The organism is Mesorhizobium sp. WSM4840 (genome assembly GCF_055811755.1).
In genome coordinates this window covers 1-55,157 of the sequence record NZ_JBVVQD010000022.1, presented here as the reverse complement: position 1 = coordinate 55,157, position 55,157 = coordinate 1, and the positions used below count along the sequence as shown (strand labels likewise).

Genomic DNA, 55,157 nt, shown 5'->3' with positions numbered 1-55,157 from the left:
AAGGCGCTGACCCAGATTGCGCGCGCCATCAGCTATTCCTGTGCGCATGCCATTGACCACGCGCGCGTATCTGTCGGCGATGAAGCCACCCATTGGCAGGAACGTGCCAATCTGTTGACGCCGCTGGCCAAGGCCTTTTCCACCGATGTCGGCGTTGAGGTCGCCTCGCTCGGGTTGCAGGTGCATGGTGGCATGGGTTTCATCGAGGAGACCGGTGCGGCAGCACTTTATCGTGACGCGCGCATCGCGCCGATCTACGAAGGCACCAACGGTATCCAGGCGATCGACCTGGTGGTGCGCAAGCTGCCGCTTGGCGGTGGCGAGCATGTGCATGGTTACATCGCCGAACTGAAAGCGGTCGCCAATCAAGTGCGGACCTCAAATCTTCAGGGTTTTGGCCGCACCGCCGATAGTCTCGACCAGGCGCTCGACGACCTCGGCCAGGCGACGCGTTTCCTGCAAGGGCAGCTTGCCGACGGGCGTTCGGACGAGGGGCTGGCCGGTGCGACGCCGTATCTGCGGCTGATCTCGCTTGCGGCGGGCGGCGCCTATCTGGCACGCGGTGCGCTTGCCGACCAAAGCCGCGTCGCCCTTTGCCGTTTCTTCGCCGAAAACCTGCTCGGCGAGGCGGGCGCGCTGAAGGAGCGGGTCATCGGCGGCGCCGAAAGCCTTGCCGCTGCCGGCAAGACACTGATTTCTGCCTGACATCCACAAGGTCGACGTTTTACAAAAGCCCGGCGTCTCACAAAGGACCACCACCCGTGACAGACCATATCCTCGTCGAGCGCCAGGGCGCCATCCAGATCATCCGCATGAACCGTCCGGACAAGAAGAACGCCTTGACGCGCGCCATGTATGCGAAAATGTCCAAAACCCTTGCCGAGGGCGACGCGGATCCGGTGATCCGTGTTCACGTCTTCCTCGGTGTTTCCGGCGCTTTCTCGTCCGGCAACGATCTTGCCGATTTCATGGTCGTCGCCACCGGCGGCGAGGGCGGCGCCGAGGTTTGGGATTTCCTGATGGCGCTGGCCAGGGCGGAAAAGCCCATGGTTTCCGGCGTCGACGGCATCGCGGTCGGCATCGGCACCACGCTCAACCTGCACTGCGACCTGACCTTCGCCACACCGCGCACGATGTTCTGCACGCCTTTCGTCGATCTCGGACTGGTCCCCGAGGCGGGGTCGAGCCTGCTTGCGCCGCAGATTCTCGGCCGGCAAGGCGCCTTCGCGCTGCTTGGCCTCGGCGAAGGCTTTTCGGCCGAGCGGGCGAAAGCGGCCGGACTGATCTACGCGGTGGTCGAGGAGAACGAGCTCGAATCCGCCGTGCTTGCCGCCGCCGGGCAGATCGCGGCCAAGCCGCCGCAAGCGCTGAAGATCGCGCGTGACCTGATGCGCGGCTCGCGTGAAGAGCTCGTTGCCCGCATCGGCCAGGAAAGCGAGCATTTCCGCGAGCGGCTCAAATCCGACGAGGCCCGCGCGGCCTTGATGGCCTTCATGACCAGGAAGAGAGCTGGTAATTAGGGGTAAAGCCTTGTCTTGTCCCAGCCGCCCTTGGCGTTGCGGGAAAAGACGACGCGGTCGTGCAGCCGGAAAGGCCGGTCGTGCCAGAACTCGATCGTCTGCGGCACGATACGAAAGCCCGACCAGTGTTTCGGCCGTGGGATCTCGCCGACCGCGTGGCGCGCCGTGTATTCGGCGACGGCTTTTTCCAGTGCGAAGCGGCTCTCCAGAGGCCGCGATTGTTTCGAGGCCCAAGCGCCGATTCGGCTGCCGCGCGGACGCGTCGCGTAATAGGCGTCTGCTTCCGCCTCGGTAACGATCTCCACCGGCCCGCGCGCGCGCACCTGCCGGCGCAGCGATTTCCAGTGAAAGCACATCGCCGCCTTCATGCTGCCAAGAATCTCGCGGCCTTTGGCGCTCTCGAAATTCGTATAGAACACAAATCCGCTTTCATCGAACCCCTTGAGCAGCACCATCCGCACATTCGGCATGCCCTCGGCATCGACGGTCGCCAGCGCTACGCTGTTGGGATCGTTGATCTCACTCTTCGTCGCGTCGTCGAGCCATGCGGCAAAGAGGCGGAATGGCTCGGCAGCCTCGGTAAAGTCACCGCTTGTTAACTCAGTTTCGCTCATAGTTTTTCCAAATTCTATTGCCGGCCGGGGAGATTGCCGATTGTCGCGCATCGCGCAACCTTTTGACAGCAGGCAATGGAGCCTTATTGCTTCGGCCAGCGCCCAGGCTGCGGTCAAGGCCGCCGCGATCGTGCTGGTCGCCTTGCCGCTTGCCGCCTGCGGTGCCGGCGGCTTCAGTTTGGAGCAGGCGGAGGTCGACCGTTCGATCCTGACCAGCAGCACGCCTGCTGTTGCCTCACCGATCGATCAGGATCGCGCCTCGGACCAGGCGACGATCCGCAACGCGGTGTCTTCCGCCGATATTCAGGAGCTTGGCGGGCAGGTCGTTCCCTGGGCGAATTCCGATACCGGTTCGCGGGGCTCGATCATCGAACTGGCGGAGTCTAGGGACAACGGTCAGCTTTGCCGCCGCTTCACCGCGTCGCGCGAAAGCTTCGACGGCGTCGCCCTGTTCAAGGGCGAGGTGTGCCTGGCCGGCGCCGGCGCGTGGCGGATGCAGGACTTCAAAGCGCTCTGATTTTCCGCCATCATATGACCGCGCGCCACTGGAATTTCTTCCTATGCGAGCGCATATAGGTGGCAATCGTGGACTCACTTCTTCTCCAGGGCAGGAAGCATGCGCGACCCCTATGAGGTGCTGGGCGTTGCCAAGAACGCATCGGCCAAGGATATAAAATCGGCGTACCGCAAACTCGCCAAGGAGTATCATCCGGACCAGAATCCGGATCCCAAGGCGAAGGAGCGGTTTGCCGCAGCCAACCAGGCTTACGAGATCGTCGGCGACGAGAAGAACCGTGCGGCTTTCGATCGCGGCGAGATTGACGCCGAGGGCAAGCCGCGTTTTCAAGGCTTCGAGGGTGCCGCCGGCGGCGCCGATCCGTTCGCCGGCTTTCGTCGGCAGCAAGGACCGGGCGGCTCGCGCTTCGAGTTTCGCTCAGGCCGTCCGGGCGGCGATCCGTTCGACGGCAACAGCGACATCTTCAGCCAGATTTTCGGCGAGACCTTCTCTCGCGGTGCCGGGACGGGCGCCGGCCGGCAGGCGCCGTCCGGCGCCGACCTGAACGTGACGCTCGACGTCACCATCGAGGAAGCGGCGACTGCGGAAAAGGTAACGGCGATGTTCCCCGACGGGCGCAAGGTCGCTGTCAAACTGCCAGCCTATGTCGAGGACGGCCAGACGATCCGGCTGAAAGGCCAGGGCGAGCAAGGGCCGGGGCAGCCGGGCGACGCGCTGGTCAAGATCCGCTTCCGGCGGCACCCGCGCTATCGTGTCGAAGGCCGCGACCTCCACGCCGACCTGCTGGTTGCACTGGCGGATGCGGTGCTGGGTGCTAAGGTGGCGGTCGAAACGCCGACCGGCAGGCTTGCGGTAAATGTTCCCGCCTGGTCGAGCTCGGACAAGGTCCTGCGGCTGAAGGGCAGGGGCCTGCCGGAAAAAGTTGGCGGTCACGGTGATCTCTACGCGCACGTGCGGTTGATGCTGCCTGAAGGTGGCGACAGCGATCTCGAAGCGCTGATGCGCAACCGAAAGCGCTAGTTTTGCGCGTCCAAAAGGACGCGCGGCGCTGTAGAGCGATGCTTTTGTCCCCTGAACTGTCCGTGTTGAGCGCTTGAAGGGGCTCTGTGCCTGTGCGATAGCCACTCCACAAAGCAGAAGATCTTGCGGAGAGCGCTCACATGACGGGTGGACAAGGCATTATGGCCGGCAAGCGCGGGCTTGTCCTGGGCGTCGCGAACAATCGGTCGATCGCCTATGGCATAGCCAAGGCCTGCGTCGACAACGGCGCCGAGATTGCGCTGACCTACCAGGGCGAGGCGTTCAAGAAACGCGTCGAGCCGCTGGCGGCTGAACTCAACGCCCGTGTCGTCGGTCATTGCGATGTGACCGATCCGGCAACGCTCGATGCGGTCTTCGACGACATCGCCAAGCATTGGGGCAAGCTCGATTTCCTCGTCCACGCCATCGCCTTTTCCGACAAGGACGAACTGACAGGCCGCTATGTCGAGACGACGCGCGACAATTTCTTGCGCACAATGGACATTTCGGTGTTTTCCTTCACCACCATCGCCAAGCGCGCCGAGGCGCTGATGACCGATGGCGGTTCGCTGCTGACGCTGACCTATTACGGTGCGGAAAAAGTGATGCCGCATTACAACGTAATGGGTGTCGCCAAGGCGGCGCTCGAAGCCAGCGTGCGCTACCTGGCCGTCGACCTCGGCGCCAAGAAAATTCGCGTCAACGCCATCTCCGCCGGCCCGATCAAGACGCTGGCCGCCTCCGGCATCGGCGATTTTCGCTATATATTGAAGTGGAACGAATACAATTCACCGCTGAAGCAGACGGTAACGCAAGAGGAAGTCGGCGATTCAGCCGTCTATTTCCTGTCCAGTCTTTCACGCGGCGTCACCGGCGAGATCCACCATGTCGATTCCGGTTACCATGTCGTCGGCATGAAGGCGGTCGATGCGCCTGATATTTCGACCGTCAAGGAATAACCCCTCGAAATCTCCCGCCTCCAGCCTGCTCTCGACCGCTCTCCGGATGACCTGATGTATCCGCTCGTCTACATCGCGCGCCATGGCCAGACGGTGTGGAACGCCGAGTCCCGGCTGCAAGGACAGGCCGACACCGATCTCAACCCGCTTGGCTGCGAGCAGGCGACCCGCAACGGCCATCGGCTCGCCGAATTCGTTCATAACCCCGAGGATTTCGACTTTGTCGCCAGTCCGATGCGGCGGACGCGCCAGACCATGGAGCGCATTCGCGCTGCAATGAGGCTCGATCCGCGGGCCTACCGCACCGATCCCCGCCTTGTCGAAATGAGTTTCGGCGATTGGCAGGGTTTCACCTTTCCCGAACTCGAGGCCCGGCATCTGGGCTCGGGCAGGGAGAGGCGCCTCGACAAATGGAATTTCCTGCCGCCCGGCGAGGGCGCTGAAAGCTATCAAATGCTGCTCGAGCGGGTAAAGCCGTGGTTCGACGCGCTGGACCGCCCGACGGTCTGCGTGACCCATGGCGGCGTCGTGCGCGCCCTGTTTCGCATGGTGCTGGGAATGCCCGAGGCGGAAGCCGCAAACCTGGATGTGCCGCAGGATCGCTTGCTCAGGCTGGAGGGCCGGCGCCTGGAGTGGCTCTGAAGCACGCGAGTTCAGCCCTTCTCAGACATTGATTCAGAAATTGATGCCAAGTCGGGACGACGTAGAGAAGCGGGCGGAGGTTGGCGGCCGGTCCCCGTACGGCCTCTCCCAGGCGGATGCGGTCCTGCTCTGCTATCTTTTCGAATCAAGGCCGCCAGGCAAGCTCCACTTCCTGCACATGCTCAAGCGGATTGTCGGACAAACCGGCAATCTCCGTGACGATTTTGCGGCGGAGGACAGGAAAATAATCCTCCAATGTGCGAGCTGTGGTCGCGAAACTGTTGGGACCGCCGGTAACGTGGGTGTAGAGATAATCGGTTGGGTGCTGCCACGCTCCTTCGTATGGGTCGAGGCTGAGGGCTAAGTCCTTAGGTGGTAGCACCGGCGCGGGGATGGCAAGCGCATTGATGATGTGGCCCATGGCCAAGGCGTGGTCCCGCGCAGTCTCTGGGGCAGGACCATCATTGTTGGGTCCATTCGCTGAGATGTCGATAACCGCGCGGTCGGGTGTGGCGGGGCACTGGGCCAGGCTCTGGGACGCGTAGGAAATGGCCCAGCTGAGGCTAGTGAGGCCGAGGCGGTCTTGACCGGTACGGTGGCCCATATCTCGAATAACGTCAGCTGCCTCTCGCGCGCCGCGCGCATTTTCTATGATGCGCCAAGGCAATATGGTGTGGGCGGTATGATGGCTGGACCATTCGACGTAGGTCACGGCGATCCGCCCAGTGCGGGTCAGGGCTATGGCGGACACGATGTCAGGGTGGCTCAACGCCTGGGCGTGACCCTCACGCTGCATATGGGCTGTGTCATTGGCGATGCTGGCCGAGATATCAGCGGCCAGGACGAGGCACACGTCAACCGCAGTGTCGGCCTTCTGCGCGCGGACGGATGCAGCTGGAATAAGGCAGCTTGTGCAGATGATGAGGGTAGGCATGAGGGCGCCCCGGTGTTTCGGTGCGACTGCGGGGGTCGCCGTAAGAGCGTGGAGAGTTCCGTTGGTAGGGGCGATGTCGCCATTGATTTGGACGGTGCGTGCGCCGTGCGTTGCAATTTTAGCCACCGATCCCCCCATTCACAAAAGACGTTTACGGCCCGCTTTACGCTCGCGCCGAGACAACTGAACGCGCAAGAATGCGTCGTTCGTCTTTTGACCCCGTGACCTCGCCGGTTCCCGAAGGCTGTTTTATAGAAATTCAAATCTTGCGCATGCCCCAACTGGGTCAGACCAAGTGTACTAGCCCTACTCGTCAGGCTCCCTCGGCCGCGGACGGCTGGAAGTTTCGAGTTCGCTAATGTAAGCTCGGATTGCTTCTCGGCTGCGGGACGGAGATGGGCGCAGCTTTCGATCTTAATGCAGTGGGCAATGCGATAGCCGAAGCGGCGGCCGACCCGGCGCTTTGGGATGCTGCAATGGATGTGGCTGCGGACGCTACTGGAAGCTTTGGCGCAATGCTGTTCGACGCGAAAGGGCATCTCCCCGGCATACCGAAAAGTCGCCGAATGGGTCCGTCGCTCGAGACATACGTCAAGGATGGCTGGATCGACCGGGACGACCGGTACAACCTGTTGCCTCTGTTGGTTCGGAGAGGGGCCGTCAGCGAGCTTGACGTCCTGACACCCGAGGAAATCGCCAGGCATCCCTACTATCAGGAATTTCTCGCGCCATTCGGCCTGCGGTGGTTTGCGGGTGTGAAGGTTGCGGCAGGCGATGCCTCTGGTGCCTGTCGATCCAGAGGTCGATCCAGCAAGGCCCTTTTTCGCCATCCGAGATTCAGAGCCTTGCCGACTTCTCCAGACAGTTGGGTTCCGCGGTCGCGCTCGCGAGAATGCTGAGCTTCGCGCGTGCCGAAGGAGCGATGGGTGCATTCAGCGCAAGCGGCACGCCTGCAGATGCTTGACCGGAACGCCGCCGTGATCCTGGTGAACGAACCTGCAGAGAGCCTGTTCGGTCGAGACCTTTGGGTGACCGGCCGCCATCTGGCTTGTGCCGACAAGAACGCCACTGATGCCCTTAGGCGCATTTCGCGGGCTGCTGCGAAATCCGACCCCGCCAGCAATGGTGGACCCCGTCCCGCTGCCCCGCCTCGGAGGCAGGCCTCTGCTAGCTTATCCCACGCGCCTGCCAAGAATTACCACGAACGTCTTTGCATCCTGTCAGTTAGTTGTCTGCTTTATCGATCCGGACATTTATCCTCAGCCGTCGGAGGTTGCCTTGCGGACTTGCTTCGGGCTGACCCCTGCCGAGGCGAGACTGGCTCGCCGGGTTTCATCGGGCGCAGAGTTGAAGGCCGTCGCGGATGAGTTGGGAGTCACTTACGAAACCGCCAGGAATCAGCTGAAAGCCGTCTTCGCCAAAACCGAGACCCACCGCCAGCCGGAACTGGTATCGTTGCTCGCGAGAATAGCCAGCACCGCCCAAACTGAATGACTCTATTCGGTTGAATCGCTGTCCGGCAATTGCATGTCGGTGATGACATTCTCGCCGTTTGTCTCGTCGTAGGCGATCACGATATCCATGCCGGGTTTCAGCGCTTCGAGATCGGTTTCGGCGTTCAGCTTGTAGGATTTGCCGTCGTCGAGTGTCAGCGTCAACGTGTCCTTATCGACCTCTTTGATCAGGCCTTCGGTTTGGCCGGCGAAGGCGGCGGTGGAAATCAGCAAAGTCGCGGCAACGGCGCCGATCAGGATACGCATCATCGTCCTCTTATCATTGCGCCGGCACGGCGGCGGCGGGTGTTCAACAGACGGATCGAGGGAAGCAGAAACCAACCGAATGTGTCAAAACTAAATCCGCCAGATCACAGTTTGACCACTGCGGAAAACGCCAATAGAACGCAGACTGCAGCGGCGCGCGTCCCTGTTGGACGGGCGCAGGACGCTGTAGCACTTTGATTTTGCGCATGACCCCAAAAATCGCTCCGATTTTCGGGTCATGTGCTAAGCCGGCTCCGATGCCGGCAGGGCTGGTTTCATGTCTCACAATACGTTTGGCCACCTTTTCCGCGTCACCACCTGGGGCGAAAGCCATGGCGCAGCGCTCGGCTGCGTGGTCGACGGCTGTCCGCCCGGCATCCGCTTCACGCGCGCTGAGATCCAAGCCGACCTCGACAAGCGCCGCCCGGGTCAATCGCGTTTTGTGACGCAGCGTCGCGAACCCGACGAGGTCAAGATCCTGTCCGGCTTCATTCTGGATGAGGACGGCGAGACGATGATCACCACCGGCACGCCGGTGTCGATGCTGATCGAGAATGTCGACCAGCGCTCCAAGGACTATGGCGAGATCGCCCGCCAGTACCGGCCTGGTCATGCCGATTACACCTACGATGCCAAATACGGCCTGCGCGACTATCGCGGTGGCGGCCGCTCTTCGGCCCGCGAGACGGCGGCGCGGGTGGCGGCCGGAGCCTTGGCCCGCAAGGTCGTGCCCGGCATGATCGTGCGCGGTGCGCTGGTATCGATGGGCGAGAAATCGATCGACCGCGCCAACTGGAACTGGAATTTCGTTGGCGACGCCGAAAATCCGTTCTTCACGCCCGACCCGGCATCGATCGCCGTCTTCACCGCGTATCTTGACGGCATCCGCAAGGCTGGTTCCTCGATCGGCGCGGTGATCGAGATCGTCGCCGACGGCGTTCCGACAGGCCTCGGCGCGCCGATCTATGCCAAGCTCGACCAGGACATTGCCTCAGGCCTGATGTCGATCAATGCCGTAAAGGGTGTCGAGATCGGTAACGGCTTCGAGGCCGCCCGCATCACCGGCGAAGAGAATGCCGACGAGATGCGCATGGGCAATGACGGCAAGCCGGTCTTCCTCTCCAATAATGCGGGCGGCATCCTCGGCGGCATCTCGACCGGCCAGGCGATCGTCGCGCGCTTCGCTGTCAAGCCGACCTCATCGATCCTGACCCCGCGAAAGTCGATTGACAAGGACGGCAACGACGTCGAGATCATGACCAAGGGCCGGCATGACCCGTGCGTCGGCATCCGCGCCGTGCCGATCGGCGAGGCGATGGTTGCCTGCGCGATCGCCGATCACTATCTACGTCATCGGGGACAGACGGGGAAGGCAGTAGGGGAGTAGGGGAGTAGGCAGTAGGGCAGTAGGGCAGTAGGGCAGTAGGGGAGTATGTTACGCGACCTGCCGAGGTGACAAACTTTCTTCTTTCCCCTACTGCCCTACTGCCCTACTCCCGCGAGCAAAGCGAGCACCTTATGCCTTACGACCAGAAGAAGATCGTCGAAGCCCTGCGCGCATTCGAACGCGGCGAAATCGTCGTCGTCATGGACGATGACGGGCGCGAGAACGAGGGCGATCTGATCGTCGCCGCCGTCCATTGCACGCCGGAAAAGATGGCGTTCATCGTCCGCAACACCTCCGGCATCGTCTGTACGCCGATGCCGCGCGAGGAAGCCAAGCGGCTGAATCTTTCGCCGATGGTCGCCGACAATGACTCGGCCCACACCACCGCCTTCACCGTCAGCGTCGATTTCAAGCACGGCACGACGACGGGCATCTCGGCCGACGACCGCACATTGACCGTGCGCAACCTTGCCAACGGCAATGTCGGGGCGTCCGATTTCGTCCGCCCCGGCCACATCTTTCCGCTGATTGCGCGCGAAGGCGGCGTGCTGATGCGCTCGGGCCATACCGAAGCCGCAGTCGACCTCTGCAAGCTTGCCGGCCTGCCGCCGGTCGGTGTTATTTCCGAGCTGGTCAATGATGACGGCACTGTGATGCGCGGCCCGCAGGTACAGGCCTTCGCCGAAAAGAACGGTTTGAAGCAGATTTCGGTCGCCGACCTCATCGCCTACCGCCAGCGCAAGGAAACCTTGGTCGAGCGTGTCGCCTGTTCGGACATCGACACGCCTGGCGGCAAGGCGCAGGTCTTCACCTACACGCTGCCCTGGGACTCGATGCACCATGTGGCGATCGTCTTCGGCGACATCCGCGACGGCGAGGAGGTGCCGGTGCGGCTGCATTCAGAGGATGTTGTGACGGACGTCTTCGGCACCAGCCACAGGCTGGACGCCATCATGAAATCGATGGGCGAGCGCCGGCGCGGCGTCATCGTCTATCTGCGCGAAGGCTCCGTCGGCGTCGCCCATCAGGAGCGCAACCGGCCGGCTGCCGGCGATCGCGAGGACCATGAAGAGGCGCGCCGCCGCGAAAGCGAATGGCGCGAGATCGGTCTTGGCGCGCAAATCTTGAAGGATCTTGGCATTTCCTCGATCAACCTGATCGCCTCGCGCGAACGCCACTATGTCGGGTTGGAAGGCTTCGGCATCCATATCGCCAAGACCGAGATTCTCTAGGGCTGGTCTAGCGGATCGCCGGCATGCGTCCGGCCCCGCTTGGGACCGGACGCATAGGAGCCTATTCGGCAGGAACCGCGGCTGCGTCGGATTGCGACACCGTATGCGCCGTGGCAAGGCTGCGCTGGCCGGCGAGCACTATGACCAGCGCGATTGCGCCCGCCGCCACCGACACCAGGAACCCGCTCTGTGCGCCGAAGGCGTCCACCACCCATCCGGCGGCGAAGGAGCCGAGCGCCATGCCGATGCCTATGCCGGTCATGACCCAAGTGACGCCCTCGGTCAGCACGGCCTCCGGCACGCGCCGCTCGATCAGGCCGAATGCCGTGATGAAGGTCGGCGAGATCGCCACGCCGCTAACGAACACGGCCAGTGCCAGAAGAGGTACCGTTTCTGCGACGAGCAGCGGCAGCGTGGTGAGCGCGATGATAGCGACCGCGATGGCAAGCTGAATTTGCAGCGGTGTTTTCAGGTTCAGGGCGCCGATGATGATGCCGACGACGAACGATCCGAGGGCATAGACGCCGATGACGAGGCTGGCGGCGCCCGGCTGGCCGAGTTCCTTGGTGATCGCCACGGTGCTCACCTCCGTGGTTGCGAAGGTCGCGCCGATGAAGATCAGGGCCAAGGTGATGATTTGGACCGGCCGCAGGCGGATTGCCGAACCGCGCGAACCAATTTCCACCGGTCGCACTCGCGGCTCGGTCGAGCGCTGCAGGATGAAGGCTGTCGAGCCGAACGCGAGGAACAATGTGCTCGCCAACATTCCCGCTTCCGGGAAAAGGGCGACGCTCAGGCCCACCGATAGCGATGCCCCGGCGATGTAGACCAACTCGTCGGCCGCCGACTCGAAAGCGAACGCGGTGTTCATTTCGGGGCGATCCCGGAAGAGCTCTGTCCAGCGCGCGCGCACCATTGCGGGGATGCTGGGCATTGCGGCGGCCAGCAGCGCTGACACGAACAGTGTCCATATCGGCCAGTCCTGATTGGCCGCCGCAATCAGCACTACGAAAGCGAGCGCGGAAATGACGGTGGTGGGCACCACAATCCGCGACTGGCCGAGGCGGTCCACCAGCCGCGATATCTGCGGCGCGACAAAAGCATTGGCCAGCGCATATGTCGCGGAGACGGCGCCGGCCAGCCAGTACTCACCGTGCGTTTGCGACAGCATCGCGACGATCCCGATCGGAGCCATGGCCATCGGCATCCTGGCAACGAAGCCGGCTGCGGCGAAGCCCTTTGCTCCCCTTGCCTTGAAGATTTCGCGATAGGGATTGGGCATGAGAACACTCCTGGATTTTTGAGGCCGAGCCACTTATATACGTGGCGTATGCAAATCAGATAATGACATACGACGCGTATGTCAATTAATATACGAGGCGTATGTGAAGGAATGAGCGAATGGGGCACAAACCACGCAAGGAGATGATCGCGGAGACCCGCGCCAAACTGGTCGCGGCGGCGCGCCATGCCTTTGGCACTGTCGGCTATGCGGAGGCGTCGATGGACGACTTCACCGCATCGGCCGGGCTGACGCGTGGCGCGCTTTATCATCACTTCGGCGATAAGAAGGGCCTTCTCCAGGCGGTCATCGCCGAGATCGACGGGGAAATGTTGGCCCGGCTGAAGATCGTTTCGGCCAGGGCGGACACTCTCTGGCAGGGCTTTGTCGACGAATGTACCGCCTATATCGAGATGGCGCTGGAGCCGGAGATCCAGCGTATCGTCCTTCGCGATGGACCGGCGGTGCTCGGCGATCCTTCGCAATGGCCGAGCCAGAATGAATGCATCCGCTCGATGAGCGAGAACCTTCAGAAGCTGAGGGACGAGGGAACCATCGTTGCGGTTGATCCCGAAGCCGCAGCAAGGCTGGTCAGCGGCGCCTCGCTGCATGCCGCGCAGTGGATCGCAAATTCGGACAATCCCGAAGCGACGTCGAAAAAGGCGGTGAAGGCCTTCAACGTGCTTCTGGAGGGATTGCTCAAGCAAGGCCGCAGGATTGACAGTCCGCAAGCACCGGCTGAGATTGACAAATCGCTGGCCTGACTTTGTTCAAGACCATCGAAGGCTAGGTGCCCGACACCGACTGGGCCCGGCGGCTGGCCGAGCCTCGGTCGGTGGCTCGCGCCGGACCCAACCGGCACCCAGCATCTAAACCCTGTTGAACGTCTGCCTTTGGCCGTGCCAAAAACATGGTCAAAGCTGCCGGACGCGCCTATATCGGGGGCATGGTCACAAGGCTTTATACCCACCCGGTCTTTCTCGAGCACATAACGCCGCCCGGTCATCCGGAGCGGCCGGACCGTCTGCGCGCCATCGAACGTGTGCTCGACGACGAGGCCTTTGCCGCCCTTGATCGTGCCGAGGCGCCGGAAGGCGACGAGGCCACCATTCTCTACGCTCATCCGCAGGAATTCGTCGAACGGGTCCGCGCTACGATACCGGACACCGGTATCGCTCGCGTCGACGCCGACACCACCGCCAGCCCGAAAAGCTGGCAGGCGGCCGTGACGGCGATCGGCGCTGCCAACGCCGCCGTCGACGATGTCTTTCGGGGCAACGTCGCCAATGTCTTTGTCGCCGCCCGCCCGCCCGGCCACCACGCCGAAAAGACGACGTCCATGGGCTTCTGCCTGTTCAACACCGCGGCGATCGCGGCGCGCTACGCGCAAAGGCAGCACCAGGCCGAGCGCGTTGCCATCGTCGACTGGGACGTGCATCACGGCAATGGCACGCAGGATATTTTCTGGGACGATCCGTCGGTGCTCTATTGCTCGACGCACCAGATGCCGCTTTATCCCGGAACCGGAGCCGTGAGCGAAACCGGCGCCGGCAATATCGTCAACGCGCCGCTGGCGCCGCAGACCGGCAGCGAGGTTTTCCGCGACGCTTTCCTGTCGCGCATCTTGCCGGCGCTCGACAATTTCGCGCCCGACCTCATCATAATTTCCGCCGGCTTCGACGCGCATCACCGCGATCCGCTGGCCGAGATCAACTTGACCGAGGACGATTTCGACTGGGCAACCGGCCAGCTGATGCAGCGCGCCGGTCGCCACAGCGACAACCGGCTCGTCAGCCTGCTCGAGGGCGGCTACGATCTGCAGGGATTGGCATTTTCAGTCGCCGCCCATGTCGGGCGACTGATGAAAGGATAGACGATGGCTGGTGAGATCAACGAAGACGTCAAGGCAATGAGCTTCGAGCAGGCGCTCGACGCGCTGGAGAAAATCGTCGATGATCTGGAACGCGGCGACGTGCCGCTCGACCAGTCGATCCGCATCTATGAGCGCGGCGAGGCACTGAAGGTCCATTGCGATCGGCTGCTCAAGGCGGCCGAGGACAAGGTCGAAAAGATCAGGCTTTCGCGCGACGGCAAGCCTGTGGGGACAGAGCCGCTGGACGCGGAGTAATGCATGATCTCGAACGACAATTTCGCCTTGCGGCTTTTGGACTTGATCATGATTGAGGATAAAATTCATCCCGTTTGAAAACGGCTCCAGGATGAGAGGAGATTGCGAACGATGTGCAGAAACATCAAGACCCTGTTCAATTTCGATCCGCCGGCAACCAATGACGAGGTCCGCGATGCCGCACTCCAGTTTGTCCGCAAGCTGAGCGGAACGACGCGGCCGTCGAAACACAACCAGCATGCGTTCGACCACGCCGTCGAGGCCATAGCCGTGTCGGCGTGCGAATTGCTAGACAGCCTCGAGACGACACAGCATCCGCGCAATCGCGAAGAGGTGGCGGCCAAGGCGAAAGCCAGGTCTGCACTCCGCTTCGCCTGAGGAAGACCGCATGAGCTTCTTCCCCGGAAACGACCCCCTGCCCGGTGACGCCTTCGCCAGCGACCAGATCGAACTGATGGTTATTCCGAACGCCAAGGACATTGGCGGCTTTCAGGTTCGCCGTGCCTTGCCGACCGCCAGGCGTCGGCTGGTCGGTCCCTTCATCTTCTTCGATCGCATGGGCCCGGCGATTTTGCGGGCCGGCCAGGCGCTCGACGTCCGTCCGCATCCGCATATCGGCCTGTCGACGGTGACTTACCTGTTCGACGGCAAGATCAGGCATCGCGATTCGCTCGGCACCGAAATGGTAATCCAGCCCGGCGACGTGAATTTGATGACCGCCGGCCGCGGTATCGTCCATTCCGAGCGTACGCCACAGGAGCTGCGCGGCGCGCCGATGTCGGTTTCCGGCCTGCAGACATGGCTGGCGCTGCCCGACGATAAGGAGGAGGTCGACCCGATCTTCGAGAGTACGGCGGCCATGCGTCTGCCAGAGATCGACGCCGAAGGCGTCAGCGGGCGCGTCGTCATCGGCGCCTTTTCCGGGCTGCGGTCTCCGGTCGTGACCGCTTCTGACACGCTCTATGCAGACCTCAGCCTGGCGCCCGGCGCCAGCGTGAAAATCCCTGCCAATGCCGAGGAGCGCGCCATCTATACGTTGGAGGGAGAGGTCTCGATCTCCGGCGACCGCTTTCCGGCAGAGCGGCTGCTGGTGTTTCGGCCCGGCGACGAGATTGTCGTGTCCTCGGAGGGTGGAGCGCATTTTATGCTGTTCGGCGGCGCCTCACTTGGCTCGAAGCGCTACATCTGGTGGAATTTCGTGTCATCGTCGAAGGAACGCATCGAACAGGCCAAAGAAGAGTGGAAGACAGGCCGCTTCGATATCGTTCCTGGGGATGAAGAAGAGTTCATTCCTCTGCCGGACAATTAGAGCGCCGCGTGCGGTTTTGGACACGCAAAGGAAACCTTAACACTTTGAATCTGGCCCGCGTCACTCACACGCATTTACATTCGCCGGCCAGCGGCCTATTTCGCACGTGAATAAAAAGCAGGCCCTACCACCAGTGAACGCAAAGCTCCATACGCCCCTTCTCGACAAGGTCCGCATACCCGCCGACCTCAGGACGCTTGACGAACGTGATCTGCCGCAGTTGGCATTGGAGCTTCGCACCGAGTTGATCGACGCCGTGTCCCACACCGGCGGACATCTCGGTGCTGGCCTTGGCGTGGTCGAACTGACGGTCGCATTGCACTATGTCTTCAACACGCCAGACGACCGGCTGATCTGGGATGTCGGTCACCAGGCCTATCCACACAAGATCCTGACCGGCCGCCGCGACCGTATCCGCTCGCTGCGGCAAGAGGGCGGCCTGTCCGGCTTCACCCAGCGCGCCGAGAGCGAATACGATCCGTTCGGCGCCGCCCACTCGTCGACCTCCATTTCCGCCGGCCTCGGCATGGCAATGGCACGCGATCTCTCCGGTGGCCGCAACAATGTCATTGCCGTTATCGGCGACGGCGCCATGTCGGCCGGCATGGCCTATGAGGCGATGAACAATGCCGGCGCGCTCGATGCCCGTCTGATCGTCATCCTCAACGACAACGACATGTCGATCGCTCCGCCGACCGGCGCAATGAGCGCCTATCTGGCCCGCCTTGCGTCGGGCAAGGCCTATCTGGGCTTGCGCGATTTCGGCAAGAAGCTGACTTCTTATCTGGGCGAGCGCGCCGATCGCGCCATCAAGCGGGCGGTCGAACATGCGCGCGGCTACGTCACTGGCGGCACGCTGTTCGAGGAAATGGGTTTCTATCACATCGGCCCGATCGACGGTCACAATCTCGAGCACCTGATCCCGGTGCTGAAGAACGTCCGCGACAATGCCGACGGCCCGGTGCTGATCCACGTCGTGACCCAGAAGGGCAAGGGCTATGGACCGGCCGAGGCGGCCGCCGACAAATATCACGGCGTCAACAAGTTCGACGTCATCACCGGCGCCCAGGCCAAGGCGCCGGCCAACGCGCCGAGCTACACGAAGGTCTTTGCCGAAAGCCTGGTCCAGGAGGCCCGAGAGGACGACCGCATCGTCGCCATCACCGCCGCCATGCCGAACGGCACCGGCCTCGACCTCTTCGGCGAGGCGTTCCCGTCGAGGACCTTCGACGTCGGTATCGCCGAGCAACATGCGGTGACCTTTGCCGCCGGCCTTGCCACGGAAGGCTTCAAACCTTTCGCTGCGATCTATTCGACCTTCCTGCAGCGCGCCTATGACCAGGTCGTCCATGACGTCGCCATCCAAAAACTGCCGGTCCGCTTTCCGATCGATCGCGCCGGCTTCGTCGGTGCCGACGGGGCGACCCATTGCGGCGCCTTTGACACGACTTTTTTGGCGACGCTGCCCGGTTTCGTCGTCATGGCTGCGGCGGACGAGGCGGAACTGCGCCACATGGTGCGCACGGCGGCAAGCTACGATGAAGGCCCCATCGCCTTCCGCTACCCGCGCGGCAACGGCGTCGGCGTCGACTTGCCAGAGCGTGGCTCGGTTCTCGAAATCGGCAAGGGCCGTATCGTCAAGGAGGGCACCAAGGTTGCGCTCCTTTCCTTCGGCACGCGGCTGCAGGATTGCCTGGCTGCGGCCGAGGAACTCGGCGCGGCAGGGCTTTCCACCACGGTCGCCGATGCTCGTTTCGCCAAGCCGCTCGACGAGGACCTGATCCGGCGGCTGGCGCGCTCGCATGAGGTGCTGGTAACAGTGGAAGAGGGCGCGGTCGGTGGCTTCGCCAGCCATGTGCTGCAATTCCTGGCCCATGAAGGGCTGCTGGAAAACGGCCTGAAGGTACGCCCGCTTGTGTTGCCCGACACTTTTGTCGATCACGCCAAGCCCGAAAAGATGTACGCCGACGCCGGGCTTGATGCCGCCGGTATCGTTCGCACCGTCTTCGTGGCGCTGGGACACACCGCCAGCGCGCAAAGCGCCTGAATCAAAATCTCAACGGCTTGCATCAGTTTGCCGACCGGCGGTCGTAACCGACTGTTTGCGTTGTCATTTGGCATTCGCCTACGGTGTCTCTTGGCACCGGTCTCGCGGCCAATCTTCTAGAAGCAGAGTGAAATCCTGATGCTTGCTACCGCGTGTGAAGAGCAGAACTGGGTGGTTTCGTGCCGTTCGATTGTCGACTGGAAATGAGCGACCAGCCAGAAACGGACATTAGCGAAAGCGATTCCAGGGCAGCTTTGAAAGAGCGGACATTCGACATCCTCATATCAATTCATCAGCTTCGGCTCCGGGAATACCCATGTGCGATCTAAAATTTGCGTGCGCGGGTGATAGAGGCGGACCCAGTAACTCCAGCCTGGTGTAATCGAAATACAGTTGGCAATCTTTCCGTCGCAGCCAACGAACTGAATATCGACCGATCCATCCGCCCCGGGCGAGGCCCAAGTCCGCGCGGGAGCAAGCGAGAGGACACGAGTCCGACCGTGCGCTGCCGGAGGTCCTCGTTAGCTCGGGAATGCCTGTTGTGCTATCGTCCTAAGTCTCTCGGGCCGCCGAGGGTCTCGCATGATCTTCCGTTCGAGGGTGAGCATCTGTGACGGAATTTGAAACGAAACTGAAGTTGGCCGCCACGCTTGCCGCCAAAGGCAGGGTTTCGCGTCGTGACTTTGTTCAGCTGGCGCTCGCCTCCGGCCTTACCGCCACGGCCGCCAATGCAATGTTCGTCAGGGTCGCGCGCGCCGAGCCCAAGAAGGGCGGCACCTTGAAGATCGGCATCAGCGATGCCGCCGCCACCGATTCACTGGACCCGAGTACCTACGTCAACCGGTTCACCGGCACCGCGCTAGGGGGAACCTTGTCGAACAGCCTGACCGAGATCGATTCCAAGGGCAACGTGGTCCCCGACCTCGCCGAGAGCTTTGAGCCGTCAGACGGCGCCAAGAAGTGGGTGTTCAAACTGAGGAAAGGCGCCACCTTTCACAATGGCAAGACGGTTACCGCTGATGATGTCGTGGCCTCGGTCAGGCATCACACCATGGAGGGCACGAAATCGATGATGAAATCGCTCTTGGCTACGGTCAGGAATGTCGTCGCCGACGGTGCCTTGACGGTGGTGTTCGAACTCGACGGCGGCAATGCCGACTTCCCCTACATCATGTCGGACATCCTGGTCATGCCGGCGAAAGAGGGCGGCGTCGACTGGGAGTCGGGCACCCGCACCGGCCCCTATATGCTCGAAAAGTTCGAGCCGGGCGTCATCGCCACCTTTAATAAGAACCCGAACTACTTCAAATCCGACAAGGGCTGGTTCGACCGTGTCGAATACCTGGCGATCAATGATGTAACGGCGCGCACCAACGCGCTCAACACCGGCGAAGTCCATTACATGGATCGCTGCGATCTGAAAACGCTCGACATTTTGAAGCAGAACCCCGATCTCGTGATCTCAGAGACGACGGGCTACGGCCACTACGTCTATGTCATGAACGTCCAGAAGGCGCCCTTCGACAATCCCGATGTGCGCAATGCGTTGAAGTACTCGCTCAATCGTGACGAGATCGTGCGGAAGGTGTTTCTTGGCCACGGCGCCATCGGCAACGACAATCCGATCGCGCCGACCGTCAAGTTCGCGACTGATCCGCAGCCGAAGCACGTCTACGACCCCGACATGGTCAAGAGCCTGCTCAAGAAGGCGGGGGCCGAGAACACCCAGTTCGACCTGTCGGTCGCGGATGCCGGGTTCACGGGTGCTACCGACTCCGCTTTCCTCTGGCAGGAGCATGCCCGCGCCGCCGGCCTCAACCTGAATGTGATCCGGGAGCCCAACGACGGCTATTGGGACAATGTCTGGCTCCAGAAGCCGTTCTACGCCTCTTACTGGGCCGGCCGGCCGACGTGCGACTGGATGTTCACCACCGGCTATGCGGCGGAAGCGGTGTGGAACGAAACGTTCTGGAAAAATCCGCGCTTTAATGAGCTGCTCGTCGCCGCCCGCTCGGAGACCGACGATACCAAGCGCGCCGGCATGTATGCCGAAATGCAGCAATTGCTGCATGACGACGGCGGGCTCATCAACCTCGTCTTCAACTCCTATGTCGATGCCCACACCAAGGCTCTCGCCCATGGCGAGTTGGCGTCGAACTGGCCGATGGACGGGTCGAAGATCGCCGAACGCTGGTGGTTCGCCTAGGCCGTCTACTCGACAATTGGGATGACGGACTGGACGCGTTTGATGTCTCCTTGTCCCCCAACAGCGGCTCCGGAGCGGACATCGCAGCAGGTCCGAGTTGGGCCACAAGCGGAAATCCCTGACGCGCGTCCAGGGTCCATCAATTGCCTCTGATTTTGGACAGCGCGTCCTTTGCGTAAATGCCAACCAGAGCTTCATTCTGGAGTGCGACAAGCGCAGGTATCGCAGCTTGTGCCGGAGGTCCGATCTTTCCCAGCGCCTCGATGGCCTCCCGGCGGAGATACTCAACCTTAAGCGCTTCAACCAGAGCCGGAACGGCTTGTAATGCCGCTGGTCCAAACCAGCCCAGTCGTTTTGCTGCATATAGCTGGGAAAAGGGATCGCCGGCGCCAAGCTCTGCTTCCAGGCTCGTAACGGTGACGTCCAGCGGCAGCGCAGCGATACGGACACCATCATTCAGGCGCTCCCCGACATTTGCGTGTTCATAATCCCATTTGAACGAGTGGTGTAAGGTGTCGGGAATGTTTTCGAGGCCTTTCTGGCCTATGCCGGGCCGGAACTTCATCAGCATTTGCCTCGCTTCTTCCCGGCGACCGAGCTGCGCCAGCACGGAACTGAGAGGTAGAAAGAGCGCAGTTGCGTCTGGGTTTCGCCTGACGCCTTCTCCGAACACCTCAGCCGCTTGTTTCAGATCGCCCATTGCAAAGAGCGCCAATCCACGAGCGAGAACGTAGTGGCTTGGATAGCTCGGGTTAAGCCGCATGGCGGTCGCGACGAAATTCAGCGCGTCGGCAGGTTCGCCTGAGATCGTCAGCGCCCAAGCCGTTGCGATGTGTGCCTCGGGGTCGTTGGGATCCAATGCAATCGCTCGACCGGCATTCCTGCGTGCATCTTTGGCCAGGCCTTGATAACCGTCCCGCAATGCCTCGACCGTATAAGACAGTGACGTTGGATATTTCTTGGCCAACTCTACGTAATCGTGAGCTCCCCACCAGAAATATGGTTCGTCCCTACCGAGTTCTTTACCCCAGAGTGAGTCAACGACGCGGAAGTAGGCCAGCGCCAGGGCGGCATAAGCTCGCCCATATTCGGGATCAAGTTCGGTTGCTTTTTTCAAGGACGTGATGGCGGCAGCTGTATCCTTTGCGTTGTAACGGAGATAAAGGCTCCAACCCTTTTCGAAAGCTTCCTTGGCTGCAATGTTGTCCGGCTTGGCGCGGGCAATTTCCGTTTTTTCGGTGGTGGTGAGGTTGACCTTCAACGCTTCGACGATCTTTGCGACAAAAACGTCCTGGACCGCAAAAATATCGGCGACGTTTCCATCGAACCTGTCCGCCCACACATGCCCGCCGGTGAGGGCATCGATGAGCTGGGCGTTGACTCGCACCTGCTCGCCGGCTCGCCGTACGCTCCCCTCGAGAACGTAACGCACGCCAAGTTCTTCGGCGACCTGGCTGATTTTTACCGGCTTGCCGCGGTAAACGAATGTCGAGTTTCGCGCGATCACGAAGAGGCCGGAAACCTTGGAAAGGTCGGTGATCAAGTCATCGGTCATGCCGTCGGCGAAGTGCTCCTGGCCGGCGTCGCTCGAGATGTTGGTGAATGGCAATACAGCGACTGACGGCTTATCGGGCAGCGGCAACGCCATTCTTTCCCTGGAGGCCACCTCGACCGGCGGTCCTGAACCGTCCCCGACCACCTTCCAAAGCGCTACACCTCCGGCGATCAGGATCAGCGCCGTCGCCGCGACTGTCAGCCGGCGCCATTCGATATGACGTTTGCGTTTTGCTGGAACTGTTCCGGACGCGGCGCGTGCCCGCGGGCCTACCCGATACAGACGAACAGGTTTTTCGATGTTCTTGAGCTTTTGTTCACCCAAAAATTCGAACTCAAAATCCAGCTTTCTCTCGACCTGATCAAATGCCGTTCCTGAAATCAGGACGCCCCCGGGTTCGGCCAATCCTTCCAGTCTCGCCGCGACATTCACGCCGTCGCCATAGATGTCCTGTCCTTCGACAATCACATCACCAAGGTTTACGCCAATGCGGAATTCGAGCTGTTTTTCCTTCGGCAGTTCGGCGTTGCACTCCGCCATCGTCCGCTGGATTTCGACGGCGCAACCGACCGCGTCGACCACGCTGGAGAATTCTATCAGCGCGCCGTCGCCCATGAGCTTCACGATGCGCCCCTTATGAGCGGCGATCTTCGGATCGATCAGGTTCTCGCGGGTGCTCTTCAGGCGCGCGAGGGTATCCGCCTCATCGGCTTCCATAAGGCGGCTGTAGCCAACGATGTCAGCGGCAAGTATCGCCGCAAGCCTGCGCTCCATGGAGGTTTCCGGCGCTGGGCAACTGTTTCCATGATAATAGAGTATCGCTTCGGAGCCTAGTCCTGCTCTGGTCGGCTTTGGGTCAGGAACGCTGGTTGGGGTGAACGTCGGCCATCGGGCAGCGAAATGGGCTGATGAAGGTCAGCTCAGGGTCATGGGCGTGAATTCGGCCGGTCGCGAACGAACCACCGCCAAGGGGTCATCTTCCGCCCTTCCGCACCGGTACTGAGTGTCAGATTTCCGCTAAAGCGCGTCGCATTTGAACGGATTCATGCGACGCGCTTTAAGTTCTTGTTTTTACGCATGTCATTGTCGCAAAACCGCTGCGCACTTCTGCGCGACATGCATTAGAACCACATATCGCGCACGCAGCGACCATCGCGCGGCAGGTCCTCGAACTTATGGAGACCATCGAAATGGTCGATTGGCAGGTCGGCGACGGCGTCAGGCGGCGCAAGCCTCACATTGACGGCGATTCGAGTGCGACCGGCGGCACTGGAGCGCAAACCACGCCAGGCCAGAACGCAGGCGCATGTCGGACAGAACAGAATCTCGAGCGACGGGTCATCCTTTCCGGAGCGCGTATAAGCACTTGTCGGTCCCGAAAGACGGATGCGTTCGTCAACATAATCGTAAGCCCACAGCGCGCCATAGCGGCGGCAAAGCGTGCAATTGCAGGCTGTGATCGAGCCGGGATCGCCCTCCAACGTCCAGTGGGCCGCGCCACAATGGCAGGTTCCGGTCAGCATCCGTCCTCCTCACGTTCTGGCAGCAACACGAGCATATCGTTCCCAACATTGTGCCGGACCTGGTGCGATATTCCAACAGATTGTGGCGCGGCCTGATGCGCTCGCCGCTTTCGCAAGATGTTCGTTGTCTTCCCCAATATCCTTGCCTTCGTGACGGGCTTTCGCCATGAAGGCCGATGAACTCCCCTTTGCCAGCCAGCACACGCCAGCGGCTCGACGAACTTCTCGTCGCGCGCGGCCTGTTCCCCAGCCGCTCTCGCGCCCGCGACGCGATCGAGCGCGGTACTGTGACGGTTGACGGCGTCATCGCCCGCAAGCCCGGCCAGACCGTCCTGGCTGATTGCCTCATAGCCGTCGATGATCCGGCGCAGGGTTACGTGTCGCGTGCTGCGCTGAAGCTGATCGTCGGGCTCGATCATTTCGGTCTCGATCCAGCCGGCAGCGAAGCGCTCGACGTCGGCGCCTCGACCGGAGGCTTCACTCAGGTCTTGCTCGAACGCGGCGCGGCACATGTCACGGCGATCGATGTCGGGCATGGCCAGATACATCAGGATATCGCTGGCGATCCGCGTGTGACGGTGATCGAGGGATTGAACGCCCGTGATCTTTCCGCCGCCGATCTTGCCGATCGCATTCCGGATTTTATCGTCTCCGATGTCAGCTTCATCTCGTTGAAGCTGGCGCTGCCGCCGGCGCTCGCCATTGCCAGGAGCGGCGCCAGAGCAATATTTCTGGTCAAGCCGCAATTCGAGGCGGGCCGCGAGGCGATCGGCAAGGGCGGCTTGCTGAAAGACCCATACGATGCCGCGCGGGTTGCCGGCCTGCTGCAGGATTGGCTCGACGGCGTCCCGGGCTGGCGCTCGCTGGGACTGCATCTGTCACCGATCGAAGGCGGCGACGGCAACCGCGAGTTCCTGCTCGCCGGGATCAAAGACGCCGGAGTCGAGAACAGGGGGATCGGAGGCCGATGAACGCGCGCTTCACGATCACAAGGCTGGGCTCCCAGGCCGACGGCGTCGCCGAGACCGAAACCGGCGAGCTTTTCATTCCGTTCACGCTGCCCGGTGAAACCGTCACCGCCGCGCGCGAAAAGGACCGTGCCACGCTGATGTCGGTGCTGGAGGCTTCGCCGCTTCGCATCGACCCTGCCTGTCGGCATTTCACCGAATGCGGCGGCTGTGCAATCCAGCATCTTGAGGCCGAAGCTTATCATCGGTGGAAGCGCGACAAGGTTGCGCATGCGCTCAACAGCAAGGGTGTCACTTGCGACATTGACGCGCTGGTGCCGTGCGCGCCGCAGACGCGTCGGCGCGTCGTGTTCACCGCCCGACGGAGCGAGGCCGGCATGCTGCTCGGATTCGTTCGGGCGCTGTCGTCCGAAATCATTTCCATCGAGGAATGCCCGATCTCGCTGCCCGAAATCGTCGCAAAGCTCGACCGTCTGAAAGCACTCGCCGAGTTGGTTTGCGCAACGACGAAATCGTTCCGCATGACGGTCACAGTGACCGGTTCCGGCCTCGATGTCGCGGTTCACGAGTCCGGCAAGCTTGGCGAAAACCAGCGCCGCGTCGCCTCCAATTTCGTCATCGCTCAGGGGCTGGCAAGGCTTTCGATCGATGGCGAGATCATAATCGAGCCCAAAAAGCCGGTTGTCATGTTCGGCGACATCGCCGTCGCGGTGCCGCCGGGCGCCTTCCTGCAGGCCACCGAAGCCGCCGAGCAGGCGATGGCCGACATCGTCGGCCGGCACTTCGCGCGCGCCAAGAAGGTCGCCGATCTCTTCGCCGGCTGCGGCAGCTTTGCGCTACGTCTCGCCGCCAAGTCGGAAGTCCATGCGGTGGAGGGTGACGCGGCAGCGCTTTCGGCGCTCGACCGGGCGTTCCGTTTCGCCAGCGGTCTGAAGCGCGTGACCAGCGAACGCCGCGACCTGTTTCGGCGGCCGCTCACATTCAAGGAGTTGAATACCTTCGATGGCATTGTGTTCGATCCGCCCCGCGCCGGCGCCGAGGACCAGTCGAAGCAGATTGCCCGTTCCGACGTGCCGCTGGTCGCCGCGGTTTCCTGCAATCCGGTGACGCTGGCGCGCGACCTGCGCAGCCTGATCGACGGCGGCTACGCTCTGAAAAGCGTAACGCCGATCGACCAGTTCCTGTGGTCTCCGCATGTCGAGGCCGTCGCGCTTTTGGAGAAGCCGAGGAGAAGGCGGTAGTAGGCTTTGCAAGCGTTGAGCTTGAATTGCGCCAGAAATGAGCCTATTTTGATCGCGTGTCGTTCAAAATGTGCTAGGAACCTGTTATGAATACCGCAGCCCTCGATATCAGAGCATCGCGCTTTGGCGAGGAACGGACGCCATTTCTTTCGGCAAGACGGGTAGCTGAACTGCTGGGCGTCAATCTGACCGAACTGGCGGGTCTGATCGGCGTCGCGCGCAACACGCTTGCCGCCAAGACCGGCGCGCGCAAGGTCGACGCCGCATTGAGTCCGATTGTCCGTATCCTGGCGATGGCAGGCGAGATGGCCGGCGATGAACAGCGTGCGGCGATCTGGTTCAAGCATCAGCCAATCCCCGGCTGGGCGGGAAAGACCGCCTACGATCTCGTTCGAGAGGGCAAAACGGACAAGGTGCTTGCCTATCTGGAGGCAGTCCGCTCCGGCATTTATGCCTGAAAACAGGCTGAGCCTATGGCGCGCCTTCGTGCCGCGTTGGGCGCATCTGCCGCTTTCCGGCGAAGGAGCGGCCCGCTTTGGCGGTCGCTGGAATCCGGTGGGGACCCCGACGATCTATGCCGCGCGGGAATTGTCCACTGCTTGGGCGGAGTACAATCAGGGCTTTGTCCAGCATCCGGCGCTGATTGCGCAGCTCGAACTTTCAGGCGCGCGGCTGGCCGACCTGACGGACGCTGATGTGCTGATCAAGCTCGGCGTCACGGCAGACATTCACCGATGTGAGTGGCGCGACATCATTGATCAAGGCCTTGTGCCTGAGACGCACACGCTGAGAGATCGCCTGATTGCCGATGGGCAGCATGGCGTGATCTACCCCTCCTTCATGTCGCCCGGCGGCACATGCGTCGCCCTCTGGCGATGGAACGAGAGCAACGCACCCCGTCTGAAGGTCATCGATCCCGACCATCGCCTGCCGAAAACGCCGGCTTCATGGCTTTAATGCATGTCGCGCAAAAGTGTGCAGCGGTTTTGCGATAACGACAAAACAACAACCTAAAGCGCGTCACATGAGCCCGGTCAAATGCGACGCGCTTTAGGGCAGTTCGAACCTGGTCGGGAGACGGCTAGGCTTCTTGCACGCCCTCATATCCGGCCGCCCTTGCGGCCTTGACGAACTTACGGTCAAAAGTCGCGAAGCCGGCGCAGTGAGCGGACTTGCCCAGACGCAACGCATCAGCGAAATCTAATCCCCTTTCCGAGAGGTCGAGCGCGGACGACACGACCGCTCCGTCTTCCACCTCCACCGTGGGGAGCCCACTAAACGCCCGTAGCGTACGGGCGATTTCGAGCGGCGCAAAACCATAGGTGCTGCGCAACACCCACTCGACCTCCAGGATCACTGTAATGGCGACAAAGACCGGCTGGCTATCGATCAGCGCCCCGGCGCGGGGAGACTGTATCGGGTGATCGCCTGTCAGGTAGCGGACGATAAGATTGGTATCAATCGCGAGCATGGCGCCGCCGCGCTTCGGCCAGCACACCCGCATCCATTTCTTCCAACGTCTTCGGCCTGCCTCTATGGGGCAGGGATCCGAACACGTCTTCTGGCCGTGTCTCGGCGAAGACTGGCGCAGGCTTCAGTAGCACGCCCTCCGGAGTGTCTTCGACCAGAAGACGCGTGCCGGCGTCCCATTCCCTCCGTTTCCGGATTGCGCTGGGCAAAATGACCTGTCCCTTGGTCGAGACGGTGGTTATGAGCTTTTCCGTAGCAGCCACGGCACGTACGCCCCTAGATGTAAGACAAACGTAAGATAATAGGAGGTCGCGCCAAATTCAAGGCGCAAGCTACGCATTTGACGAGATGGAGCAGCAGTGGCGGCCGGGATGGTATTCGTGACCACAAAACCAGCCGGCAGCTTCTATCAAACCCGCGTTCCGCCGACCGTCATCTGGTTCATCCTGAGATGCGGCTGGCCGACGCCGACCGGCACGCCCTGGCCGGCCTTGCCGCACATGCCGATGCCGGTGTCGAGCTTCATGTCGTTGCCGATCATCGAAACGCGGTGCATGGCGTCAGGCCCATTGCCGATCAGCATGGCGCCCTTGATCGGCTGCGTCACCTTGCCGTTCTCGATCATGTAGGCCTCGGTGCAGCCGAACACGAACTTGCCCGAGGTGATGTCGACCTGGCCGCCGCCGAAGGAGACGGCATAGACGCCGTTCTTGACCGACGCGATGATTTCGTCCGGCTCCATGTCGCCCGAGGTCATGTAGGTGTTGGTCATGCGCGGCATCGGCTGGTGTGCATAGCCTTCGCGCCGCCCGTTGCCGGTGGCCTTCATGCCCATCAGCCGGGCGTTCTGGCGATCCTGCATATAGCCGACAAGCTTGCCGTCTTCGATCAGCACGTTGCGGGCCGAAGGTGTTCCTTCATCATCGACGGTCAGCGAGCCGCGCCGCTCGGGCATGGTGCCGTCGTCGACGACGGTGACACCCTTCGCGGCCACCTGCTGGCCCATCAGCCCGGCGAAAGCCGATGTTTTCTTGCGGTTGAAGTCGCCTTCCAGCCCGTGGCCGACCGCCTCGTGCAGCATGACGCCCGGCCAACCGCTGGACAGGACGATGTCGAAGGTGCCGGCGGGCGCGGGGATCGCTTCGAGATTGACCAGCGCTTGCCGCAGCGCCTCCTTGGCCGCGTGCTTCCAGCTCTCCTCGACCAGAAATTCGCCAAACGCCTTGCGCCCGCCCATGCCGTAGGAGCCGCTCTCCTGGCGGTCGCCATTGCCGACCACCACCGACACGTTGATCCTGACCAGCGGGCGGATGTCGCGCACCACCTGGCCGTCGGCGCGCACGATCTCGACATGTTGCCAGGAGGCGGCGAGCGAAGCCGTCACCTGTCGCACGCGCGGATCCTCGGCTCGCAGCCAGGCATCGATTTCCTGAAGGAGCTTGGCCTTGGCCTCGAAGGAGGGCGAGGGGATCGGGTTCTCGTCGCCATAGAGATGGCGGTTGGTGCGGGCAGGAGCCGCGGCAAACGTGCCGGAATAGCCGCTCTTGACCGTCGAGACGGCGTCGGCCGCGCGCAGCAGCGATGCTTCGGAAAGATCGCTGGAATGCGCGTAGCCACTCGCTTCGCCGGCGACGGCGCGCAGGCCAAAGCCTTGGTCTGTGTTGAAATTGGCGGTCTTCAGCCGGCCATTGTCGAACATCAGCGCTTCGCTCTCGCTGTATTCGAGGAACAGCTCGCCGTCGTCGGCGCCGTTGATAGTCTCGGCGACGATCTGCTTGATGCGATCGTCGGAAATGTCGAATTGGCCGATGAGGCTGTTCATGGCAGGTCCGTCCGTGGAAAGAGATTGTCCTCACGATGTAGGCGCGCAGGTGCGTCCAGACAATCGGCAATGACCATTGTCATCGCCAAAGGCCAGTCACAATCTCTTTTCGTTGGTAAGGCCTTTGGGATTTTGGTCTCAAGGCAGGGCGGCGAAACCGTCGGCGAAACCCTTGAGCTCGACTGGAATGCCGATGCCTTCCTCCGGCGTCTGAAAGACGATGAAGGTGGCTGACGTTCCGGTCTTCAGCGTGTCGAGCAGCGGCTTTTCGAGAATGACCTCGGCATAGCAGCCGTCCTGGAAGCAGCGCACGAAATAGGCCCGGCCGATGTCCTTGCCATCGACATTGAGACCGAGTCCGTTGGGCAGCAGCACTCCGAGCGGCGCCAGCACGCGCAGTATTTCGGCCTTGTTGTCGGCGGTGCGCAGCACGACGACGGAAAGCCCCATCTCGGGACGGTCCTCGGCGACGACGTTCTGCATCATCACGCATTGTTCTGATGTGGCTCCGGCCGGCGTGTCGCAGATGACCGACCATGCGCCATGCGTCGACCGCACCTTGCCGCTTGGCTGCGCAGCATTGGCCTGGCCGATGCCAGACAAGCCAACACCAGATAGGCCAACGCCAGACACGGCAGCGAGAAGAATGACCTTCGCCAAGCTTCTCGAAAGCCCCAATCGCGAAACCCGAAGTCTCGAAAGCCCAAGTCTCCAAAGCCAAGAGTTCATGACGGCTCCATTGCGAATCACGGCACTTTAAGCCGCGCCAAGGGCAAGTAAAGGATGAGACCACTGCCGGCCTGCCTCGACCAAGGCAATTGTGCGCTTTTCCGTGTCAAATTCGCCCGAATTGCGACAGCCCGGCGCATTTTGCCAGGACACTCCGCCGCTCGGGCTTCCGCGATCCGCCACCGCCGCGGCCGCCGCCAAAATGCGCAGCCGCGCTTGCGCGCAAAAATGCCGCACGGTTTCCTCCGCTCATTTCTTGCAGAGGCAAATAGAGTATGGTTTGAACCAGCCTCGGGACTGTCCGGGATTCCCGTCCCGGCGTTGTTCGATATTCTTGCGGTCCGATCGCGAGGAACTGGGAGATAATGACGGCAATGAGAAAATTCCTAGCAGGCGCCAAATTCCTGACAAGCGCTTGGGCTGCCGCCACACTGTTCGCCGGCGCGTCCGCCCATGCGGCCCAGCCTGCGCCGTGGGAGGTGAGCTTCCAGCCCGCCGCCACCGACATGATGCGGCAGATCGCCTGGTTCGAGCACTATACGCTGTGGTTCATCGTGCCGATCACCCTCTTCGTGCTCTTTCTCATCGGCTATTGCATCCTGAAGTTTCGCGCGAGCGTCAACCCGATCCCGTCGCGCACCAGCCACAACACGCTGATCGAGGTGATCTGGACGGTTGGGCCGGTCGTCGTCCTGCTCATGCTCGCCATCCCCTCGTTCCAGCTTTTGACCGCGCAATACACACCGCCGGAGGAAGCCAAGTTGACCGTCAAGGCGACGGGAAACCAGTGGAACTGGGACTACGAATACCAGACCGAAAACACGCTTTCCTTCAACTCAGCGATCCTGGCGGATTCTGACCGAGCGGCGGCCGGTAAGGAGGACCGCGGCGCTTATCCGCGCCTGCTCGCCGTCGACAACGAGATGGTGGTGCCGGTCAACACCATGACCCGGGTGCTGGTGACGGCGGCGGACGTGATCCACGCCTTTGCCATGCCGTCCTTCGGCATCAAGACCGACGCGGTTCCGGGCCGCATCAACGAGGTCTGGTTCAAGGCGGAAAAGGAAGGCCTCTATTACGGCCAGTGTTCGGAGCTCTGCGGCAAGGACCACGCCTTCATGCCGATCGCGATCCGCGTCGTCTCCGACGCCCAGTACAAGACCTGGCTGGCGGCAGCCGGCACCGACCTTCCCGGCGCCAACAAGGCGCTGATGGCCGAGGTCGACGGCAAAGACAAGGTAGCGGCCGCCGGCAACTGATGCCGCGACCAGAAAAGATCAGGGAACGGAGCCGAACATGGCAGACGCTGCAGCTCACGACCACGACCACAAGCCGTATCATGGCTGGGTCCGGTGGGTGTATTCGACCAACCACAAGGATATCGGTACGCTCTATCTGATCTTCGCGATCATGGCCGGCTGCGTCGGCGGTGCCCTTTCGGTCGTCATGCGCATGGAACTGCAGGAGCCGGGGATCCAGATTTTCACCGGCCTGGCGCAGATGGTCTACGGCTTGAACGCCGACGCTGCGCTCGACGGCGGCAAGAGCATGTACAACGCCTTCACCACCGCGCATGCGCTGATCATGATCTTCTTCATGGTCATGCCGGCGCTGATCGGTGGCTTCGCCAACTGGATGGTGCCGATCATGATCGGCGCGCCCGACATGGCTTTCCCGCGCATGAACAACGTCTCGTTCTGGTTGCTGCCACCGGCTTTCATCCTGCTGATCATCTCGGCCTTCATGCCGAGCGCGCCTGGCGCCTACGGCGTCGGCGGCGGCTGGACGATCTATCCGCCGCTATCGACATCGGGCCAGCCGGGACCGGCGATGGATCTTGCGATCCTGTCGCTGCACATCGCCGGCGCCTCGTCGATCCTCGGCGCCATCAATTTCATCACCACCATTTTCAACATGCGCGCGCCTGGCATGACGCTGCACAAGATGCCGCTGTTCGCCTGGTCGGTGCTGATCACCGCTTTCCTGCTGCTGTTGTCGCTTCCGGTTCTGGCCGGCGGCATCACCATGCTTTTGACCGATCGCAACTTCGGCACCACCTTCTTCGCGCCGGACGGCGGCGGCGACCCGATCCTGTTCCAGCACCTGTTCTGGTTCTTCGGGCACCCGGAAGTCTACATCCTGATCCTGCCGGGCTTCGGCATCGTCAGCCACATCGTCTCGACCTTCTCGAGGAAGCCCATCTTCGGCTATCTCGGCATGGCCTATGCCATGGTCGCGATCGGTGCGGTCGGCTTCATCGTCTGGGCGCACCACATGTACACGACCGGCCTGTCGCTCGACACGCAGCGCTATTTCGTCTTCGCCACGATGGTTATCGCCGTGCCGACGGGCGTGAAGATATTCTCGTGGATCGCCACCATGTGGGGCGGGTCGATTTCGCTCAAGACCCCGATGCTTTGGGCGATCGGCTTCATCTTCCTGTTCACCGTCGGCGGCGTTACCGGCGTCCAGCTTGCCAACGCCGGTCTCGACCGCCCGCTGCACGACACCTATTACGTGGTCGCGCATTTCCACTATGTGCTGTCGCTGGGCGCGGTCTTTGCCATCTTCGCCGGCTGGTACTACTGGTTCCCGAAGATGACCGGCTACATGTATTCGCCTGTCATCGCCAACACCCACTTCTGGGTCACCTTCGTCGGCGTCAACCTCGTCTTCTTCCCGCAGCATTTCCTCGGCCTCTCCGGCATGCCGCGCCGCTACATCGATTATCCGGATGCGTTTGCCGGCTGGAACATGGTGTCGTCCTACGGCTCGTACATTTCGGCCGTCGGCGTGGTCATCTTCCTCTATGGCGTGTTCGAGGCGTTCCAGAAGAAGCGGGTTGCCGGCGCCAACCCATGGGGCGAGGGTGCAACGACGCTCGAATGGCAGCTGCCTTCGCCGCCGCCCTTCCACCAGTGGGAACAGCTGCCGAAGATCAAATAGGCTTCTGCCTGGGGGAAATACGGAACCGCCGGTTCGCCGGCGGTTTTGGCCAACGGAATGATGGACTTTAAGTACGCATGGCCCTTGTCGACGACACCTTGACTGACGAACCGGGCTTTCGCGTGTCGGAAGCGACGGCGGGCGATTTCTTCGCCCTGTTGAAGCCGCGCGTCATGTCGCTGGTGGTGTTCACCGCCTTTGTCGGCCTGGTCGCGGCACCTGTGACCATCAATCCGCTTCTGGCGGTGATCGCTATCCTGGCCATTGCCATTGGTGCAGGGGCCTCCGGCGCGCTCAACATGTGGTATGACGCCGATATCGATGCGGTGATGACCAGGACCGCCGGCCGTCCGGTGCCGGCCGGCCGCATCCGGCCCGGCGAGGCGCTGAGTTTCGGCCTGGTGCTGTCGGTGCTGTCGGTGATGACGCTCGGCGTGCTGGTCAACTGGCTGTCGGCGACGCTGCTGGCCTTCACCATCTTCTTTTATGCCGTCGTCTACACGATGTGGCTGAAGCGCTGGACGCCACAGAACATTGTCATCGGCGGTGCTGCCGGCGCCATTCCGCCGGTGATCGGCTGGGCCGCAGTGACCGGAACAGTTAGCCTGGAAAGTATCGTCCTGTTCCTGATCATCTTCCTGTGGACGCCGCCGCATTTCTGGGCGCTCGCCCTCTTCAAGTCCGAGGACTATGCCAGGGCCGGCATCCCGATGATGCCGAATGTCGCGGGCCAGGCTTCGACCCGACGCCAGATCTTTGCTTACGCGCTGATCCTTGCACCGGTTGGCGTGCTGCCATGGACGCTCGGTTTCACCACCCCCGCTTATGGTGTCTTTGCGGTGCTGCTTGGTGCCGGCTTCGTCTGGTACGCGTGGAAGGTGCTGCAGATGGCGGACGGCGACCATGTGATGAAGCCGGCCAAGGCATTGTTCGGCTACTCGCTGCTCTACCTCTTTGCCATTTTCGCCGTCTATCTTGCCGACTGCGTTGTCGACCGCGTGCTGGCCATGGGTGGAGCATGACCATGGCCGACAAGAAGCTTGAACTCATCACGCTGACGGAGCGCCAGCAGAAGGCCCGGCGCAACCGCTCGGTAGCCATCGGCCTGGCGCTGGCGGTGCTTGTCGTCATCTTCTATATCGCGACCGTCGTGAAATTCGGTCACAACCTCACCGGAACGATGTGAGGCTCAAGATGAACCGCCAAACAGTGACCCATCCTCAAAAGAAGAACACCAACCGCATTGTCGCCGGCGTCTGCATCGCCTTTTTCGGCGGCATGATCGGCATGGCCTATGCCGCGGTGCCGCTCTATGCGATGTTCTGCGAGGCGACCGGTTACGGCGGCACCGTAAAACGCGCAACGCAGCAATATGCCGACCGGGTGCTCGACCGCGATATCACCATCCGTTTCGACGCCAACACAGTCGGCGTGCCCTGGCAGTTCCAGCCGGTTGCCCGCTCGGTCACCATCAAGATAGGCGAGACGGCGCAGGCGCATTATAGCGCCACCAACAAGTTCGTCCGCGACACCACCGGCCGCGCCACCTTCAACGTGCAGCCGGAACTTGCAGGATCCTACTTCAACAAGGTCGAGTGTTTCTGCTTTACCGACACGACGTTGAAGCCCGGAGAGACACTGGACATGCCGGTCGTGTTCTATGTAGATCCCGACATCGTCGATGCGCCGGAACTGAAGGACCTGAAGACGATTACCCTGTCCTATACGATGTTCCCGGTCGAGAAGAACGAGAACAACAAGCCGGCGGCCTCGACAGTGCCGGCCGAAGGCACAAGCAACAAAGTTTCACACACCGAAAGAAGCCTCGGGGGTTGATATGGCAGACGCGCACGCAAAACCACAACATGACTACCATCTCGTCGACCCAAGCCCGTGGCCTTTCCTCGGCTCGGTCGGCGCGTTGGTCACCGCGATCGGCGGCGTCTGTTACATGCAGTATCTCAAGGGCGGCGATTTCCCCGTTTTCGGCTTCAACATCGCCAATCCGTGGCTGTTCTTCATCGGCCTTTTGATCGTCCTCTACACCATGTACGCCTGGTGGTCGGATACCATCAAGGAAGCGCATGAAGGCCACCACACGCGGGTCGTGTCGCTGCATCTGCGCTACGGCATGATCATGTTCATCGCTTCCGAGGTGATGTTCTTCGTCGCCTGGTTCTGGGCTTTCTTCGACGCCAGCCTGTTTCCCGGCGAGGCACAGCAATACGCCCGCGCCGCCTTCACCGGCGGCGTCTGGCCGCCGAAGGGCCTCGAAGTCCTCGACCCCTTCCACCTGCCGCTCTACAACACCGTCATACTGCTTCTGTCGGCCACCACGGTGACCTGGGCGCACCACGCGCTCCTTCATGGCGACCGCAAGGGGCTGATCAACGGCCTGGTGCTGACGGTCGGTCTCGGCATGCTGTTCACCATGGTGCAGGCTTACGAATATATGCACGCGCCGTTCGGCTTCAGGGATTCGATTTACGGCGCCACCTTCTTCATGGCGACCGGCTTCCACGGCTTCCATGTCATCATCGGCACCATCTTTCTGCTGGTCTGCCTGGTCCGCGCGATGAAGGGCGATTTCACGCCCAAGCACCATTTCGGCTTCGAGGCGGCCGCCTGGTACTGGCACTTCGTCGACGTGGTCTGGCTGTTCCTGTTCGCGTCGATCTATGTCTGGGCCTCGAGCGGCGCGGTGATTGAAGGTCACTGAAATCTTTTTTGAGGAATTGCGTGGGCGGCTGCGGCGACGTGGCCGCCTTATCTTTTGGGGCGAAGGGCGCTAAAGTATCGCAATGAGCGACGACAAGGCGATCTGGCCACCAATCGATCCGATCTCGGCCGGCCTGCACGGCCGCTGCCCGCGCTGCGGCGAGGGACGACTGTTTTCCGGCTTCCTCACCGTCGGCAAACGCTGCGCCAATTGCGGCCTCGATTATTCCTACGCCGATGCCGGCGACGGTCCGGCGGTGTTCGTCATCCTGATCATCGGCTTCATCGTCGTCGGGCTGGCGCTGTGGATGGAGGTGACGCTGAATCCGCCGCTCTGGCTGCATTTCCTGCTGTGGATACCGCTGACGCTGGTGCTTTGCCTGGGCGCGCTCAGGCTGATCAAGGGTGTGCTCCTGACGCTGCAATACCGCAACAAGGCGGCGGAGGGCAGGCTGGACCTCGGCGAATGAGCACAACATCCGCCTCGATCGCAGGCCGTTCGCGGCCGAAGACGGCATTGCTGCTTGGCCTCGGCCTCGTGCTGTTCTTCATCCTGCTGGCGCTCGGCACCTGGCAGGTCCAGCGCCTGTACTGGAAAGAGGGTCTTCTCCAGACCATCGGCCAGCGCACGCATTCCGCACCTGTGCCGTTGGCCGAGGTCGAAAAGCGGTTCGCCGCAACCGGCGATGTGGATTACACGCCGGTGACGGCATCAGGCACTTTCCTGCATCAGGGCGAGCGACATTTCTTCGCGACCTGGGAGGGCCAGTCCGGTTTCGATATCTTCACGCCCTTGCATCTGGAGGATGGCCGCTTCGTCCTGATCAATCGCGGCTTCGTGCCCTACGATCTCAAGGACGCGGCCAAGCGCCCGCAAAGCCAGGGTGCGGGCCAGGTGACGGTGACGGGACTCGCCCGCAATCCGCTGCCGGCAAAGCCCTCGATGATGCTTCCCGACAATGATCCGCAAAAGAACATCTTCTACTGGAAGGATCGCGATGCCATGGCGGCCAGCGCCGGTCTGCCGGCCGGCGCGGGGTTGGTGCCATTCTTCATCGACGCGGACGCCACGCCGAACCCGGGTGGGCTGCCGGTCGGCGGCGTTACAATCATCGACCTGCCGAACAGCCATTTGCAATACGCCGTAACCTGGTACGGCCTTGCCGCTGCCCTTGCCGGCGTCCTCATCTTCACGCTTCGCCGCCCGGCGAAAGAAGAATGATCGGCACCGGCGCCCTTGACAGGGCAGGGGTGCGCACCTCATTTCGCGCTTTGAGTTCAAGACTTGAGCTCACGTTACGACCAACCGGCCGGGAATCATGCTTCACACGACCACAAAGCCACCGCTGACCGTCAGGCTCTGCCAACCGCGGGGCTTCTGCGCCGGCGTCGATCGCGCCATCCAGATCGTCGTGCTGGCGCTGAAGAAATACGGCGCGCCGGTCTATGTCCGCCACGAGATCGTACACAATCGCTACGTCGTCGAGGGGCTGCAAAGCCTCGGTGCGGTGTTCATCGAGGAACTCTCCGAGATACCGGCGGAACATCGCCAGAGCCCGGTCGTCTTTTCGGCGCATGGCGTGCCGAAGTCGGTGCCGGCGGACGCCCAGGCGCGCAATCTCTTCTATCTCGACGCCACCTGCCCGCTGGTGTCGAAGGTCCACAAGCAGGCGATGCGTCATCAGCGGCTCGGCCGCCATGTGCTTCTGATCGGCCATGCCGGCCACCCGGAAGTGATCGGCACGATGGGGCAGTTGCCGGACGGCGCCGTCACCTTGATCGAGACCGAAGCCGACGCGGCGAATCTGGTGCCCGCCGACCCGCAGGCGCTCGGTTTCGTCACCCAGACGACGCTGTCGGTCGAGGACACCGCCGGCATCATCCGGGTGCTTAAGGATCGTTTTCCCGATCTGCATGCGGCGGCCGCGGAATCGATCTGCTACGCCACCACCAACCGTCAGGAAGCGGTCAAGGAGACCGCCGCGGGCTCCGATCTCTTCCTGATTGTCGGCGCCCCCAACTCCTCCAATTCGCGGCGTCTTGTCGAAGTGGCCGAACGCGCCGGCGCCTCGATGTCGCTTCTCGTACAGCGCGCCTCCGAAATTCCGTGGACCGACATTGCCGGAATCTCGACGCTCGGTCTGTCGGCCGGCGCGTCGGCGCCGGAAATCATCGTCGACGAGATCATCGACGCCTTCCGGCAGCGCTTCGACGTGACGATCGAGCTGGCGGTGACGGCGACGGAAACGGAGGATTTTCCGGTGATGCGGGTCCTGCGCGACGTCGAACTGACGGCGGCCGACATGGCCTTCGTCAACGGAGCCGCGTGAAGAGCCCATGGCGGTCTACACCGACGTCAACGAAGGCGAGCTCGGCGCGTTCCTGAAGGCCTATCCGGTTGGCGATCTCCTATCCTACAAGGGCATCGCCGAAGGCACCGAGAACTCGAATTTCCTGCTGCACACGACCAGCGGCTCCTACATCCTGACGCTCTACGAAAAGCGCGTCGACAAGGCCGACCTGCCGTTCTTCCTCGGCCTCATGGGCCATCTCGCCAGGAAGGGCATTTCCTGCCCGCTTCCGGTGACGGCGCATGATGGCGACGTCATCGGAACACTTGCCGGCCGGCCGGCGGTCATCATCACTTTCCTCGAAGGTCTTTCGCTGCGGCGGCCGACATCAGCGCATTGCGGCGAGGTCGGCAAGGCGCTGGCGGCACTGCATCTTGCCGGCGCCGACTTTCCGATGACCCGTCCGAACGCTCTTGCCATCGATGGCTGGCGCAAGCTGTGGAGCGCCGCTCGCCCTCGCGCCGACGAGGTCGAGCCGGGACTGGCGGCCGAGGTCGATGCCGACTTCGTAGATTTCGAGCGGAACTGGCCCAAAGGCCTGCCGGAGGGCATTATCCATGCCGATCTTTTCCCCGACAATGTCTTCTTCCTCGGCGAGAAACTGTCCGGGCTGATCGACTTCTATTTCGCCTGCAACGATCTCTACGCCTATGATGTCGCTACCTGCCTCAACGCCTGGTGCTTCGAGAAGGATTTTTCCTTCAACCTGACCAAGGGCACGGCGCTGCTTGCCGGCTACCAAAGCGTGCGGCCCTTGAGCGGCGAGGAGAAAGCTGCGCTGCCGATACTGGCGCGCGGCTCGGCGCTGCGCTTCATGCTGACCCGGCTTTACGACTGGCTGACCGTTGCCAACGGCGGGCTGGTCATAAAACGCGACCCGACCGAATACATCCGCAGGATGCGTTTCCACCGGGCGATCAAATCCCCTTCCGAGTATGGACTAACATGACCAAGCGCGTTGAAATCTTCACCGATGGTGCCTGTTCGGGCAATCCGGGACCTGGCGGCTGGGGGGCGGTCCTGCGCTTCAACGGCGTCACGAAAGAACTGTCGGGCGGCGAGGCTGCTACCACCAACAACCGCATGGAACTTTTGGCCGCCATCTCGGCGCTCAATGCGCTGAAAGAACCCTGCGCCGTCGATCTTTATACCGACAGCAACTACGTCAAGGACGGTATTTTCAGCTGGATCGACGGCTGGAAGCGCAACGGCTGGAAGACCGCTGCCAGGCAACCGGTGAAGAATGCCGAGCTGTGGCAGGCCCTCGACGAGGCGCGCAACCCTCATCAGGTCATCTGGCATTGGGTCAAGGGCCACGCCGGCCATCCGGAGAACGAGCGTGCCGACGAGCTGGCGCGGCGTGGCATGGCGCCGTTCAAGAAAGGCCCCGTCAAGACCGCGACGCCGAAGCCAGGCCCGCAGTCGAAGCAGCCGGCGGTCGCAAAGCCACGGCGCTCGACCCAGAGTTATTGAATTCCCGCTGCGGGTCCGCTCTCTGGCAGGAAGACCCTATCATGCCGATCGCATACTACATCACGCATCCTCAGGTTCGGATCGATGCCAATGTTCCAGTGCCAGAGTGGGGGCTATCCGACATCGGGCGAGCGAGAACGTCTGCAATGCTCGATCAGCCGTGGGTTCGGTCGATCCGGCGTATCGTGTCATCGGGTGAACGCAAGGCGATGGAAACCGCCGAGATACTCGGAAGGCATCTCCGCCTTGAGGTCGAGGTGAGGGAACGGATGCATGAGAATGACCGATCGGCAACCGGTTTCCTACCGCCTGCGGAGTTCGAAGCGGTCGCGGACCAATTCTTCGCCAATCCATACAGCAGCATTCGCGGATGGGAGCGGGCTATCGATGCTCAGCATCGTATTCTGAGCGAGGTAGACACTGTGCTCGGCACAGATGACGCCGCCGACGTTGCTTTCGTGGGCCACGGAGGTGTCGGAACGCTTCTGCTGGTTTCTCTCGGCGAGCGGGAGATCAGCCGCGAGGCGGATCAGCCAGCGGGCGGCGGGAACTATTTCGCGTACGATATCCGCGCGCGTCGCGTTGTCCACGGATGGCGGCCGATCGACAGGCTGGCGCAGCACCGCGACGATTAATTTGGCTAACGGATCAGCAGCGCCGTGCCGAAAAGTCCGAGCGCGAACACAGTATGCGACACGAGGTTGAGGGCGCGGATCTGCATAGGGTTGGGGCACTTTGATGCGGCCCAGCCGGCACCCATGCCGGGCGCCAGCAGGAACCAGCCGGCGCCCACGGTGACGATTCCGAGGATGAACGCCGGCAAGAAGGTCGGCGCGGCCAGCCACGCCGCTCCTGCCAAAACGGCCAGAACGACGCCGTAGACGATGCCGACAAAATAGTGGAAGGCCCAGCCCAGCGCCGATTCATGCGCGTAGGGTGCTGCCTCGCCGATGTCGTCGTGGAACACCTTGCCGCGCTTCAGATGCCAGACCCAGCGACCGACCAGTCGCCAGTTCGGCCGCGGCTGAGCAAACACGGTGTTCAGAAAAATCGCCCAGAGGTCCATGAGCGCCGTGGCGCCGATGCCGATCGCCACAGCGCGCCAGAAGATGTCAAACATCATTGAGGTCCCCCAAGCAAACAATCCCTAATGCATGTCGCCCAAAAGCTTGCCCTCGCGCTTGACCCGAGCGTGCGCAACGGTTTTGGGATAACGAAAAACAAAGACTTAAAAGCGCGACGCGCTTTAAGAGCCCAAGCCGAAAATCTAAAGCTGTCCGAGAATATGAGCCGCCCCGGATTCGTCGACGCCGGGCTTTGTCTCGACATTGAGCGCGGTGACCTTGCCGTCGTCGACGATCATCGAAAACCGCTTCGAGCGCAGCCCCATGCCGCCGCTGGAAAGATCGGCGTCAAGGCCGATCGACTTGACGAAATCGCCATTGCCGTCGGCAAGATAAAAGAGCTTGCCTTCACCGCCGCTGAAGCGAGCCCAGGCGCCCATCACGTGAACATCGTTGACGGCAACGACGGCGATGGTGTCGACGCCGCGCGCCAGGATGGCGTCGTAATTGTCCAGATAGCCGGGCAGATGATTGTTGGAGCAGGTCGGCGTGAAAGCGCCGGGAACGGCGAACAGCACCACCTTCTTTCCCGAGAAAATCTCGGCCGTCGTGATCGCTTTTGCGCCGTCGGCAGTCATCGTCTTGAAGGTCGCTTCGGGCAGTTTATCGCCAACGGGAATCGTCATCTTGGTCCTCACTTGAGAGATGGAATGGAAGTGTTCTTGCGATAGCGAACTCAGCTGTTTCCCGCAACCTCGGGGAGCCGGGAACAAAAGGATGTTCGACCTGAACATCCTTTGCTCGGGATCAAGGGAACGGCAGCAGGCCTTCGACCGCGCCGGCTGCAGTTGTCAGCGTGTAGTAAAGTCCGCCATCCGTCGGCGTCGTCGTCGGCCTGTCGAGGATAGGCACGGTAAACAGCAGCTTGCCTTCCTTTTCGCTGCGGGCCGGCACGCCGAACATGTAATCCCGCTCACCGGCGACGAAGAAATCCGCTGCTTCGGGATTGCCCGGAAAGCTCGCCTCGACAATCAGTGTCTCGCGGTCGCCCGGCAGGATATTGATGCCGAAATCGGGTCCTGCGGGGGCAGGCAGGGTTGCAAGGGCCGCCTTCACCAATGCGGCATCTTCGACATTGTCCGGATCGGAGCCCGGATCGATGGTCAGCTTCGTCTGCACCGGGATGCAGATCGTCTCGCAAATGCCGAGAAAGATATCGGCATCGATGACGGCCGGCTCGTTCGGCGCCGACAGCGTGAAGGTCACCGGCAGCGAAACCGGATGGTCATAGCCGGCCCATTTGCCGTAGCCGTCGTCGTGGCGCTGGGGCGGTGGAAACGAAAACGTCGCGTTGACAATGTTGGTGCTGGCCGAGATATCGATTTGCGGCGGCACGCCCGCGTCGCCCGGATCGCGCCAGTAGGTTTTCCAGCCAGGCTTGAGCGCAATATCGAGGACGCCATGGATGCGCCCGGCTTCGTCGGGCTTGCCGCTGGTCACAAGCCGCACTTTGCCGCCTTCGCTATTGTACCAGATCGACGAGGAGGCTGCGGCGGGAAGGCCGGTTCCACATCCGACAGCGGCGCTGAGCAGCAGGACTTTCAAGCTTTGCATGGCGGTGATTTGAGCGTCCTTTCATGGCTGCGCAATGACTTCATGGGGTCGCTGCTATCATATTTGCGTGACCTCGGGCACAGCTTTTGCGTGACCTCGGGCACAGCTTGCGTGACCTTAGATGCACATCTGCGACCAAATCGCGCGCGGCGCATCTTTTCGGCGCTCCAGAAACGCGTTACGCTCCCCTCATGGACTTGTTGCGCCACAAGAAGATGGCTGCGGGACGCGGCTTTCTCGACGACCAGTTCCTGATTGCCATGCCCGGCATGAAGGACGACCGCTTCACGCGCTCCGTCATCTACATTTGCGCGCACAGCGACGAAGGCGCGATGGGCCTGGTCATCAACCAGACGCAGCAGATGCTGTTTCCGGATCTGCTCGTGCAGCTCGGCATCATGAACGAACAGGAGGCGATCCGCTTGCCCGCCCAGGCCCGCGACTTCGTCGTGCGCAACGGCGGACCCGTGGATCGCAGCCGCGGCTTCGTCCTGCATTCGGGCGACTACCGGGTGGAATCGTCGCTGGCCGTCTCCGAAGACATTTGCCTGACCGCGACCGTCGACATATTGCGCGCCATTTCGTCGGGCCGTGGGCCCCGGCATGCGCTGATGGCGCTCGGCTATTCGGGCTGGGGCGCCGGTCAGCTGGAAAGCGAAATCGCCGAGAACGGTTGGTTGACCTGCCCGGCAAATGCGGAGCTTCTGTTCGATACCGACATCGAGCGCAAATACGACCGGATTCTCGCTTCGATCGGCATCGACCTCGCGCATCTCAGCCTGGCGGCCGGGCACGCCTAATGCATGTCGCGCAAAAGTGTGCAGCGGTTTTGCGATAGCGACATGCATAAAACAACAACCTAAAGCGCGTCGCGTGAGGCCGATCAAACGCGACGCGCTTTAGTGGTGAAAACCCGATACCTGGCTGGCTACCGCTGCAGTGTCATCGCCAGCCGTTTGCCCAAATCGTAGACGAGATTCTCGATACCGGCTGTCCAGGACAGGTCAGCCTGTTTCACGCGGGTTTCGACATCGCTGTATTTGCCGATGCGGGCTTCCAGGAAGGAGCGCATGCGCTGGTGAAACTGGCCGACGGTGAGCTGATTTCCCTCGGCCTTGAAGATGGCAGTATTGAAGCGCGCCGCCTTGGGGAAGATTTTGCTGGCCGTGGCATTGGGCTTCTCTTCGGCATTCGACAGGAGTGTTGCTGCCCCGTTTGTGCCAAGGAAATGGGGGAGGTAAAGATCCCTTTCGTCCATAGCCTTCTCGAGACGGGCTTCGATGCGTTCCTTGGCCGCGAGAAGGTTCTTGGCCGCCAGTGCTGCCGACAGATAGGGATCGCGCCTGAATTCAAGGATGCGCTCTTCTTCGGCCTTGTCGTCGACGAAATGGTGTTCGCGCTTGCCCTCGGGGCGGATCCGGATCAGTTCCGCTTCGTCGCCCAGGCCGAACTCTGCACCGTACTTCTTCACCGCCTCGAGCCATGTCTGGTCGAGGAACTGCATAAGACCAAGTGCCGACCCTTTAGGCGGGCGGTTGTTGATGTCGAAGGAGGATTCCTTCTCGGCGATCGCGAAAAGGGTGTCGGCTGGAAATTGGGTGTCCTTGGCGGCACGCAGAATCTCGGTGGCAATGTACTGCGACACCTTGTATTCGCCGAACTCGTGCACCGACATCCCGATGACGATCTGTTCCGCGCCTTCGGAAAGGATGGAGACGGTGCCCTTCAACGCGTCGGCCAGTGTGCCTTCTCCCTTGCGTCGGGAGGTCGATATGGTGCCCGGATCGATGATGTCGAACTCGGACGCGGCCGAGGGGAAACTCAAAGCGGAGTACGGAACAGCAGTGGCAACTGCGGCTTCGGTCACTCCGTTGACCAAAACTCCCGAATAGACCGGCCATGGCATGGCTGCCACTGTCGCCGCCAGGCCAAGCCCCGCGATCCTTTTCGACAAAGGCCGTCCGCCCGAAAGGAGGACGCCTCCGCAAGCAAAGAATTCAATTGTCCTTTGGAGTGACGCCAGGTCCCCCTCCGTTCCTTGTCTAGCCGCCCAGATATTCTGGGGCAGATCTATTTCCAACGTTGAGCCGTCAACGTCGAAAAAGACAAGAAGAACGGTCAGTGCTTCATTTAGCTAGTCATGGATAATGGCGGCACAATGGCCACAGTGCGGCAAAATAATTCGAAATGTAAAGCAAGCTGATTTTAATCGAGGGCTGCGTAGCCGATGCGTTGCTTGTGGAGCCTCTCGATTGCGGGCAGAAATTTCCCTGAGGTGGTCTGCGCTCGACCGCAGCGGGGCAATCCCTTCGGTTCTCGAACGGAAGATTGTGCATGAGCAGCCATTCTCGGCGCAATACTCGATCGAACGAGTTCTCCGTTGGTGAGAGTCATTTAGCCTTTGGCTGTCGCCAGATTGGTGCTGAGCTCGAAGGCCAGTCCCGACCCAATGGTGTATGGCTGCAGCACGGGCGCACTCTCGCTCACGATCGCCTCCACGACGCGCTTGCGTTCCTGATCGCCCATTTCCTTGGCTAAGGAACTCATCCCGACCAGCGCCATCGTATTCAAATGCAGGAAAGGTGCGCCTTCCCCGAGATGGATGGTGCGCGAAACAATCCTCGATCGGACCTCGTGGAAGCCGGCGTCTCGCAGCAGCGCCTCAAGTGGAGCCGCTTCCCCGAAGCTGTACCGTTGATCGGCGATGGCGCCCAGATGGCGCTCCGCGACGCGGCGCAATTCGCGAAAGAACGGGATTTCGTCGTCTGGGCGCCACGTGGCGATCGCCAGCCTGCCACCCTTCGCCAGCGCGCGACGCATCTGCGCCGCCGCCGCGGGTTTGTCAGGAAAGAACTGCAGTCCTTGCTGGCAGACGACCACGTCGAACATCTCACCGTTACGCAGAGGCAGCTCGCCGGCATTGCCCTGGCGCCAGTCAATGGCTGGTTCTATACCCCGCGCCACGGCAAGCATGTCGGGGCTGATGTCGATGCCGACGATATATCCGGCTTCACCGAGCCGCTCTTTTGCAACGCGCGCCACTATTCCTGTTCCGCAAGCGATATCGAGTACGCGATCGCCCGAAGACAATTCCAGCTCGTCAAGAGCCATCTCGGCCCATGGACGGAAGAGAGGGCCGACGAGCCACCGCTCGTACATCTCCGGGAAACTTGCCTGGTTCATTGCGTAGCTGGGCAAGGTCATGATTGTCCTCCCTCAAATTTCCATCCGGCCATTGTGAGCCTTCACCCGCGCTCCTTGGGCGAGCGCGATTCCAACGAAGCAAGAAAGTTGCAGTCGTTCCGAAGAAAAAGAAAATGCTAATATTTTGTCGCGCCGATGCATGGCTGTCATCGGGAAAGGGCGAATCCATGCAGATGCACGAAATCCGCTACTTCCTGGCAGCGTCGCTGCTGCGTGACCCAGCCGGCGCTGACCCGCGCTATCCAGAAGCTTGAGGCAGAGCTTGGAGGCATCTCTTCCACCGCGAGCAAAGCCATGTCCATCTCACCGCCTTTAGGCGTCTCATACAGCCACATCGCCCAAAATGCGCAGCGATCGAGTGTCGGCAGGTCCTGAATACGGTCGGTACCGGCCGGAGGAACACCAGGGCGGCGCAGACGCATCTCAAACCAGCAGTAGCTCAAGCCTCAGCAATAAACGCCTAGCCTGGCCAATCGAACGTCTGGGCAGCTCGGACCATTGCCGCCGTCGCCGGGCTATAGGGCCGGCCCGGAACGCTAGCCAGGGACACCGTGCGTGCCACCGCTGGTTCGATCAGCGGACGCTGCAAAAGTTCAGGCGATGTCACCGAATATTCAGGCATGAAGGCGAAGCCGATCCGCGCCAGCACCATTGATTGGATCCAATCCTCGCGCTCGGAACGAAAGCGGGCATAAAGGCTGACGTTTCTTTCCCGGCACACACCCATTACCAAGTCCCGCATTTCGCAGGACAGACGATCGACATAGGATTCTTGAGAGAGATCGACCAACTTGATTGCATTGAGGCTCGCAAGCCGGTGATCCGGCGCGAATACGACGACGTAGCGCTCACTGTAGAGATCATGGACGCGGAAAGCCGCTCCCAATCCCTCCAGCGGATTGAGAACGGCAAGATCGAGATCGCCTTGCTCAAGCCTGTTTTTCAGTTCCTGAACGCTCGCCTCGCTGACTTCAAGCTCGACGCCATGATAATCGCGCTGGAACTTTGCGAGGAACCGGGCGAGCTTCACATGGCCGATGGTCGACATGACGCCGAGGCGGATCGGCACCTGGTTGAGCAGCCTGAAATTGTCGGCAAGCGTTCTGGTTGCGTGGGCCTCCTGCATGATCTGCTGAAGATGCGGCAGAATGGAGCGTCCGAACTCACTCAGGAGGACGCGCTTTCCCTCGCGGTGGAACAAGGGCGCGCCAAGCTCATCCTCGAGCGTCTTGACCGCTTTGGTGAGCGCCGGCTGAGACACGTTGCAATCGGTGGCGGCCTTGGTGAAGTTCAGCATCTTCGCGGCGGCAAGTACGTAGCGGACCTGAAACATCTCCATGGCGAGCCCTCCCGAGGCGGTTCCACGAAACGACATTGTAATCCTTTCATCGATAACTGTCGGCTATCGATCGATAGAAAAAATGTCGTTCTCTTTCGCCCGCCGCTGCATTCAACTCCTGTGGTCACTGTTGACAGGAGGAGATATGGAAATGACTGTCTACATGGTGGAACGCGACCTCAAGGGCATCAGCATGGAAGCTCTGGGAGATGCGCAGAAGGCGGCGATCAGCAAAGCCGCCGAGATGACCTCCAACGGCACCGACATCAGCTATCTGCGCTCGACCTTCGCACCGGAGGACGGCCGCTGCATGTGCCTGTTTGACGCTGCCTCCGATATCGACGTGAAGCGCCTAAACGACGATGCGGGGCTGCCCTATCACAGAATCGTACCGGCGCTCGATCTTACGCCATAAGGCCAGCACGACCGGGCTCGTGATAACCATCCGGGCTCGGTGTTCTTGCGGGTCGTGCGCAGCGCGCCAGGCTGATCATTTGGAACGACGGAAAGACCAGGACGTTCGTGCTGTATCCGCAGCCCACAGGTCTAGCGCTTGTTGTTCGCAGGAGTCGGAGGCGTACCATGTTTGGCAACTCGGGCATCATTCCTCTGCCTCGCCCGCTTGAGCGCCGCGTGGATACTCTTGCGCAGTCGTTCATGCGCCAGCGGCTCGGATCGCAGATGGACTTCTCGACCCCGGAAGGCGAGCCGGCGCTGTTACCGCCCAACTCGGTGTCCTGGCGTATTTTCAAGAACCCTGTTGCGCTGTTCATCGGCGGGGTTACTGCGGTGCTGCTCGAATTGGCAGAGCCGCGGGTTCGCGACGCCATTTGGCAGCACAGCACATTCCGCTCGCAGGCGCTCCGACGATTACAGCGTACCGGCCTCGCTGCCTTGGTTACGGTCTATGGCCCTCGAACCAAGGCTAAGGCCATGATTGAAGGTGTGGTCAGGATGCATGGGCGCGTTTCGGGTCGAACCAGCGAAGGTGAGCCATACCACGCCACCGACCCTGAGTTGCTGGACTGGGTGCAAGCGACGGCCGGGTTTGGCTTCATGGAGGCGTATCACGTCTATGTGCATCGTCTGCATTTTTTCGAACGGGACGCGATGTCTGCTGAGGCTCGGCCCGTCGCGCTTCTCTATGGTGCGGCCGGCGCGCCCACGTCGCAGGCCGAGCTTTACGTGCTGTTCGATGTGATGCGGCAAAGACTCGTCCCGTCGCCGATCGTCTTGGAATTCCTGCAGATCATGGAAGACGTTCCCGCCTTGCCGGGAGTGGCTCGACCGCTTCAGCGGCCATTTCTGAAGGCGGCAGTCGAGATCCTACCCCGCTGGGTGCGCACACGCTTGGCACTCGGCGACCGCTGGACGTTGAAGCCGTGGGAGCGTGCTTTTGTGAAGACGACGGCTGCAATCTGCGAGAGCATCGTCCTCCCTTCATCCCCGGCCGTTCAATCGTGCCGTCGCCTCGGCCTTTCCGAGAACTATCTCTATCGCCGACGTTAATTCAGGCTTTCCAACATTGATGGAGCCGCGCCGCGGGTAGCAAATTAGTTTTCGATACCGCGTGACCAAAACGGGTTACTCGCAACCTCCGAGCGCCCGGAGGCGGACCCCTGGCATGTCACCCAAAGTGCGCAGCAATTTTGGGACAACGACTTGCACGAAATCAAGCCCGAGTCAGCGGATACTGTTCCTTCAGCGTCTTCAGCACCTGATCGCCGGGCATCGGCGCGCCGAACATGAAGCTCTGCACATACTCGCAGCCCATCTGGCGCAGTTCGAGCGCGTCGCTTTCATCCGAAATGCCCTCCGCCACGACCGAAAGGCCGAGTTCATGCGCCATGTTGACCATGGATTTGAGCAGCACCGCGCGTTTCGGTGTCGCGTCGTCGACGAAGCTCTTGTCGATCTTGATCGTGTCGAAGGGGAAGCGCGTCAGATAGGCCAGCGATGAGTAGCCAGTGCCGAAATCGTCCAGCGACAGGCCGATACCAAGCTTCTTCAGCTTGTTCAGCACATGGGCCGTCTGCTCGGGATTGTCCATCACCAGCGATTCGGTGAGTTCGAGCCGGAAGCAGCGCGGCTTCAGATTGGCCCGCGCGATTACCGAGCGGACGTCGCTGACCAGATCGCGGCGGATGAGCTGGCGGCTGGACAGGTTGACCGAAACCGACAGCGGCGCGTCGCCGATCTGCTTTTGCCATCCGGCCAGATCTTCGGCGGCCTGTTGCATGGCGAACAAGCCAAGCTGCACGATCAGGCCGCAGCTCTCGGCGACCGGGATGAAATCGCCCGGCGGGATCATGCCGCGGCGCGGATGGTCCCAGCGCAAAAGCGCCTCGAAGCCGGCAACGCTGCCGTCTTCGAGCCGCACGATGGGCTGGTAAGCGAGTGTGAATTCGCGCCGATCGATGGCGCGGCGCAGGTCGGACTCGAACTGCAGCCGGTCGGTGCCGACGGTGCGGAAGGCGGGGCGGAACGGCTCGATCCTGTCGCCGCCGAAACGCTTGGCCTGGTGCATGGCAAGCTCGGCATCCTTGACCATGTCCTCGGCCGAACTCTGCGCCGAGGTCCAGGTGACCAGCCCGATCGAGGCGGTCAGCACGATCTCGCGCTTGGCAAAGGTGATCGGATTGTTGATCGCATGCTTGATGGCGTCGGCAACTGCTGCGATGCGGGCCGGGTCCTGTTCGGAAAGCAGCATCAGTGCGAACTGGTCGCCGGCAAAGCGTGACAGCGAATCCTTCGGCTTGAGCAGCCGGTGCAGCCGGCGCGCAATGGTCAGCAGGATGGTATCGCCGGCCGAGATGCCGAGCCCGTCATTAACCTGCTTGAACCGGTCGATGTCGATGACGAAGACGGTCGGACGCACCTTCTCTTCGGTGCGCGCGATCGAGATGATCGCCTCCAGCCGGTTCATCAGCAATTCCCGGTTCGGCAGGCCGGTCAGATTGTCGTGCACGGCATCGTGCAGCAGCCTCTCCTCGGACTTTTTCTGCTCCGTCACGTCGACCATGGTGCCGACGCACCGGATGACCTCGCCGTCCGATCCGATCACCGGCCGGGCGCGGAGCGAAAACCAGTGATAGTGCCCATCGGCACCGCGCAGGCGGAAATTCTGCGACACCCGGCCGCGCCGGTGTTCGAGCACCACGTCGAGCGTTGTGCGGAACGTGTCGCGATCATCGGCATGCAGCACCGGCAGCCAGTTGCGGGCGGCGCCGCCCAGGCTGTCGGGCGCAAGGCCAAGCTGGATGCTGACATCCGGCTTGGTGACGACGCGGTCGCGCATCACGTCCCAGTCCCAAACCGTGTCGCCCGATCCGGCGACGGCCAGCGCCTGCCGTTCGAGATCGGAGAACAGGCCCTGATGCAGCGCGCCGCCGGCAAAGGCGTGCTGCATGACGGTGAAGCCGATCAGTAGGATGATGAGGATCAGCCCGCCGCCCAATGCCGGCTGGGCGATGTCGTTGTCGAGCATGCCGGTGATCGCCATCCACGACCCGCATAGCCACAACAGGACCATGACCCAACTGGGCACCAGCATGATGGCACGGTCGTAGCCGCGTATGCCGAGGAAGATGATCAGGCCGAGGCCGGTCAGCGCGGTGGCGGCGAAGGACAGCCTGGCGATGCCGGCGGCGACCGCCGGATCGACGATTGCAACGCCTGCGATCAGTACCAGCCCCAGAATCCAGACCAGCGCGCCGTAGCTGAAATGGCCGTGCCATCGGTTGAGGTTGAGATAGGCGAACAGGAACACCACGAAGGTCGCCGCAAGCGCCACCTCCGTTCCGGCTCGCCACATCTGCTCGTTGCCGGGCGATATTTCCAAAACCTTGTTGAGAAAGCCGAAATCAATGCAGATATAGGCGAGCACCGCCCAGGCGAGTGCTGCGGTTGCCGGGAACATCGAGGTCCCCTTGACGACGAAAAGGATGGTCAGGAACAGCGCCAGAAGGCCGGCGATGCCGATGACGATACCGCGAAACAGCGTGTAGGAGTTGACCGAGTCCTTGTAGGATTCCGGATCCCATAGATAGACCTGCGGCAGTTTGGGCGAGGCAAGTTCGGCAATGAAGGTGATCACCGTTCCGGGGTTCAGCGTCACCCGAAACACATCGGCGTCGGGGCTGGTCTGGCGGTCGAGCGCGAAGCCCTCGCTGGGTGTGATCGCGGCAATGCGGGTCGAGCCGAGATCCGGCCAGAAGATGCCGGAATTCACCAGCCGGAAATGAGGTGCGACGATCAGCCTGTCGAGCTGCTGATCGGTGGTGTTGGCAAGCGCGAACACTGCCCAGTCACCGGTCGAGCGCGCATCATTGGCCTCGACCTCGATGCGCCGCACGATGCCGTCCGGGCCCGGAGCGGTCGACACCTGAAAGTTCTCGCCCTGGTTGCGGTAGATTTCGACGGCGCCCGAAAGATCGAGCGCCACGTCGTCGCGGGCGATCTTGATCGGCTCGACGGCGAAGGCCGAGGACGCCGCGCAGAGCACGACGATTGCCGTCAGAACAAAGGCGAACAACGACCCGATTCGCAGGAAATTCGTCAAAAATCAGTCCTTCGTTCCCGCGCCCGGCGGATCGTCTTCGATCCGGGCGTAGAGGTAGTGGTCCTGCCAGATGCCATTGATCCTGAGATAGGATCGCAGAAGTCCTTCGCGCCGGAATCCGGCTTTTTCAAGCACGCGGATCGACCGGGCGTTGTCGGGAATACAGGCCGCTTCGATCCGGTGCAACCTCAGCGTATCGAAGGCGAAGCGCGTCACCACCTTGACCGCGTCGGTCATCAGGCCACGGCCGCCGTAGCGCTCGCCGATCCAGTAGCCGATATGACCGCTTTGTGCGACGCCGTGGCGGATGTTGCCGAGGGTGATTCCACCGACAAGCTTGCCGTTGCCTTTCTCGAAGATGAAGAAGGCTATGGCCGTTCCCTGCGCATAGTCTTCGCGATAGCGGCTGAGGCGATGCCGCCAGGCCGTGCGGTCGAGCTCGTCGGGGTTCCACCGCGGCTCCCACGGCTCCAGGAAGGCGCGGCTTTCCCCGCGCAGCACCGACCATTCACGATAGTCATTGGTCAGCGGCACGCGCAGCGTGACCCGGTCACCCTTCAGTGCCGGCAGGTCACGGCGAAAGAAAGGGAGCGCGAACATGACGCTTTGATGGACTTAGCCGGCGAGCTTTCGGGCCGTGGTCTGCGTGCCCGATAGCGATTCGAGGACCGCCTCATAGGGAGCGAGCGTACCCACCGGTCCGACGGCAGTCAGCGTCGGCTTGGTCGAAAACAGCCGTGACGACAGGTCCGTCAGCCGCTCGACCGTCAGCGCCGACAGCCGTTCCATCAGCTCTTCCTTTGCGATCGGCCGGCCGAACAGAAGCATTTGCCGGGCGATCTGCGAGGCACGGCTGGCCGGGCTCTCGGCGGACATGATCAGGCCTGCGCGGTACTGGGCGCGTGCCCGGTCGAGTTCCTCCTGCAGGATGCTCTCGCCGGCCTTCTGCAACTCGTCGATAACCACCGGCACCAGTTCGGCGATGTCGCTCTGCCCGGTCGCGGCATGGACGCCGAATATGCCGGTGTCGGAAAAGCCCCAGTGGAAGGCATAGACCGAATAGCAAAGCCCGCGCTTTTCGCGGACCTCCTGGAAAAGACGCGACGACATGCCGCCGCCAAGGATCATCGACAGGACCTGCGAGGCGTAGAAGTCGCGTACATGATAGGCGCGGCCCTCGAACCCCAGCACGATCTGCGCGTCCATCAGGTCGCGGTCCTCGCGGAAATCGCCGCCGACATATTGCGCAAACTGCGGCATCGTGTTGTCGGACTTGCTGCGGAAACCGCCGAGATGCTTCTCGACCTCGCGCACGAAATTGTCGTGCTTGATGTCGCCGGCGGCGACGACCACCATGCGCTCGGCGCCATATTGCCGTTCGATGAATTTGTGCAATTGCTTCGAGGTGAAGGATTTGACGGTTTCCGGCGTGCCGAGGATGGAGCGGCCGATCGTCTGGTGGCGGAAAGCCGTCTCGGTGAAGCGGTCGAAGACGATATCGTCGGGCGTATCGTGAGCGGCGCCGATCTCCTGCAGGATCACATGCTGCTCGCGCTCCAGCTCCTGCGGGTCGAACTCGGATTCCTGCAGGATGTCGGAGAGGATATCGACGGCCAGGGGCACGTCGTCGCTCAGTACCCTGGCATAATAGGAGGTGGTCTCGACACTGGTGGCGGCATTGATCTCGCCGCCGACATCCTCGATTTCCGAGGCGATCTCGAAGGCGCTTCGCCTTCTGGTTCCCTTGAACGCCATATGTTCAAGCAAGTGGGCCATTCCGTGCTCTTCGCTACGCTCGTTGCGGGCGCCTGATTTGACCCAGGCACCAAGAGCGACGGATTCGAGGCTTGGAAGGGTTTCGGTGGCGACTGTCAGGCCGTTCGACAGACGGCTTACCTCAACACCCATAAAGCAAATACTCCCTAACTTGCCGCCCGCGTGTGGCGGCTAACATAATCTTCCACCATTTTCAGGTCGGATGGAAGTACCGTGTATTTTTCCTCTGATGTCATCAACCCGCCTAGCCATGCGGGCAGGGCAGGCGACACGCCGCTGGCGGCTTCGACGGCGGCCGGGAACTTTGCCGGATGGGCGGTGCCCAGCACGACCATCGGGACGGCACTGGTGGCCTTCGCAACCGCAACATGCATGGCCGCGGCCGTGTGCGGGTCGAGCAGATAGTTGCTGGCTGCGAGCGTCGAGCGGATCGTTGCGGCGACTTCGTCCATGGTCGAACGGCCGGCATCGAATTCGGAGCGGATCCTGGCGATCTCGCCGGCTTCGATGGTGAAGGCTCCGGACTGCTTGAGGCCGTTCATGTAGCGCCGCACGGTCGAGGCGTCGCGGCCGGCCGCCTCGAACAGCAAGCGCTCGAAATTCGAAGAGACCTGGATGTCCATCGACGGCGACGTGGTTGAAAAGACGCCTTTCGTGCGGTATTCGCCGCTCGACAGCGTGCGCGCCAGAATGTCGTTGTCATTGGTCGCGATGACCAGGCGCTCGATCGGCAGCCCCATCTTCCTGGCGGCGTAGCCGGCGAAGATGTCGCCGAAATTGCCGGTCGGCACCGTGAAGGAGACCGGCCGGTCGGGCGCGCCGAGCGACAGCGCCGATGAGAAGTAATAGACGATCTGGGCCATGATGCGGGCCCAGTTGATCGAATTGACCCCGGACAGCGACACCCGGTCGCGAAAACCGTGATCGTTGAACATGTCCTTCACCAGCCCCTGGCAATCGTCGAAATTGCCTTCGACCGCCAGTGCATGGACATTTGCGGCGATGGACGTCGTCATTTGCCGCTGCTGCACCGGCGAGACCCGGCCGTGCGGGAAAAGGACGAAGATGTCGGTGCGATTGCGCCCGGCGAAGGCATCGATGGCGGCCCCGCCGGTATCGCCGGACGTGGCGCCGACAATGGTGGCGCGCTGGCCGCGTTCGGCAAGCACATGGTCCATCAGCCGGGCGAGAAGCTGCATGGCCACGTCCTTGAAGGCAAGTGTGGGGCCATGGAAGAGTTCCAGAACGAACATGTTCGAGCCGGTTTGCACCAGCGGGCAGACCGCCTCGTGACGGAACGTCGCATAAGCTTCGCGCACCAGGCGTTCGAACACCGGCATCGCGATCTCGCCGCCGAGAAACGGCGACAGCACGCGGATGGCGAGGTCGGGATAGGCAAGGCCGCGCATGGCGCGGATCTCTGCCGCTGAAAACTGCGGCCAGATATCAGGCACATAAAGACCGCCATCGCGCGCCAAGCCCGCCAGCACCGCGTCGGAAAATCCAAGCACGGGCGCTTCCCCGCGGGTACTCACATATTGCATCGTCATGTTCCATTGCTGCCGGGCGGTCCGTCCGCGGCAAAGTGGTTAATTTCCGTAGTTGCTCAGTCGCATTTTTGCCGCGCGGTTGATATACGTCACCCGCTTTGCGAGAGGGAAGTGCAGTTCATGGCGTTTCATTCATCCAACGGTCGTTTTGTCGCGGGTCTGGCCCTCACCGGCTTTATGCTTACCGCCGCCGGCTGCCAATCAGGCGGCAGTAGCATGCTTGGCTTCGGAAAGAAGGACACGACACCGCCACCACCGCCGGACCCCAAGGTTCTCGCCAGCCAATTGCTGGCCTATTGTCCGAAAGTGACGCTGCGCGACGGCACCGCTTTCTTCAACACCTATGCCAAGGGCGGTCAAAAGCCCAAGAAAAAAGCCGCCGCCGAGGACGCCGAAGCTGCTGCGCTTGACGGGAGCAGCGACCAGCAGGACGATTCCGCGAAGATCATCTACCAGGCTTCGATCACCGATGTGACCCGCGACTGCAACCGTGCCAACGGCTCGCTGACGATGAAGATCGCCGTCGCCGGCAAGGTCGTTCCGGGACCGATGTTCAGCCCGGGCACAATCACCATGCCGATCCGTATCGCTGTGATGCACGGCACCGAGGTCCTTTACTCGCAGCTTCACCAACATCAGGTCCAGGTTACCAACCCCTCGAGTGCCACCCAGTTCGTCTTCACCGATTCGAACGTTGTCGTTCCCGAGCCGACCGCGAAAAATTATCAGGTGTTCGCCGGCTATGACGAAGGCCCGCCGAAGAAGACCGACAAGAAGATTGCCGCGGCCGAATAGGCGCAGCTTTGGAGCTGCGCGTCCATCTGGACGCCTGCTTCACGCATCCGCCGACCACTCCGACAGGGCGGCGATCACGCTTTTCAGTTCCGCCCAGCGGCGGATGACCGTTTCGGCGCCGGCCTCGGTCAGCGCGTCGGCATGCCCGGGATAGCTGTGCGCCGCTCCGGTGAAGCCGATCACGCGCATGCCGGCTGTCCTGGCGCCGGTCACGCCATGCACGGAATCTTCGATGACGAAGGTGTTCGCCGGATCGGCCTCGAGTTTTTCCGCGGCAAAGAGAAATACGTCGGGCGCCGGCTTGGATTTTCCGCTCGGCGTTTCTAGCGAGGAAAAAATGTGCCCGGTAAAAAACGGCAGCAGACGCACCTTCTCCAGCATGAATTCGATCCGCTCGGAGCGCGAATTCGAGCAGACGCAGCGCGGCGCGGTCACCGCCACGACCGCTTCGTGCACCCCGTCGACGGCGCGCACGTCGCTGCGCAGCCGGCGGTCGACCAGGTCTTCGGCACGATCGATCAGCGAGGCCTGGAACGGGACGCGGGATTTTTCCTCGACCCGCATTATGATGTCCTTGAAGGTCAGCCCGGCATAGGTTTCGGAAACCTCCTCGGCCGATATCTCGTAACCGGCCGACGTCAAAAGCTCGGCTTCGATGCGCGCGGCGATGATTTCGGAATCGACGAGCACGCCGTCGCAATCGAAGATGACAAGGTCTGGCTGAGGCATGGCGATCCGGAAAGCGGGAGGGAGGAGGCTGGGACGGTTCAGGCGGCGCGGCATACACCAACAGGCCGATCTTCGCAAATTACCTGGGGTCCGAACCAGGGCAACGAGTCCAGGTTAACGGGCTTGGAGAGCTGCCATCAGGTAGTCGGTATCCCAGGTTGCGAGTTTTCGC

Annotated in this window: 58 protein-coding genes (1 of these 58 running past the window's edge); 36 read left to right on the top strand and 22 right to left on the bottom strand. The window is 61.8% G+C overall.

All coding sequences use genetic code 11. The features are described from left to right. Both AC0L3I_RS25590 and AC0L3I_RS25585 read left to right on the top strand, forming a co-directional pair. Positions 1 to 705, top strand: partial view of an acyl-CoA dehydrogenase gene (locus tag AC0L3I_RS25590; RefSeq protein ID WP_473528674.1) — the 3' end only. The gene continues 1,065 nt to the left of window position 1, outside the view; 705 of the gene's 1,770 nt are visible here — the last part of the coding sequence; its start codon lies beyond the left edge, outside the window; the stop codon is at positions 703 to 705. 56 nt (positions 706 to 761) lie between these two features. After that, on the top strand, positions 762 to 1,520 hold the full coding sequence (locus tag AC0L3I_RS25585) for a crotonase/enoyl-CoA hydratase family protein (protein WP_473528673.1): 759 nt from the start codon (positions 762 to 764) through the stop codon (positions 1,518 to 1,520). Here the strand turns inward: AC0L3I_RS25585 and pdxH are convergent. Further along, the gene (gene pdxH / locus AC0L3I_RS25580; protein ID WP_292186738.1) at positions 1,517 to 2,134 is read right to left on the bottom strand and encodes a pyridoxamine 5'-phosphate oxidase; all 618 of its coding nucleotides are present in this window, start codon (positions 2,132 to 2,134) and stop codon (positions 1,517 to 1,519) included. The two genes, AC0L3I_RS25585 and pdxH, sit on opposite strands and share 4 nt — an antisense overlap. Positions 2,135 to 2,174: 40 nt before the next feature. Between pdxH and AC0L3I_RS25575 the strand changes: the two genes are divergently transcribed. The 4 genes from AC0L3I_RS25575 to AC0L3I_RS25560 all read left to right on the top strand — a co-directional run bounded on the left by AC0L3I_RS25575 (position 2,175) and on the right by AC0L3I_RS25560 (position 5,272). Beyond that, a complete protein-coding gene (locus AC0L3I_RS25575; protein WP_473487647.1) occupies positions 2,175 to 2,651 on the top strand; it encodes an RT0821/Lpp0805 family surface protein in 477 nt (158 codons plus the stop codon). A 99-nt stretch (positions 2,652 to 2,750) separates the two neighbouring features. Continuing rightward, positions 2,751 to 3,671 carry a DnaJ C-terminal domain-containing protein gene (locus AC0L3I_RS25570; protein WP_473528672.1) on the top strand — a complete coding sequence of 307 codons (921 nt, stop codon included), beginning with the start codon at positions 2,751 to 2,753 and terminating at the stop codon, positions 3,669 to 3,671. A 140-nt stretch (positions 3,672 to 3,811) separates the two neighbouring features. Next, positions 3,812 to 4,630: an enoyl-ACP reductase FabI gene (gene fabI / locus AC0L3I_RS25565; RefSeq protein ID WP_473528671.1), complete on the top strand. Its 819-nt coding sequence runs from the start codon at positions 3,812 to 3,814 to the stop codon at positions 4,628 to 4,630. Positions 4,631 to 4,684: 54 nt separating this feature from the next. Continuing rightward, entirely contained in the window at positions 4,685 to 5,272 is a 588-nt protein-coding gene (locus AC0L3I_RS25560; RefSeq protein WP_473528670.1) for a histidine phosphatase family protein, read from the top strand. 145 nt (positions 5,273 to 5,417) lie between these two features. Here AC0L3I_RS25560 and AC0L3I_RS25555 read toward each other — a convergent pair whose 3' ends face one another. Then, positions 5,418 to 6,206 carry a DUF1194 domain-containing protein gene (locus AC0L3I_RS25555; RefSeq protein ID WP_473528669.1) on the bottom strand — a complete coding sequence of 263 codons (789 nt, stop codon included), beginning with the start codon at positions 6,204 to 6,206 and terminating at the stop codon, positions 5,418 to 5,420. Between the two features lie 395 nt (positions 6,207 to 6,601). On the opposite strand from AC0L3I_RS25555, the gene AC0L3I_RS25550 reads away from it, so the two are divergent. After that, positions 6,602 to 7,105 carry a hypothetical protein gene (locus AC0L3I_RS25550; RefSeq protein WP_473528668.1) on the top strand — a complete coding sequence of 168 codons (504 nt, stop codon included), beginning with the start codon at positions 6,602 to 6,604 and terminating at the stop codon, positions 7,103 to 7,105. Positions 7,106 to 7,702: 597 nt separating this feature from the next. Here AC0L3I_RS25550 and AC0L3I_RS25545 read toward each other — a convergent pair. After that, positions 7,703 to 7,966 carry a DUF1344 domain-containing protein gene (locus AC0L3I_RS25545; protein ID WP_128242504.1) on the bottom strand — a complete coding sequence of 88 codons (264 nt, stop codon included), beginning with the start codon at positions 7,964 to 7,966 and terminating at the stop codon, positions 7,703 to 7,705. Between the two features lie 277 nt (positions 7,967 to 8,243). Here AC0L3I_RS25545 and aroC point away from each other — a divergent pair, with 277 nt between their 5' ends. Continuing rightward, positions 8,244 to 9,353 (top strand): chorismate synthase, encoded by a 1,110-nt coding sequence (gene aroC, locus AC0L3I_RS25540; protein ID WP_473528667.1) that lies wholly within the window; start codon positions 8,244 to 8,246, stop codon positions 9,351 to 9,353. A 131-nt stretch (positions 9,354 to 9,484) separates the two neighbouring features. Next, positions 9,485 to 10,585: a 3,4-dihydroxy-2-butanone-4-phosphate synthase gene (ribB, locus tag AC0L3I_RS25535; RefSeq protein ID WP_473487639.1), complete on the top strand. Its 1,101-nt coding sequence runs from the start codon at positions 9,485 to 9,487 to the stop codon at positions 10,583 to 10,585. 61 nt (positions 10,586 to 10,646) lie between these two features. Here ribB and AC0L3I_RS25530 read toward each other — a convergent pair whose 3' ends face one another. Continuing rightward, positions 10,647 to 11,867, bottom strand: a complete 1,221-nt coding sequence (locus tag AC0L3I_RS25530) for an MFS transporter (RefSeq protein ID WP_473487638.1) — start codon at positions 11,865 to 11,867, stop codon at positions 10,647 to 10,649. A gap of 119 nt (positions 11,868 to 11,986) precedes the next feature. Here AC0L3I_RS25530 and AC0L3I_RS25525 point away from each other — a divergent pair, with 119 nt between their 5' ends. From AC0L3I_RS25525 to AC0L3I_RS25495, 7 genes are all read left to right on the top strand, one after another. Next, positions 11,987 to 12,631, top strand: coding sequence for a TetR/AcrR family transcriptional regulator (locus tag AC0L3I_RS25525; RefSeq protein WP_473528666.1), 645 nt, complete (start codon positions 11,987 to 11,989; stop codon positions 12,629 to 12,631). Between the two features lie 182 nt (positions 12,632 to 12,813). Further along, complete coding sequence (locus tag AC0L3I_RS25520; RefSeq protein WP_473528705.1) at positions 12,814 to 13,740, top strand: histone deacetylase family protein; 927 nt, start codon at positions 12,814 to 12,816, stop codon at positions 13,738 to 13,740. Between the two features lie 3 nt (positions 13,741 to 13,743). Next, on the top strand, positions 13,744 to 13,995 hold the full coding sequence (locus AC0L3I_RS25515; protein ID WP_352965601.1) for an exodeoxyribonuclease VII small subunit: 252 nt from the start codon (positions 13,744 to 13,746) through the stop codon (positions 13,993 to 13,995). Between the two features lie 111 nt (positions 13,996 to 14,106). Continuing rightward, the gene (locus tag AC0L3I_RS25510) at positions 14,107 to 14,373 is read left to right on the top strand and encodes a DUF2277 domain-containing protein (protein ID WP_473528665.1); all 267 of its coding nucleotides are present in this window, start codon (positions 14,107 to 14,109) and stop codon (positions 14,371 to 14,373) included. A 10-nt stretch (positions 14,374 to 14,383) separates the two neighbouring features. Then, positions 14,384 to 15,304 carry a pirin family protein gene (locus AC0L3I_RS25505; protein ID WP_473528664.1) on the top strand — a complete coding sequence of 307 codons (921 nt, stop codon included), beginning with the start codon at positions 14,384 to 14,386 and terminating at the stop codon, positions 15,302 to 15,304. Positions 15,305 to 15,437: 133 nt separating this feature from the next. Continuing rightward, positions 15,438 to 17,351: a 1-deoxy-D-xylulose-5-phosphate synthase gene (gene dxs / locus AC0L3I_RS25500; RefSeq protein ID WP_473487635.1), complete on the top strand. Its 1,914-nt coding sequence runs from the start codon at positions 15,438 to 15,440 to the stop codon at positions 17,349 to 17,351. A 610-nt stretch (positions 17,352 to 17,961) separates the two neighbouring features. Beyond that, positions 17,962 to 19,557, top strand: coding sequence for an ABC transporter substrate-binding protein (locus AC0L3I_RS25495; RefSeq protein ID WP_473487634.1), 1,596 nt, complete (start codon positions 17,962 to 17,964; stop codon positions 19,555 to 19,557). Between the two features lie 139 nt (positions 19,558 to 19,696). Here the strand turns inward: AC0L3I_RS25495 and AC0L3I_RS25490 are convergent, their stop codons facing one another. Next, entirely contained in the window at positions 19,697 to 21,886 is a 2,190-nt protein-coding gene (locus AC0L3I_RS25490; RefSeq protein ID WP_473487633.1) for an adenylate/guanylate cyclase domain-containing protein, read from the bottom strand. Between the two features lie 347 nt (positions 21,887 to 22,233). After that, on the bottom strand, positions 22,234 to 22,635 hold the full coding sequence (locus AC0L3I_RS25485) for a GFA family protein (protein ID WP_473528663.1): 402 nt from the start codon (positions 22,633 to 22,635) through the stop codon (positions 22,234 to 22,236). Between the two features lie 176 nt (positions 22,636 to 22,811). On the opposite strand from AC0L3I_RS25485, the gene AC0L3I_RS25480 reads away from it, so the two are divergent. From AC0L3I_RS25480 to AC0L3I_RS25465, 4 genes are all read left to right on the top strand, one after another. Continuing rightward, positions 22,812 to 23,606, top strand: coding sequence for a TlyA family RNA methyltransferase (locus AC0L3I_RS25480; RefSeq protein WP_473487631.1), 795 nt, complete (start codon positions 22,812 to 22,814; stop codon positions 23,604 to 23,606). Continuing rightward, positions 23,603 to 24,844 carry a class I SAM-dependent RNA methyltransferase gene (locus tag AC0L3I_RS25475; RefSeq protein WP_473528662.1) on the top strand — a complete coding sequence of 414 codons (1,242 nt, stop codon included), beginning with the start codon at positions 23,603 to 23,605 and terminating at the stop codon, positions 24,842 to 24,844. The genes AC0L3I_RS25480 and AC0L3I_RS25475 overlap by 4 nt, the downstream gene beginning before the upstream one ends. Before the next feature lie 86 nt (positions 24,845 to 24,930). Beyond that, on the top strand, positions 24,931 to 25,302 hold the full coding sequence (locus AC0L3I_RS25470) for an antitoxin Xre/MbcA/ParS toxin-binding domain-containing protein (protein WP_095492412.1): 372 nt from the start codon (positions 24,931 to 24,933) through the stop codon (positions 25,300 to 25,302). Continuing rightward, positions 25,295 to 25,801, top strand: a complete 507-nt coding sequence (locus AC0L3I_RS25465) for an RES family NAD+ phosphorylase (RefSeq protein WP_473528661.1) — start codon at positions 25,295 to 25,297, stop codon at positions 25,799 to 25,801. Before AC0L3I_RS25470 ends, AC0L3I_RS25465 begins: the two co-directional genes overlap by 8 nt. 124 nt (positions 25,802 to 25,925) lie before the next feature. On the opposite strand, the gene AC0L3I_RS25460 is transcribed toward AC0L3I_RS25465, so the two are convergent. From AC0L3I_RS25460 to AC0L3I_RS25445, 4 genes are all read right to left on the bottom strand, one after another. Further along, positions 25,926 to 26,315, bottom strand: coding sequence for a type II toxin-antitoxin system VapC family toxin (locus AC0L3I_RS25460; protein WP_473528660.1), 390 nt, complete (start codon positions 26,313 to 26,315; stop codon positions 25,926 to 25,928). Further along, complete coding sequence (locus AC0L3I_RS25455; RefSeq protein ID WP_123147067.1) at positions 26,302 to 26,577, bottom strand: AbrB/MazE/SpoVT family DNA-binding domain-containing protein; 276 nt, start codon at positions 26,575 to 26,577, stop codon at positions 26,302 to 26,304. Before AC0L3I_RS25455 ends, AC0L3I_RS25460 begins: the two co-directional genes overlap by 14 nt. Positions 26,578 to 26,723: 146 nt before the next feature. Continuing rightward, positions 26,724 to 28,136, bottom strand: a complete 1,413-nt coding sequence (gene tldD / locus AC0L3I_RS25450; protein WP_473528659.1) for a metalloprotease TldD — start codon at positions 28,134 to 28,136, stop codon at positions 26,724 to 26,726. Between the two features lie 138 nt (positions 28,137 to 28,274). Next, positions 28,275 to 28,865 carry an invasion associated locus B family protein gene (locus AC0L3I_RS25445; protein WP_473487626.1) on the bottom strand — a complete coding sequence of 197 codons (591 nt, stop codon included), beginning with the start codon at positions 28,863 to 28,865 and terminating at the stop codon, positions 28,275 to 28,277. 374 nt (positions 28,866 to 29,239) lie between these two features. On the opposite strand from AC0L3I_RS25445, the gene coxB reads away from it, so the two are divergent. The 12 genes from coxB to AC0L3I_RS25385 all read left to right on the top strand — a co-directional run bounded on the left by coxB (position 29,240) and on the right by AC0L3I_RS25385 (position 38,988). After that, positions 29,240 to 30,124 carry a cytochrome c oxidase subunit II gene (coxB, locus tag AC0L3I_RS25440; RefSeq protein WP_473528658.1) on the top strand — a complete coding sequence of 295 codons (885 nt, stop codon included), beginning with the start codon at positions 29,240 to 29,242 and terminating at the stop codon, positions 30,122 to 30,124. Positions 30,125 to 30,161: 37 nt separating this feature from the next. Continuing rightward, the gene (gene ctaD, locus AC0L3I_RS25435; protein ID WP_123147071.1) at positions 30,162 to 31,811 is read left to right on the top strand and encodes a cytochrome c oxidase subunit I; all 1,650 of its coding nucleotides are present in this window, start codon (positions 30,162 to 30,164) and stop codon (positions 31,809 to 31,811) included. A gap of 77 nt (positions 31,812 to 31,888) precedes the next feature. Next, positions 31,889 to 32,833: a heme o synthase gene (locus tag AC0L3I_RS25430; protein ID WP_473528657.1), complete on the top strand. Its 945-nt coding sequence runs from the start codon at positions 31,889 to 31,891 to the stop codon at positions 32,831 to 32,833. Positions 32,834 to 32,835: 2 nt separating this feature from the next. Then, positions 32,836 to 32,997, top strand: a complete 162-nt coding sequence (locus AC0L3I_RS25425; RefSeq protein WP_095492403.1) for a hypothetical protein — start codon at positions 32,836 to 32,838, stop codon at positions 32,995 to 32,997. A gap of 8 nt (positions 32,998 to 33,005) precedes the next feature. Beyond that, positions 33,006 to 33,647 (top strand): cytochrome c oxidase assembly protein, encoded by a 642-nt coding sequence (locus AC0L3I_RS25420; RefSeq protein ID WP_473528656.1) that lies wholly within the window; start codon positions 33,006 to 33,008, stop codon positions 33,645 to 33,647. A 1-nt stretch (position 33,648) separates the two neighbouring features. Then, on the top strand, positions 33,649 to 34,530 hold the full coding sequence (locus tag AC0L3I_RS25415) for a cytochrome c oxidase subunit 3 (RefSeq protein ID WP_473528655.1): 882 nt from the start codon (positions 33,649 to 33,651) through the stop codon (positions 34,528 to 34,530). Positions 34,531 to 34,612: 82 nt separating this feature from the next. Next, entirely contained in the window at positions 34,613 to 34,999 is a 387-nt protein-coding gene (locus AC0L3I_RS25410; protein WP_473528654.1) for a DUF983 domain-containing protein, read from the top strand. After that, the gene (locus AC0L3I_RS25405) at positions 34,996 to 35,751 is read left to right on the top strand and encodes an SURF1 family protein (RefSeq protein WP_473528653.1); all 756 of its coding nucleotides are present in this window, start codon (positions 34,996 to 34,998) and stop codon (positions 35,749 to 35,751) included. The genes AC0L3I_RS25410 and AC0L3I_RS25405 overlap by 4 nt, the downstream gene beginning before the upstream one ends. Positions 35,752 to 35,848: 97 nt before the next feature. Continuing rightward, positions 35,849 to 36,859: a 4-hydroxy-3-methylbut-2-enyl diphosphate reductase gene (ispH, locus tag AC0L3I_RS25400; RefSeq protein ID WP_258119018.1), complete on the top strand. Its 1,011-nt coding sequence runs from the start codon at positions 35,849 to 35,851 to the stop codon at positions 36,857 to 36,859. 7 nt (positions 36,860 to 36,866) lie between these two features. Beyond that, the gene (locus AC0L3I_RS25395) at positions 36,867 to 37,829 is read left to right on the top strand and encodes a homoserine kinase (RefSeq protein ID WP_473528652.1); all 963 of its coding nucleotides are present in this window, start codon (positions 36,867 to 36,869) and stop codon (positions 37,827 to 37,829) included. Further along, positions 37,826 to 38,353: a ribonuclease HI gene (gene rnhA, locus AC0L3I_RS25390; RefSeq protein ID WP_473528651.1), complete on the top strand. Its 528-nt coding sequence runs from the start codon at positions 37,826 to 37,828 to the stop codon at positions 38,351 to 38,353. The genes AC0L3I_RS25395 and rnhA overlap by 4 nt, the downstream gene beginning before the upstream one ends. 41 nt (positions 38,354 to 38,394) lie before the next feature. Continuing rightward, entirely contained in the window at positions 38,395 to 38,988 is a 594-nt protein-coding gene (locus tag AC0L3I_RS25385) for a histidine phosphatase family protein (RefSeq protein WP_473528650.1), read from the top strand. Between the two features lie 5 nt (positions 38,989 to 38,993). Here AC0L3I_RS25385 and AC0L3I_RS25380 read toward each other — a convergent pair whose 3' ends face one another. The 3 genes from AC0L3I_RS25380 to AC0L3I_RS25370 all read right to left on the bottom strand — a co-directional run bounded on the left by AC0L3I_RS25380 (position 38,994) and on the right by AC0L3I_RS25370 (position 41,031). Continuing rightward, entirely contained in the window at positions 38,994 to 39,473 is a 480-nt protein-coding gene (locus tag AC0L3I_RS25380) for a DUF2938 domain-containing protein (protein ID WP_473528704.1), read from the bottom strand. A gap of 147 nt (positions 39,474 to 39,620) precedes the next feature. Further along, entirely contained in the window at positions 39,621 to 40,103 is a 483-nt protein-coding gene (locus AC0L3I_RS25375; protein ID WP_473528649.1) for a redoxin family protein, read from the bottom strand. Between the two features lie 121 nt (positions 40,104 to 40,224). Next, complete coding sequence (locus AC0L3I_RS25370; protein WP_473528648.1) at positions 40,225 to 41,031, bottom strand: protein-disulfide reductase DsbD domain-containing protein; 807 nt, start codon at positions 41,029 to 41,031, stop codon at positions 40,225 to 40,227. Between the two features lie 191 nt (positions 41,032 to 41,222). Here AC0L3I_RS25370 and AC0L3I_RS25365 point away from each other — a divergent pair, with 191 nt between their 5' ends. Beyond that, the gene (locus tag AC0L3I_RS25365) at positions 41,223 to 41,831 is read left to right on the top strand and encodes a YqgE/AlgH family protein (protein WP_473487616.1); all 609 of its coding nucleotides are present in this window, start codon (positions 41,223 to 41,225) and stop codon (positions 41,829 to 41,831) included. A 128-nt stretch (positions 41,832 to 41,959) separates the two neighbouring features. On the opposite strand, the gene AC0L3I_RS25360 is transcribed toward AC0L3I_RS25365, so the two are convergent. From AC0L3I_RS25360 to AC0L3I_RS25345, 4 genes are all read right to left on the bottom strand, one after another. After that, positions 41,960 to 42,985, bottom strand: coding sequence for a transglycosylase SLT domain-containing protein (locus AC0L3I_RS25360; protein WP_473528647.1), 1,026 nt, complete (start codon positions 42,983 to 42,985; stop codon positions 41,960 to 41,962). Between the two features lie 440 nt (positions 42,986 to 43,425). Further along, on the bottom strand, positions 43,426 to 44,235 hold the full coding sequence (locus AC0L3I_RS25355) for a class I SAM-dependent methyltransferase (protein WP_473528646.1): 810 nt from the start codon (positions 44,233 to 44,235) through the stop codon (positions 43,426 to 43,428). 146 nt (positions 44,236 to 44,381) lie between these two features. Then, positions 44,382 to 44,678: a hypothetical protein gene (locus AC0L3I_RS25350; protein ID WP_473528645.1), complete on the bottom strand. Its 297-nt coding sequence runs from the start codon at positions 44,676 to 44,678 to the stop codon at positions 44,382 to 44,384. Between the two features lie 17 nt (positions 44,679 to 44,695). Continuing rightward, entirely contained in the window at positions 44,696 to 45,574 is an 879-nt protein-coding gene (locus AC0L3I_RS25345) for a LysR family transcriptional regulator (RefSeq protein WP_473528644.1), read from the bottom strand. Positions 45,575 to 45,725: 151 nt separating this feature from the next. Between AC0L3I_RS25345 and AC0L3I_RS25340 the strand changes: the two genes are divergently transcribed. Together AC0L3I_RS25340 and AC0L3I_RS25335 are read left to right on the top strand one after the other, a co-directional pair. Then, entirely contained in the window at positions 45,726 to 45,989 is a 264-nt protein-coding gene (locus AC0L3I_RS25340) for a DUF4242 domain-containing protein (protein ID WP_287061459.1), read from the top strand. Between the two features lie 167 nt (positions 45,990 to 46,156). After that, a complete protein-coding gene (locus tag AC0L3I_RS25335) occupies positions 46,157 to 47,083 on the top strand; it encodes an oxygenase MpaB family protein (protein ID WP_473528643.1) in 927 nt (308 codons plus the stop codon). Positions 47,084 to 47,246: 163 nt separating this feature from the next. Here the strand turns inward: AC0L3I_RS25335 and AC0L3I_RS25330 are convergent, their stop codons facing one another. Genes AC0L3I_RS25330 through thrC form a run of 4 tightly spaced genes read right to left on the bottom strand, consistent with a single transcriptional unit; the run spans position 47,247 to position 53,455 of the window. Continuing rightward, positions 47,247 to 50,135 carry an EAL domain-containing protein gene (locus tag AC0L3I_RS25330; RefSeq protein ID WP_473487611.1) on the bottom strand — a complete coding sequence of 963 codons (2,889 nt, stop codon included), beginning with the start codon at positions 50,133 to 50,135 and terminating at the stop codon, positions 47,247 to 47,249. A 3-nt stretch (positions 50,136 to 50,138) separates the two neighbouring features. Beyond that, positions 50,139 to 50,735 carry a GNAT family N-acetyltransferase gene (locus tag AC0L3I_RS25325; RefSeq protein WP_473487610.1) on the bottom strand — a complete coding sequence of 199 codons (597 nt, stop codon included), beginning with the start codon at positions 50,733 to 50,735 and terminating at the stop codon, positions 50,139 to 50,141. Between the two features lie 15 nt (positions 50,736 to 50,750). After that, the gene (locus tag AC0L3I_RS25320) at positions 50,751 to 52,043 is read right to left on the bottom strand and encodes a M16 family metallopeptidase (RefSeq protein WP_095492384.1); all 1,293 of its coding nucleotides are present in this window, start codon (positions 52,041 to 52,043) and stop codon (positions 50,751 to 50,753) included. A 14-nt stretch (positions 52,044 to 52,057) separates the two neighbouring features. After that, complete coding sequence (gene thrC, locus AC0L3I_RS25315) at positions 52,058 to 53,455, bottom strand: threonine synthase (protein ID WP_473528642.1); 1,398 nt, start codon at positions 53,453 to 53,455, stop codon at positions 52,058 to 52,060. Positions 53,456 to 53,581: 126 nt separating this feature from the next. Between thrC and AC0L3I_RS25310 the strand changes: the two genes are divergently transcribed. Then, the gene (locus AC0L3I_RS25310) at positions 53,582 to 54,256 is read left to right on the top strand and encodes a hypothetical protein (protein WP_473528641.1); all 675 of its coding nucleotides are present in this window, start codon (positions 53,582 to 53,584) and stop codon (positions 54,254 to 54,256) included. A gap of 39 nt (positions 54,257 to 54,295) precedes the next feature. Here the strand turns inward: AC0L3I_RS25310 and AC0L3I_RS25305 are convergent, their stop codons facing one another. Further along, positions 54,296 to 54,985 carry an HAD family hydrolase gene (locus AC0L3I_RS25305; protein ID WP_473528640.1) on the bottom strand — a complete coding sequence of 230 codons (690 nt, stop codon included), beginning with the start codon at positions 54,983 to 54,985 and terminating at the stop codon, positions 54,296 to 54,298. Positions 54,986 to 55,157 lie beyond the last annotated feature (172 nt).

Bases quoted from the DNA above. Each gene is read 5' to 3' on its own strand.
- coxB (WP_473528658.1), top strand. From the start codon at position 29,240: ATGAGAAAATTCCTAGCAGGCGCCAAATTCCTGACAAGCGCTTGGGCT.
- AC0L3I_RS25395 (WP_473528652.1), top strand. From the start codon at position 36,867: ATGGCGGTCTACACCGACGTCAACGAAGGCGAGCTCGGCGCGTTCCTG.
- AC0L3I_RS25560 (WP_473528670.1), top strand. From the start codon at position 4,685: ATGTATCCGCTCGTCTACATCGCGCGCCATGGCCAGACGGTGTGGAAC.
- AC0L3I_RS25340 (WP_287061459.1), top strand. From the start codon at position 45,726: ATGACTGTCTACATGGTGGAACGCGACCTCAAGGGCATCAGCATGGAA.
- AC0L3I_RS25505 (WP_473528664.1), top strand. From the start codon at position 14,384: ATGAGCTTCTTCCCCGGAAACGACCCCCTGCCCGGTGACGCCTTCGCC.
- AC0L3I_RS25460 (WP_473528660.1), bottom strand. From the start codon at position 26,315: ATGCTCGCGATTGATACCAATCTTATCGTCCGCTACCTGACAGGCGAT.
- fabI (WP_473528671.1), top strand. From the start codon at position 3,812: ATGACGGGTGGACAAGGCATTATGGCCGGCAAGCGCGGGCTTGTCCTG.
- AC0L3I_RS25445 (WP_473487626.1), bottom strand. From the start codon at position 28,865: ATGAACTCTTGGCTTTGGAGACTTGGGCTTTCGAGACTTCGGGTTTCG.
- AC0L3I_RS25525 (WP_473528666.1), top strand. From the start codon at position 11,987: ATGGGGCACAAACCACGCAAGGAGATGATCGCGGAGACCCGCGCCAAA.
- AC0L3I_RS25310 (WP_473528641.1), top strand. From the start codon at position 53,582: ATGGCGTTTCATTCATCCAACGGTCGTTTTGTCGCGGGTCTGGCCCTC.
- AC0L3I_RS25365 (WP_473487616.1), top strand. From the start codon at position 41,223: ATGGACTTGTTGCGCCACAAGAAGATGGCTGCGGGACGCGGCTTTCTC.
- AC0L3I_RS25420 (WP_473528656.1), top strand. From the start codon at position 33,006: ATGAACCGCCAAACAGTGACCCATCCTCAAAAGAAGAACACCAACCGC.
- ispH (WP_258119018.1), top strand. From the start codon at position 35,849: ATGCTTCACACGACCACAAAGCCACCGCTGACCGTCAGGCTCTGCCAA.
- thrC (WP_473528642.1), bottom strand. From the start codon at position 53,455: ATGCAATATGTGAGTACCCGCGGGGAAGCGCCCGTGCTTGGATTTTCC.
- AC0L3I_RS25485 (WP_473528663.1), bottom strand. From the start codon at position 22,635: ATGCTGACCGGAACCTGCCATTGTGGCGCGGCCCACTGGACGTTGGAG.
- AC0L3I_RS25490 (WP_473487633.1), bottom strand. From the start codon at position 21,886: ATGGAGCGCAGGCTTGCGGCGATACTTGCCGCTGACATCGTTGGCTAC.
- AC0L3I_RS25415 (WP_473528655.1), top strand. From the start codon at position 33,649: ATGGCAGACGCGCACGCAAAACCACAACATGACTACCATCTCGTCGAC.
- AC0L3I_RS25555 (WP_473528669.1), bottom strand. From the start codon at position 6,206: ATGCCTACCCTCATCATCTGCACAAGCTGCCTTATTCCAGCTGCATCC.
- AC0L3I_RS25465 (WP_473528661.1), top strand. From the start codon at position 25,295: ATGCCTGAAAACAGGCTGAGCCTATGGCGCGCCTTCGTGCCGCGTTGG.
- AC0L3I_RS25545 (WP_128242504.1), bottom strand. From the start codon at position 7,966: ATGCGTATCCTGATCGGCGCCGTTGCCGCGACTTTGCTGATTTCCACC.
- AC0L3I_RS25470 (WP_095492412.1), top strand. From the start codon at position 24,931: ATGAATACCGCAGCCCTCGATATCAGAGCATCGCGCTTTGGCGAGGAA.
- tldD (WP_473528659.1), bottom strand. From the start codon at position 28,136: ATGAACAGCCTCATCGGCCAATTCGACATTTCCGACGATCGCATCAAG.
- AC0L3I_RS25570 (WP_473528672.1), top strand. From the start codon at position 2,751: ATGCGCGACCCCTATGAGGTGCTGGGCGTTGCCAAGAACGCATCGGCC.
- ribB (WP_473487639.1), top strand. From the start codon at position 9,485: ATGCCTTACGACCAGAAGAAGATCGTCGAAGCCCTGCGCGCATTCGAA.
- AC0L3I_RS25320 (WP_095492384.1), bottom strand. From the start codon at position 52,043: ATGGGTGTTGAGGTAAGCCGTCTGTCGAACGGCCTGACAGTCGCCACC.
- AC0L3I_RS25410 (WP_473528654.1), top strand. From the start codon at position 34,613: ATGAGCGACGACAAGGCGATCTGGCCACCAATCGATCCGATCTCGGCC.
- AC0L3I_RS25430 (WP_473528657.1), top strand. From the start codon at position 31,889: ATGGCCCTTGTCGACGACACCTTGACTGACGAACCGGGCTTTCGCGTG.
- AC0L3I_RS25355 (WP_473528646.1), bottom strand. From the start codon at position 44,235: ATGACCTTGCCCAGCTACGCAATGAACCAGGCAAGTTTCCCGGAGATG.
- AC0L3I_RS25520 (WP_473528705.1), top strand. From the start codon at position 12,814: ATGGTCACAAGGCTTTATACCCACCCGGTCTTTCTCGAGCACATAACG.
- AC0L3I_RS25510 (WP_473528665.1), top strand. From the start codon at position 14,107: ATGTGCAGAAACATCAAGACCCTGTTCAATTTCGATCCGCCGGCAACC.
- AC0L3I_RS25370 (WP_473528648.1), bottom strand. From the start codon at position 41,031: ATGCAAAGCTTGAAAGTCCTGCTGCTCAGCGCCGCTGTCGGATGTGGA.
- AC0L3I_RS25530 (WP_473487638.1), bottom strand. From the start codon at position 11,867: ATGCCCAATCCCTATCGCGAAATCTTCAAGGCAAGGGGAGCAAAGGGC.
- AC0L3I_RS25345 (WP_473528644.1), bottom strand. From the start codon at position 45,574: ATGGAGATGTTTCAGGTCCGCTACGTACTTGCCGCCGCGAAGATGCTG.
- AC0L3I_RS25425 (WP_095492403.1), top strand. From the start codon at position 32,836: ATGGCCGACAAGAAGCTTGAACTCATCACGCTGACGGAGCGCCAGCAG.
- AC0L3I_RS25325 (WP_473487610.1), bottom strand. From the start codon at position 50,735: ATGTTCGCGCTCCCTTTCTTTCGCCGTGACCTGCCGGCACTGAAGGGT.
- AC0L3I_RS25375 (WP_473528649.1), bottom strand. From the start codon at position 40,103: ATGACGATTCCCGTTGGCGATAAACTGCCCGAAGCGACCTTCAAGACG.
- AC0L3I_RS25405 (WP_473528653.1), top strand. From the start codon at position 34,996: ATGAGCACAACATCCGCCTCGATCGCAGGCCGTTCGCGGCCGAAGACG.
- ctaD (WP_123147071.1), top strand. From the start codon at position 30,162: ATGGCAGACGCTGCAGCTCACGACCACGACCACAAGCCGTATCATGGC.
- rnhA (WP_473528651.1), top strand. From the start codon at position 37,826: ATGACCAAGCGCGTTGAAATCTTCACCGATGGTGCCTGTTCGGGCAAT.
- AC0L3I_RS25385 (WP_473528650.1), top strand. From the start codon at position 38,395: ATGCCGATCGCATACTACATCACGCATCCTCAGGTTCGGATCGATGCC.
- AC0L3I_RS25550 (WP_473528668.1), top strand. From the start codon at position 6,602: ATGGGCGCAGCTTTCGATCTTAATGCAGTGGGCAATGCGATAGCCGAA.
- aroC (WP_473528667.1), top strand. From the start codon at position 8,244: ATGTCTCACAATACGTTTGGCCACCTTTTCCGCGTCACCACCTGGGGC.
- AC0L3I_RS25475 (WP_473528662.1), top strand. From the start codon at position 23,603: ATGAACGCGCGCTTCACGATCACAAGGCTGGGCTCCCAGGCCGACGGC.
- pdxH (WP_292186738.1), bottom strand. From the start codon at position 2,134: ATGAGCGAAACTGAGTTAACAAGCGGTGACTTTACCGAGGCTGCCGAG.
- AC0L3I_RS25335 (WP_473528643.1), top strand. From the start codon at position 46,157: ATGTTTGGCAACTCGGGCATCATTCCTCTGCCTCGCCCGCTTGAGCGC.
- AC0L3I_RS25515 (WP_352965601.1), top strand. From the start codon at position 13,744: ATGGCTGGTGAGATCAACGAAGACGTCAAGGCAATGAGCTTCGAGCAG.
- AC0L3I_RS25480 (WP_473487631.1), top strand. From the start codon at position 22,812: ATGAACTCCCCTTTGCCAGCCAGCACACGCCAGCGGCTCGACGAACTT.
- AC0L3I_RS25380 (WP_473528704.1), bottom strand. From the start codon at position 39,473: ATGTTTGACATCTTCTGGCGCGCTGTGGCGATCGGCATCGGCGCCACG.
- AC0L3I_RS25305 (WP_473528640.1), bottom strand. From the start codon at position 54,985: ATGCCTCAGCCAGACCTTGTCATCTTCGATTGCGACGGCGTGCTCGTC.